Origin of the sequence: Buttiauxella cochleicola, from assembly GCF_021282405.1 — a bacterium.
GTDB lineage: Bacteria > Pseudomonadota > Gammaproteobacteria > Enterobacterales > Enterobacteriaceae > Buttiauxella > Buttiauxella massiliensis.
This window is the reverse complement of the sequence record NZ_JAJSOU010000001.1, coordinates 1-57,671: the sequence shown is the minus strand read 5'-3', so window position 1 is coordinate 57,671 and position 57,671 is coordinate 1. Positions and strand designations below refer to the sequence as shown.

The 57,671-nt window shown below is 47.9% G+C and carries 51 protein-coding genes and 1 pseudogene (1 of these 52 running past the window's edge); 21 read left to right on the top strand and 31 right to left on the bottom strand.

The window, feature by feature from the left end:
• From LVQ79_RS00245 to LVQ79_RS00235, 3 genes are all read right to left on the bottom strand, one after another.
• Positions 1-1,074 carry the 5' portion of a fimbria/pilus outer membrane usher protein gene (locus LVQ79_RS00245; protein WP_232863456.1) on the bottom strand. The gene continues 1,461 nt to the left of window position 1, outside the view, so 1,074 of the gene's 2,535 nt are visible here — the first part of the coding sequence; its start codon is at positions 1,072-1,074; its stop codon lies beyond the left edge, outside the window.
• A 49-nt stretch (positions 1,075-1,123) separates the two neighbouring features.
• Positions 1,124-1,813, bottom strand: coding sequence for a fimbria/pilus periplasmic chaperone (locus tag LVQ79_RS00240; protein WP_232863455.1), 690 nt, complete (start codon positions 1,811-1,813; stop codon positions 1,124-1,126).
• A 66-nt stretch (positions 1,814-1,879) separates the two neighbouring features.
• Entirely contained in the window at positions 1,880-2,425 is a 546-nt protein-coding gene (locus LVQ79_RS00235; protein WP_232863454.1) for a fimbrial protein, read from the bottom strand.
• A gap of 381 nt (positions 2,426-2,806) precedes the next feature.
• Between LVQ79_RS00235 and LVQ79_RS00230 the strand changes: the two genes are divergently transcribed.
• The 4 genes from LVQ79_RS00230 (at position 2,807) to LVQ79_RS00220 (ending at position 6,222) form a co-directional block, all read left to right on the top strand.
• A complete protein-coding gene (locus LVQ79_RS00230; RefSeq protein ID WP_232863453.1) occupies positions 2,807-3,448 on the top strand; it encodes a helix-turn-helix domain-containing protein in 642 nt (213 codons plus the stop codon).
• Between the two features lie 548 nt (positions 3,449-3,996).
• Positions 3,997-4,422, top strand: coding sequence for a hypothetical protein (locus LVQ79_RS22525; protein ID WP_370639809.1), 426 nt, complete (start codon positions 3,997-3,999; stop codon positions 4,420-4,422).
• Entirely contained in the window at positions 4,419-5,066 is a 648-nt protein-coding gene (gene zinT, locus LVQ79_RS00225) for a metal-binding protein ZinT (RefSeq protein ID WP_232863452.1), read from the top strand. The genes LVQ79_RS22525 and zinT overlap by 4 nt, the downstream gene beginning before the upstream one ends.
• Before the next feature lie 232 nt (positions 5,067-5,298).
• Positions 5,299-6,222: a dihydrodipicolinate synthase family protein gene (locus tag LVQ79_RS00220; protein ID WP_232863451.1), complete on the top strand. Its 924-nt coding sequence runs from the start codon at positions 5,299-5,301 to the stop codon at positions 6,220-6,222.
• 53 nt (positions 6,223-6,275) lie between these two features.
• Here the strand turns inward: LVQ79_RS00220 and LVQ79_RS00215 are convergent, their stop codons facing one another.
• The 7 genes from LVQ79_RS00215 to LVQ79_RS00190 form a co-directional block, all read right to left on the bottom strand.
• Positions 6,276-7,619 carry an APC family permease gene (locus LVQ79_RS00215; protein ID WP_151995716.1) on the bottom strand — a complete coding sequence of 448 codons (1,344 nt, stop codon included), beginning with the start codon at positions 7,617-7,619 and terminating at the stop codon, positions 6,276-6,278.
• Entirely contained in the window at positions 7,616-8,521 is a 906-nt protein-coding gene (locus tag LVQ79_RS00210; protein ID WP_232863450.1) for an acetamidase/formamidase family protein, read from the bottom strand. The genes LVQ79_RS00215 and LVQ79_RS00210 overlap by 4 nt, the downstream gene beginning before the upstream one ends.
• Positions 8,522-9,169: 648 nt before the next feature.
• Entirely contained in the window at positions 9,170-10,420 is a 1,251-nt protein-coding gene (tnaB, locus tag LVQ79_RS00205) for a low affinity tryptophan permease TnaB (RefSeq protein ID WP_232863449.1), read from the bottom strand.
• Between the two features lie 100 nt (positions 10,421-10,520).
• A complete protein-coding gene (gene tnaA / locus LVQ79_RS00200; protein WP_232863448.1) occupies positions 10,521-11,936 on the bottom strand; it encodes a tryptophanase in 1,416 nt (471 codons plus the stop codon).
• A 273-nt stretch (positions 11,937-12,209) separates the two neighbouring features.
• Positions 12,210-12,287, bottom strand: a complete 78-nt coding sequence (locus LVQ79_RS22520; RefSeq protein WP_134183203.1) for a tryptophanase leader peptide — start codon at positions 12,285-12,287, stop codon at positions 12,210-12,212.
• Between the two features lie 172 nt (positions 12,288-12,459).
• Positions 12,460-13,173, bottom strand: coding sequence for an exonuclease domain-containing protein (locus tag LVQ79_RS00195; protein WP_232863447.1), 714 nt, complete (start codon positions 13,171-13,173; stop codon positions 12,460-12,462).
• A 2-nt stretch (positions 13,174-13,175) separates the two neighbouring features.
• A complete protein-coding gene (locus tag LVQ79_RS00190; protein ID WP_232863446.1) occupies positions 13,176-15,041 on the bottom strand; it encodes a putative nucleotidyltransferase substrate binding domain-containing protein in 1,866 nt (621 codons plus the stop codon).
• Positions 15,042-15,335: 294 nt separating this feature from the next.
• Here LVQ79_RS00190 and LVQ79_RS00185 point away from each other — a divergent pair, with 294 nt between their 5' ends.
• From LVQ79_RS00185 to LVQ79_RS00165, 5 genes are all read left to right on the top strand, one after another.
• Entirely contained in the window at positions 15,336-15,830 is a 495-nt protein-coding gene (locus LVQ79_RS00185; protein WP_151995711.1) for an SH3 domain-containing protein, read from the top strand.
• Between the two features lie 59 nt (positions 15,831-15,889).
• Positions 15,890-16,840: a hypothetical protein gene (locus LVQ79_RS00180; protein ID WP_232863445.1), complete on the top strand. Its 951-nt coding sequence runs from the start codon at positions 15,890-15,892 to the stop codon at positions 16,838-16,840.
• 40 nt (positions 16,841-16,880) lie between these two features.
• Positions 16,881-18,266, top strand: coding sequence for a serine/threonine protein kinase (locus tag LVQ79_RS00175; RefSeq protein WP_232863444.1), 1,386 nt, complete (start codon positions 16,881-16,883; stop codon positions 18,264-18,266).
• A 136-nt stretch (positions 18,267-18,402) separates the two neighbouring features.
• Positions 18,403-20,115: an alpha,alpha-trehalase gene (locus LVQ79_RS00170; protein ID WP_232863443.1), complete on the top strand. Its 1,713-nt coding sequence runs from the start codon at positions 18,403-18,405 to the stop codon at positions 20,113-20,115.
• 272 nt (positions 20,116-20,387) lie between these two features.
• Positions 20,388-22,565, top strand: a complete 2,178-nt coding sequence (locus LVQ79_RS00165; protein ID WP_232863442.1) for a TonB-dependent siderophore receptor — start codon at positions 20,388-20,390, stop codon at positions 22,563-22,565.
• Positions 22,566-22,648: 83 nt separating this feature from the next.
• On the opposite strand, the gene LVQ79_RS00160 is transcribed toward LVQ79_RS00165, so the two are convergent.
• The 4 genes from LVQ79_RS00160 to ebgR form a co-directional block, all read right to left on the bottom strand.
• Positions 22,649-24,148 (bottom strand): amino acid permease, encoded by a 1,500-nt coding sequence (locus LVQ79_RS00160; protein ID WP_232863441.1) that lies wholly within the window; start codon positions 24,146-24,148, stop codon positions 22,649-22,651.
• Between the two features lie 92 nt (positions 24,149-24,240).
• Positions 24,241-24,693, bottom strand: coding sequence for a beta-galactosidase subunit beta (locus LVQ79_RS00155; RefSeq protein WP_232863440.1), 453 nt, complete (start codon positions 24,691-24,693; stop codon positions 24,241-24,243).
• 13 nt (positions 24,694-24,706) lie between these two features.
• The gene (gene ebgA, locus LVQ79_RS00150) at positions 24,707-27,778 is read right to left on the bottom strand and encodes a beta-galactosidase subunit alpha (protein ID WP_232863439.1); all 3,072 of its coding nucleotides are present in this window, start codon (positions 27,776-27,778) and stop codon (positions 24,707-24,709) included.
• A gap of 171 nt (positions 27,779-27,949) precedes the next feature.
• Positions 27,950-28,933 carry a transcriptional regulator EbgR gene (gene ebgR, locus LVQ79_RS00145; RefSeq protein ID WP_232863438.1) on the bottom strand — a complete coding sequence of 328 codons (984 nt, stop codon included), beginning with the start codon at positions 28,931-28,933 and terminating at the stop codon, positions 27,950-27,952.
• A gap of 212 nt (positions 28,934-29,145) precedes the next feature.
• On the opposite strand from ebgR, the gene ygjJ reads away from it, so the two are divergent.
• Entirely contained in the window at positions 29,146-30,186 is a 1,041-nt protein-coding gene (ygjJ, locus tag LVQ79_RS00140) for a protein YgjJ (protein WP_370639818.1), read from the top strand.
• Positions 30,187-30,195: 9 nt separating this feature from the next.
• Positions 30,196-32,565 (top strand): alpha-glucosidase, encoded by a 2,370-nt coding sequence (gene ygjK, locus LVQ79_RS00135; protein ID WP_255668677.1) that lies wholly within the window; start codon positions 30,196-30,198, stop codon positions 32,563-32,565.
• Positions 32,566-32,742: 177 nt separating this feature from the next.
• Here the strand turns inward: ygjK and LVQ79_RS00130 are convergent, their stop codons facing one another.
• Positions 32,743-32,994: a GlsB/YeaQ/YmgE family stress response membrane protein gene (locus LVQ79_RS00130; protein WP_034455252.1), complete on the bottom strand. Its 252-nt coding sequence runs from the start codon at positions 32,992-32,994 to the stop codon at positions 32,743-32,745.
• Between the two features lie 233 nt (positions 32,995-33,227).
• Between LVQ79_RS00130 and ycgR the strand changes: the two genes are divergently transcribed.
• A complete protein-coding gene (ycgR, locus tag LVQ79_RS00125; RefSeq protein ID WP_232863436.1) occupies positions 33,228-33,959 on the top strand; it encodes a flagellar brake protein YcgR in 732 nt (243 codons plus the stop codon).
• Between the two features lie 106 nt (positions 33,960-34,065).
• Here the strand turns inward: ycgR and emtA are convergent, their stop codons facing one another.
• Positions 34,066-34,674 (bottom strand): membrane-bound lytic murein transglycosylase EmtA, encoded by a 609-nt coding sequence (gene emtA / locus LVQ79_RS00120; RefSeq protein ID WP_232863435.1) that lies wholly within the window; start codon positions 34,672-34,674, stop codon positions 34,066-34,068.
• Positions 34,675-34,808: 134 nt separating this feature from the next.
• Here emtA and ldcA point away from each other — a divergent pair, with 134 nt between their 5' ends.
• Entirely contained in the window at positions 34,809-35,720 is a 912-nt protein-coding gene (ldcA, locus tag LVQ79_RS00115) for a muramoyltetrapeptide carboxypeptidase (protein ID WP_232863434.1), read from the top strand.
• A 100-nt stretch (positions 35,721-35,820) separates the two neighbouring features.
• Positions 35,821-37,551 (top strand): potassium/proton antiporter, encoded by a 1,731-nt coding sequence (locus LVQ79_RS00110; RefSeq protein ID WP_232863433.1) that lies wholly within the window; start codon positions 35,821-35,823, stop codon positions 37,549-37,551.
• Here the strand turns inward: LVQ79_RS00110 and LVQ79_RS22630 are convergent.
• From LVQ79_RS22630 to LVQ79_RS00100, 3 genes and pseudogenes are all read right to left on the bottom strand, one after another.
• A pseudogene (locus LVQ79_RS22630) lies at positions 37,486-37,671 on the bottom strand (hypothetical protein); the annotation flags it as partial. The gene LVQ79_RS00110 and the pseudogene LVQ79_RS22630 sit on opposite strands and share 66 nt — an antisense overlap.
• Positions 37,629-38,702 carry a catabolic alanine racemase DadX gene (gene dadX, locus LVQ79_RS00105; RefSeq protein ID WP_232863432.1) on the bottom strand — a complete coding sequence of 358 codons (1,074 nt, stop codon included), beginning with the start codon at positions 38,700-38,702 and terminating at the stop codon, positions 37,629-37,631. The pseudogene LVQ79_RS22630 and the gene dadX, both read right to left, overlap by 43 nt.
• 20 nt (positions 38,703-38,722) lie before the next feature.
• Positions 38,723-40,021, bottom strand: coding sequence for a D-amino acid dehydrogenase (locus LVQ79_RS00100; protein WP_232863431.1), 1,299 nt, complete (start codon positions 40,019-40,021; stop codon positions 38,723-38,725).
• 326 nt (positions 40,022-40,347) lie between these two features.
• Between LVQ79_RS00100 and LVQ79_RS00095 the strand changes: the two genes are divergently transcribed.
• Positions 40,348-41,883, top strand: coding sequence for a SpoVR family protein (locus LVQ79_RS00095; protein WP_064546553.1), 1,536 nt, complete (start codon positions 40,348-40,350; stop codon positions 41,881-41,883).
• 64 nt (positions 41,884-41,947) lie between these two features.
• Here the strand turns inward: LVQ79_RS00095 and fadR are convergent, their stop codons facing one another.
• Positions 41,948-42,667 (bottom strand): fatty acid metabolism transcriptional regulator FadR, encoded by a 720-nt coding sequence (gene fadR, locus LVQ79_RS00090; protein ID WP_232863430.1) that lies wholly within the window; start codon positions 42,665-42,667, stop codon positions 41,948-41,950.
• A 298-nt stretch (positions 42,668-42,965) separates the two neighbouring features.
• On the opposite strand from fadR, the gene nhaB reads away from it, so the two are divergent.
• Positions 42,966-44,531: a Na(+)/H(+) antiporter NhaB gene (gene nhaB, locus LVQ79_RS00085; RefSeq protein WP_232863429.1), complete on the top strand. Its 1,566-nt coding sequence runs from the start codon at positions 42,966-42,968 to the stop codon at positions 44,529-44,531.
• 144 nt (positions 44,532-44,675) lie between these two features.
• Positions 44,676-45,206, top strand: a complete 531-nt coding sequence (gene dsbB, locus LVQ79_RS00080) for a disulfide bond formation protein DsbB (RefSeq protein ID WP_232863428.1) — start codon at positions 44,676-44,678, stop codon at positions 45,204-45,206.
• A 48-nt stretch (positions 45,207-45,254) separates the two neighbouring features.
• Here dsbB and LVQ79_RS00075 read toward each other — a convergent pair whose 3' ends face one another.
• The 6 genes from LVQ79_RS00075 to LVQ79_RS00050 all read right to left on the bottom strand — a co-directional run bounded on the left by LVQ79_RS00075 (position 45,255) and on the right by LVQ79_RS00050 (position 48,528).
• Positions 45,255-45,491 (bottom strand): putative hemolysin, encoded by a 237-nt coding sequence (locus LVQ79_RS00075; protein ID WP_151994539.1) that lies wholly within the window; start codon positions 45,489-45,491, stop codon positions 45,255-45,257.
• Positions 45,492-45,562: 71 nt separating this feature from the next.
• Positions 45,563-45,739, bottom strand: coding sequence for a cold shock small protein YmcF (ymcF, locus tag LVQ79_RS22625; protein ID WP_134183199.1), 177 nt, complete (start codon positions 45,737-45,739; stop codon positions 45,563-45,565).
• Positions 45,740-45,834: 95 nt separating this feature from the next.
• Positions 45,835-46,281 carry a cysteine cluster protein YcgN gene (ycgN, locus tag LVQ79_RS00065; protein WP_064511840.1) on the bottom strand — a complete coding sequence of 149 codons (447 nt, stop codon included), beginning with the start codon at positions 46,279-46,281 and terminating at the stop codon, positions 45,835-45,837.
• A gap of 90 nt (positions 46,282-46,371) precedes the next feature.
• Positions 46,372-47,031, bottom strand: coding sequence for a fumarylacetoacetate hydrolase family protein (locus tag LVQ79_RS00060; RefSeq protein ID WP_232863427.1), 660 nt, complete (start codon positions 47,029-47,031; stop codon positions 46,372-46,374).
• Positions 47,032-47,109: 78 nt separating this feature from the next.
• Positions 47,110-48,177 (bottom strand): lytic murein transglycosylase, encoded by a 1,068-nt coding sequence (locus tag LVQ79_RS00055; RefSeq protein WP_232863426.1) that lies wholly within the window; start codon positions 48,175-48,177, stop codon positions 47,110-47,112.
• A gap of 75 nt (positions 48,178-48,252) precedes the next feature.
• Positions 48,253-48,528 (bottom strand): YcgL domain-containing protein, encoded by a 276-nt coding sequence (locus LVQ79_RS00050; RefSeq protein ID WP_232863425.1) that lies wholly within the window; start codon positions 48,526-48,528, stop codon positions 48,253-48,255.
• A gap of 126 nt (positions 48,529-48,654) precedes the next feature.
• On the opposite strand from LVQ79_RS00050, the gene minC reads away from it, so the two are divergent.
• From minC to minE, 3 genes are read left to right on the top strand one after another with little or no spacing between them, the layout of a single operon-like run.
• Positions 48,655-49,362: a septum site-determining protein MinC gene (gene minC, locus LVQ79_RS00045; RefSeq protein ID WP_232863424.1), complete on the top strand. Its 708-nt coding sequence runs from the start codon at positions 48,655-48,657 to the stop codon at positions 49,360-49,362.
• A gap of 24 nt (positions 49,363-49,386) precedes the next feature.
• Entirely contained in the window at positions 49,387-50,199 is an 813-nt protein-coding gene (gene minD / locus LVQ79_RS00040; protein ID WP_064511844.1) for a septum site-determining protein MinD, read from the top strand.
• Positions 50,200-50,202: 3 nt separating this feature from the next.
• Positions 50,203-50,481: a cell division topological specificity factor MinE gene (gene minE, locus LVQ79_RS00035; protein ID WP_034455225.1), complete on the top strand. Its 279-nt coding sequence runs from the start codon at positions 50,203-50,205 to the stop codon at positions 50,479-50,481.
• A gap of 159 nt (positions 50,482-50,640) precedes the next feature.
• Here minE and rnd read toward each other — a convergent pair whose 3' ends face one another.
• The 5 genes from rnd to yoaA form a co-directional block, all read right to left on the bottom strand.
• A complete protein-coding gene (gene rnd / locus LVQ79_RS00030; RefSeq protein ID WP_232863744.1) occupies positions 50,641-51,750 on the bottom strand; it encodes a ribonuclease D in 1,110 nt (369 codons plus the stop codon).
• An 83-nt stretch (positions 51,751-51,833) separates the two neighbouring features.
• A complete protein-coding gene (gene fadD, locus LVQ79_RS00025) occupies positions 51,834-53,519 on the bottom strand; it encodes a long-chain-fatty-acid--CoA ligase FadD (protein ID WP_154148806.1) in 1,686 nt (561 codons plus the stop codon).
• A gap of 203 nt (positions 53,520-53,722) precedes the next feature.
• Positions 53,723-54,325: a Slp family lipoprotein gene (locus LVQ79_RS00020; protein ID WP_232863423.1), complete on the bottom strand. Its 603-nt coding sequence runs from the start codon at positions 54,323-54,325 to the stop codon at positions 53,723-53,725.
• 45 nt (positions 54,326-54,370) lie between these two features.
• On the bottom strand, positions 54,371-55,066 hold the full coding sequence (gene tsaB, locus LVQ79_RS00015; RefSeq protein WP_232863422.1) for a tRNA (adenosine(37)-N6)-threonylcarbamoyltransferase complex dimerization subunit type 1 TsaB: 696 nt from the start codon (positions 55,064-55,066) through the stop codon (positions 54,371-54,373).
• A gap of 71 nt (positions 55,067-55,137) precedes the next feature.
• A complete protein-coding gene (gene yoaA / locus LVQ79_RS00010) occupies positions 55,138-57,048 on the bottom strand; it encodes a DNA repair helicase YoaA (protein WP_232863421.1) in 1,911 nt (636 codons plus the stop codon).
• A 130-nt stretch (positions 57,049-57,178) separates the two neighbouring features.
• On the opposite strand from yoaA, the gene LVQ79_RS00005 reads away from it, so the two are divergent.
• Entirely contained in the window at positions 57,179-57,523 is a 345-nt protein-coding gene (locus tag LVQ79_RS00005; protein ID WP_034455214.1) for a RidA family protein, read from the top strand.
• Positions 57,524-57,671: the final 148 nt, after the last annotated feature.

The following is a 57,671-nucleotide window of genomic DNA, read 5'->3' as shown; positions in this document are numbered from 1 at the left end:
CGTTGAATATTTGAAGTGACCTTCACGCTGCAGAATGGGCAATGATGCGTAGGCGACAGTGAAATGTTGCTCACTACCATCGGATTCCTTAATGGTGACAGACATGTCCCCAGCCCCACCCGTTGGAAACATATCGTTGATTTCAAAAGGCCCTGGAGCGACTGAAGTTTTATAAATACTGTACCCGTTCTGGTAAACAGTCACTTCAGCGTTAGTTCTGGCGATTCCGCGGATGACAGGGGCATATCCCTTCAGGCTGTCAGGTGTCATATCTTCATCTGAAGATAGCTGTGCCCCCATAAATGCCATACTGTCAAAAATATCACCAGATGTGCTACTGTCACCCGCCGTAAATTGTGCACGCAACGGTTTAATGTCTCTCGATATATAACTATTTACAGAATCCCATTCGTTTTCACCATTAGTGTCATGGCTCCATGTTGAATAGTTCCTGAAGCGCCAAGGACCAATATTAACCCCGGGATGAAAATTACCATATTGGCTATTAACCGTATCGTGGCTACCTTGTCGATTTTTCGTAGTCATTCCATTTAGACTATAATTGAACAACAAGGCATTAATCCCTTCATCCCATTTCTCAGGTGAAATATAACCGCGCCCCATTGACTCCAGTGCAACCTGAGGGATGCTGACATTTAATCTTTGCTTATTAAAATCCAGTATAGAAGTTGCTTGAGGAATTGCCGAAAAATCAGCGCAATGATCTGAGTTAACGCTAATTTTTGGATATTCCTCAATCTTCACCCCCCATGATTTTAACTGCTGAGAGGTAAAACATGCTTGTAACATAGTTGATCCTCTAGCATCCTTGCTAGAGATAAATGTAATGTCTTGCGTATCAACTTGCTCATTATTAATAAAAACATCAAGTCGATAAGTACCCGGTGCTTGCTCGCCTTTCTCAAACGCTGAAAGATCCACGGAAGACATTTTAGACTCTGTCATTTCAAGTAACGCAGGGTTGAATCGTTCTTCAGCAATTACATGACCAACAGGTAATAAGGCTGATGCCAATACACAAGATACAACGGAATAATTATATTTATAACTCATAGCATTCCATTAGACCTCATATTGCTTTGCAAAAAATATACTGCACTTATCAAATATTGGATTTATGCTCAGGGCCAGCCATACCAAAATCGTTGTAGATTCTCCAGGTAATCCCTCCTGAATTTACTCCTTTTGGTACTGTATAACTGGCTGTTTCCCCGGGCGCAACAAAAGTCGTTGAAGATATACTTTTGCCATTTATTTTCACTTCTGCAAAGTTCATATAATATTTAGTTGGGTTGCGGACAGAAAGAATATCCCCTGTTAATTTCCAACTAAGCTGTCCCGTAACGTTTTCAGGTGAAGTCCCCTTTAACACTCTAGGGCGATAAATAAGTTTAATACGATTATTAACTGCTATTTGCACACTATTATTTGGTTGTTCTCCCGTGGTCGCCGGAATACCTTTTACATTTAACCAATACATACTTTCTTTATCTTCTGGCAATGCCAATCCTGAGCGTACAATACGCAGAACATTTTTTTCACCAACATTAAGACGAAATAGTGGCGGCGTGATAATAATTGCATCCGTTGATGGGCCATTTTTATCTATTGGACTAATCCAAGACTGAACCAAATTTGCAACATTATCTTTATTCGTAATAGAAAGTGAAGTCTCTTTTTTACTGCCATCATAAACTACTCGTGTCCCACCAACCGTAACACTGGCTTGCACACCACCGGTGAAAATAGCTAATAGAAGAAAATAAAATGAGATGCGTTCTTTAAAATTCATACTTATTACTCATTAAATTTACCAGGTGCTGTATTAAAATATTTCAGAACCTGGTAGGGAATATATTTATTCGTAGCTCACATTATAGGTCACAGCTGTAGAAACATTACCCTTGGTTGCCCCAAGTGCCGTGGCAACTAAGCTGGCAACATAATTATAAGTTTGATCGCCACCTGCTGGGTTAATATTGATTACAGTATTGCCATCATTATTAATAATTGCAGTTCCTGCTGGATCTTTTATCAAGATGCCAACATTGTCTGCTGCCGCAGCATCTGTCAGGTCATTTTTAAAATAAGTATTATCTCCCTCTGTCGTGCCACTAAATTTGATGTATGCCTTAGTTGGCACTCCTGCAGCAGCAGCAGGGCAAGCTGTTAAAGCAATAGGAAATGTTTTTGGTGCACCTGTTTGTCCGGCAACTGCAAGATCGGTAACGGGTGTTTCACCTAAATCAAGCGTAGCTGTACCATCATTAACTACTACTGTACAAGCTGTATCAATTACTTTTCCTGTAAAAGTAATTTTATTATCCGCGCACGCAATGTTTGCTGTAAGCAAAGCGATGCTAAATACACTTAAGTTCAGAATATTTAAAGATTTATTGTTCATACACACTCCGAAATTTTGATAAAAGCACTGGGTTAAATGAATATTAAAAGAGATTTCAGCAATTCCTTTGCAATAAGGGCAAAATCCGAAAATGGAATTCGTCTACCTGGCAATATGGACTTGAATTATATATTGCTTCGGGGAACTTTTTTTCGCAATTGAGTGAAATCTCAACACGCATCTTACAAGGATGCTTCCGGTACACAACTGGGGTGCACGCCTCTTATTGGATTTTAAATCCAATATCGGACTAAAAATCCAACTTAGCACTTCAGAAATTTTTTCTTACGCTGTAAAATCACTATATATATTAAATTAACTATACGTTATATTTATCGATGCGCAGATCACTGCTGAGACAACTAACTTAGTGAGAATTTTATGGACAAAATGGTTGATAATCTACTGGATGTAGAAACGCAATATACCGCTGCTGTAGAAAAAATTTTTACCGCCATGAACGATATTGGCAAGAAGCATACTTACAAAAAGAATGAAATTTTTTTCGATTTTAAATGTGACGAGCAAAATATATTACTAATAGAATCAGGAACCTTTGCATTTTATCGCCAGCCTGATCGCCTCCTAATCCAAGAGACTTCGGCCCCAGCAATATTTGGCCTGGTAATGGTTCCGCATAAACCTGATATTATAATTTCCGCACATAGTAAGTTAAGTGTAAGGAGTGTTCCAAGAGAGTCAGCGTTGAGAATTATTGAACAGGAAGGAATGTGGTATGAAGTAGCGATTGTACTTGGGAGGATAATCAAAGTTTATGTTGAGCGTGATATTAACCTAATAGCCCGAGATGCATATCACATTGTAAAACATCACTTAAATTTATTAAAATTATTACCGGTTGAAGAGCGTTACTCCACTACGGCAGTGAAATTTATTACAAGCCGCAGTATGCTTTCTCGCAGTAGGGTAATGGATATTCTTAAGAAACTCAATGACGGTGAATACATTATAATTAAAAATGGAATACTGAATAAGATAAATTTCCTACCAGATAAATTTTAGAAACACTTAATCAAAACAATTAGTTATGACATCAATTAAAAATTAAAAATAGAACCCCCATCTCCAACTTGACCGATACTTTTAGGTCTGAATTTTTAAACCATCAATTTATAAGTAATTATGTCACTTATGATAAGTATTCCTATAATATATTTTCACCCACCAACATTTAAAAGAGAAATGCAATGAATTTTATCACATGGAGCAATGACAATTTTTTGATACAGTTGTACGTAATATTTTTTACTCGATAGTCGGTAAATGCATTGACAATCGAAAACAATTGACTTTATTACTTATCAAAAATATACCCCCATTTTAACTTCGGTCAGATAAGCAACATTACTTTTATGACAAACAACCTGGAAGTTAAAAAACATTTTTGACAAAGAATTAATACATTATCTCTCAACTTTTTTTCAATTCATTTAATGCGTGGAAGCGAAATACAACGTGTGATTAACACACAAATAGCCTTAATTAATATAATAAAGGTAAAAGTAATCGAGTGAATTATTCAACTTTTTAAAAGACTGCTATTAACACCGATGGAGAGTTACGTTTTAAGCTTATTGCTCCAGGAAAAAGACTTATGTTATATCGCGGTGATGTCGACGCTATCTGTGAAAACCATTAATGCCCATAAACGTCCCATAATGAAAAAAGTACACGTTAAAAAAATAGTTAAACTCGTTGAAAAGATAGTTTTCAAACCTAAGCCAGACAATCTACTGCTCGAGTTATCGCGCGAAAAGCTGGATTTAGTACGCAGTAATGACACCAGAAATGCAGTGGTTAAGCCGATGTTTGATTCTGTTTATGATACAGATTCCAGAAGAAAGCCTGATAAAACAGACCGATTTTTACTGACGCTTCTACAGATATCCCGGGTTATTCAACCTCTCTATTGCACCTCAATATTAAAATGTTATAACATAACAATACATTTGTACTTACAATCGGTATTTTTATGAAATCATCTCTCCCCGCTATGCTTCTCAGCCTGGGCATTCTACTCAGTAGTGGTAACACACTCGCGCATGGTCATTCGCATGGAACGTCTTTAACCGAGACGGAAAAGAAAGCCAGCGAAGGCGTGTTTGAAAATACACAGGTGAAGGATCGCGCACTAAGCGATTGGGATGGGGTATGGCAATCAGTCAATCCTTATCTGTTAAACGGCGACTTAGATGTGGTGATGGAGAAAAAAGCGCGCAACAATAGCAGCAAAACTGCGGCGCAATATAAAGAGTATTACAAGAAAGGCTATGCCACTGATATTGATATGATTGGCATCGAGAATAACGTCATCGAATTCCATCGCGGTGACACGGTAATTTCCTGCCAGTACACGTACGCCGGTCATAAAATCCTGACTTACACTTCAGGGAAAAAAGGCGTGCGCTATCTGTTTGAATGCCAAGACAGTCAATCAAAAGCACCTAAATACGTGCAGTTTAGCGACCATATTATCTCCCCACGTAAATCCGAACATTTCCATATATTCATGGGGAATGATTCACAGCAATCCTTACTCAATGAGATGGATAACTGGCCGACGTTTTACCAATACAATTTGTCCAAAGAACAAGTTGTCCATGAGATGCTTGAGCACTGATTGTTTATCAATTTCACACCACCACACATATTGATTTACCTGCGACCATCATCCCCAGGTGGTCGCAAACCCTTTCCCCGAACGATTAATGTACGTAATTAAAACAACAGTTCAGTAATGCGACATAATCGGCTTTCACAATCTCACCTTCCGCTACAATTAATACCATTCACAGATTCAAGCAATGAGCTTTTCACGGACAATAAACTCAAAAAACCTGCAGGAGTAGCTAATGAAGCAACCTCGTTTTAGTGGTGTTATCCCCCCGGTTCCTACATTGTTTGATGCGCATGGTGAATTCGATGGTGTCGCACAGGCAATGTTAATTGAACACCTGGTCTCATCGCCTGTTAATGGCTTGTTCTTTCTCGGCAGCGCCGGAGAATTTGCCCATATGTCTGAAGCACAGCGGGCACAGGTTGCAGAGTTTTGTATAAAGAAGGTTGCAGGTAGAAAGCCCGTTTTGATAGGGATTGCCCACTGTGGCACACAACAGACCATTGATGCCGGGCTTCATGCCCAAAAACTGGGTGCCAGTGGCGTGGTAGTGGTCAACCCGTGGTACAACCCGTTAAGTAATGCAAATCTGCTGAGTCATTACAAAGCCATCGCCAGCGCACTTGAGTTGCCGATTCTTCTGTATAACTTCCCCGCCCTGACAGGCCAGGCTATCCCGGTGCCTGTTATTCGTGAGCTGGCGCTAAGCTGCCCAAATATTGTCGGGCTGAAAGATACCGTGGATACCTTGTCCCATATTCGTGAAACCATCCACGCGGTGAAACCGGACAGACCCGACTTTGCGATCTTCGCCGGGTATGATGAATACCTGCTGGGAACATTGATCCTCGGTGGTGATGGCTGCATCCCCGCCAGCGCGAACTTCGCCCCGCAACTGACCTGTGGGATCCTTGATGCATGGCGCAAACAAGATCTTTCACGGGCCATTGAATTACAACAATCGCTGTCCTGGATACCGCCGCTTTATAGTATGGACTTGCCGTTTTACAACGCAGTGAAATATGCCCTGCGCCTGGTAGGCCTGAATATCCCGGTGTATTCATTGCCACCGGCCACGCCGTTAACGGAAGAGATGAAGGTTGAGATAGAAAATATTCTTAATCGTGCGGGGGTCATTAACACTCAGGAAAAGAACTGAAGTCGCGCTAATAACTGCGGTCACCAGTGGGCTGACCGCAGTTACACTACATATCAGGTAAGAGCCACCGGCTTCGGTAAACGCTTATAGAATCGAGTCTTCACCATTCCAATCACGATACCAATCACAAGCCAGGTAAAGCCTATCTTCATGGTGGCTGAGTCGAAATTCACCCAGACATACATCAAAATGGCAGTCCCTATCAGCGGGAATAACAGATTGGAGAGAATTTCACGCACACTATTGCGGCGTTTCTCTTTGATAAAGAACATCCAAATTACGCTGATATTTAAAATGATAAACGAACTCATCGCGCCGAAGTTAATCAGCTTCGCCAGGAAGTCTATCGACAGCGATAACCCGAGAACCAAAGACAGCGCACCAATCGCAATGGTACTGATCCATGGCGTACGGTAGGTTGGATGGATTTTGGCAAACATAGAAGGCAGGAAGTGGTCACGCGCCATGCCAAAGACAATACGTGAAGCCGCAGCCTGTGCCGCTAATGTGTTGGCAATGCCCACCGCAAGGATGTTAACGACCAGCAGGAAAATCTTCAGCGGTGCGCCACCCGCAAGGAATGCTGCATCAAAGAAGGCACTATCCGCATCCATCTTCATAAAGTCAGGCTGGATAAGCGTTGCGATATAACACTGCAGAATGAACAACCCACCGACGATAAATAGCGCGGCAATAATCGCTTTACCAATATCTTTAGTCGGATTTTTAGCCTCTTCAGCAAGCGTACTAATTCCGTCAAAACCAAGGAAAGAGAGCGCTGCAATTGTGACGGCCGTACCAATGAATTGCGGGTTAATGACATTCGGTTGATAGAACGGTGTCAGGGTAAACTCTCCCACACCACCGCCATGCGCAATATAGTTGATGCCTACTACCAGGAACACAATTAGCGCCAGAGCAGAAATACTGAAAATGAAAATATCGGCCTTCGCCGTATTTTCAATACCGCGAATATTCACCCAGCAGTTTGTCAGCATAAAGAATGCAATCCACACCCAGCCTGGAATAAACGGCAGCAAGTCAGTACACCAGGTCGCAGTCATTGCGTATAGCAATGCCGGTGCAAAGAGGTAATCCATCATAATCAGCCAGCCTGCAAGGAAACCGATATGCGGGTTAGTGGCTTTATTGACGTAGGCATAAACAGAACCCGCAATCGGGTAGCGGCGGGACATTTTGCGATAGCTCAACGCGGTAAAAATCATACACGCGACGCCCACTACATACACCAGCGGTGCCATGCCGTGACTTTCTTTACTGACAAAACCAAAAATGGACATTGGCGCAATGATGACCATAAAGACAAGGCCGTAGATAACCAAATCTTTATAACTCAGAGTGACTTTCAATGTTGGTTCAGCGGATGCGTTCTTCATGCTTCACTCCGGGAAATTAACGGCTTATCGATTCTTTTTGGTGTGCCAATACGCACAATCAAATCAACCAGACACGGTTTGCATGCCTGGCAAATTTCAGTGTCACTTTGCAAACTCATGTACAGATAAGCGTCGGTCAGATCCCAGCCGTACGCCTTGCAGATAAGCGACTGCATTTGCTCAGCGGCAAGTTTCAACGCATCGGGATATTGTGCAGCACTGGCGATGGTGTACCATTTTTCTGGCGTTTCCAGCACCGGCCATTGAATAGACTGCCCCTTAAGAATCGTTAGGCGTACGTCCACTTCCCCGCAGATTTCCAGCCCCGTACCGCATAACTCCCCATCACCCATCACCGCGTGGAGATCGCCAAGAGCAAATAACGCACCTTCTACCTGAATCGGTAAATAGAGCACCGCACCTTTCTTAATCTGTTTGCAGTCCATATTCCCGCCGTGATTTCCCGGGAATCCGCAACGGACTTCGCCATGCGCCGGGGCAACACCAATCACACCAACCATTGGGTCGATAGGAATTTGAAGGTCGTTGAACAGCGCTTTACCGTCAATGATTTCAACAGGCTTAGTGCGAATTTCCTGGGTATCACTAAGCGGGCCACAGCCTGGTAAAGTGGTGACTACACCACGTGCCGCAACACGGATATCGAGAATTTCGACCACCAGAATATCGCCTGGCTGCGCACTTTCGACGAACACCGGCCCGGTTGCAGGGTTGGCCGTATCGTAGTTAAAGGAGGTGGTTAGATCAGACTGGTCAACAATTCGTCCTGAAAAGCAGTCTTGTGTTTTGAAGGTTAACGTATCCCCGTCGACCGCCCGAGCAACGGGTTCATTCGTTGCTGCAAACTGATAAGAAAATTGAGTAATGATTGTCTTGCCCATAAAAGCCTTCATATTGTGTTGCGCGGTCTATTTCCGCTTATGTTTTGCATTTATCGCCTACCTGTTGCGGTAGAACTTGTTATTTGATGTTAATTATTAAAACAAATAAACCCGCCATTATTTCAGTAAACACAACCTTCTCGTTACACACTTCAAAATATCAGCAAGGTATGTTGTATGAATGATGAGTTAATTAACAATGGCTAATACCGTGTCGAAAGCGATACCTTTTAACGCCTGGGAACAATATTCGTCGATTGTTATAGCAGATATGCTTAACTGTTTCTGCCTAAAATCAACATGGCTCAGGAATAATAAAGAACATTAATTAGCGATATATAATTGAGACAAACCCATCTCAAGAATATTCTACTAGTCTGTGGCTGGATGTATTGGGTGATATATCGAATTGAGGAGCGGATGCAGTGCTGATGTAATATTTATCATTTAAGTTTGTAGCAGGTAAAGAGCACTCTTGCCCCTCCTGCTGGCGGTGAACCGTGAGGTGTTAGCCGCAGGTTGTACAACTTAATCACCCCAGAGGCCCAAGTGCATGATAGGCAACGACAGGCAATGACATCAGTGTGGGTAGAGATGCCGGACGAGTCGAGTCTGGAAGACAGTGACTTCTATCCGGCATAGTTTTTATTATCCAAGTTTGGGTAAAATATTTAACATATTTCCAAACCAACAAAAAATCACAACTACCCCAAAGACAATAACTACAGCGGGAATGACTCGGCCACCCCAAACTGTAAATATCTGCTCAGGAAACTTTTTCCTTGATTTTAATGCAAGAATGGCAGGAATAATGACCGCCCATATTGTTGCACAGAGTCCGGCACCGCCTATGCCATAAATAAAACCATTAGGAAAAATCAGGTATAACAATGCGGGAGGCAGAAAAGTGAGTAATGTTGTTTTAAGCCGACCGATATGTGAGTTATCAAATTTAAATAAGTCAGCCAGAAAATCGAACAACCCTAACGTGACGCCAAAAAAGGAGCTTGCTACAGCCAGGTTAGAAAAAAGAAGTAAACAAAACTCAATCATACCGCTTTGGTTTGTTCCGAGGAATGAACCTACCAAAGAGTCAACATTCCCACCCGAGGCAATAATCCCTTTGAAATTATCACGTGAGATGTTACCCATTGTACAGTACAACCAAAACAGATAGACAATCAGAGCAAGTAAAGAACCAAAGACAATACTTTTTATTAATTTATCTTTTTTCTTCCCGTAACAGATGATGAGGCTAGGAATATTGCCGTGAAAACCGAAGGAGGCCAGACATACAGGTAGCGCCATAAAAATATAAGGGAAGTATGATTGCATAACCTCACCACCCTCACCTGTGCCACTTAATATCGAATAATCCACCTGAAAGAAAAGTGAACCAAAGACAATAATAAAAGCAATTATTTTTATGCCGAGGAATAGAGAGGTAATCCTGCTGGCCGCAAGCGAACTAAACCATAAGACACAAGCAACAAAAACAGCTGTAGAAATCCCTATAACCCTGGGGTTCATGTTAACCCCTGAATTCATTCTAATGGTTTCACTAATAATCGCACCATTTGCCGAAATATAAGCATAAGTTAATATATACAAAACAAAGGCAACAGTGATTCCACTTACAATATTCCATTTATTTCCAATTAGATCTTTTGTAATAGTGTTAAAGCTGGAACCTACAGGATAGTTTAAGTTAGCCTCTAACAGCAACAGACCGGAATGCAGCATTGAAAACCAAGATATTATTAATATAAATGCAGCCCAAAAAAACCAGGCTCCGGCAAGATCTACCGGCAAAGCAAACATTCCTCCACCAATTACGGTTCCTGCAATAACCATAATTCCCCAAAAAGATGAATGCTTGGCACTGGAGTTATCTTCCATATGGCCTCCTATTTAATGTTATTTTTCTTTATCTATATACCTTCACGCAGAAAAGGAATGGCCACGGGAAATATGGCCATTCCAGGCAGATTATAATTAATTAAACTTCTTTGAGCTTAGCGGTAAAGTGGCGTAATACTTTTGGTTCGTATGTAAAAGTTAATCCCCTAATATTAACTGCATTTTCTTTTACATGACTGAAGGCTTCAATAATGAAGTCCATATGTGATTGGGTATAGGTTGCCCGCGGAATGGTTAAACGGAGCAGTTCTGCCGGACATGGTAATTGCTCGCCTGTTTTAGGATCTCTGCCCAGTAAGAATGAGCCGATTTCAACAGCACGAATACCTGCAACCTTGTATAGCTCACAGGCAAGTGCCTGAGCCGGGAACTGTTCTGCAGGAATATGCGGCAGTAATTTACCCGCATCAACAAACGCTGCATGGCCACCCGCCTGCTGGCAGGTAACACCGATAGCTTCAAGGCCGTCTACCAAATATTGAATCTGCGCGATGCGATAAGCCAGCCAGTCTTGATTCATGCCATCACGGAGCCCTACTGCAAGGCGCTCCATTGCGCCGCCTTCTAAACCGCCATACGTTGGGAAGCCTTCCTGGACAACACAAAGCGTTCTGCACTCGGTATAAACATCAAAATAATTATCGTCTTTGATACAGAGTAATCCTCCCATGGGAACCATGGCGTCTTTCTTCGCAGACATGGCTAACATATCGGCATATTTATATGTTTCCCGGGTAATTTCCTCTATGCTCCTATCCTTATAGCCAGCTTCCCTTTGCTGAATAAAATAGGCATTTTCAGCAAAACGTGCTGAGTCCATGACTACCGGAATGTCATATTTTTTAGCAAGCTGATACATTGCCTTCAGGTTTGCCATTGAGACAGGTTGCCCACCAGCAGAATTACAGGTGATTGTAGCAACAATATAAGGAACATTACTGGCCCCGACTTCATCAATTCCTTTTTCTAACCCTTCGAGATCAAAATCACCTTTAAAGTCATAGCGAGTAGAGGTATCAAACGCCTCTTTGATATAAACATTACGCACGGTACAACCGTTTATTTGACTATGCCCTTGGGTGGTATCGAAGAAATAGTTTGAGAACGCGACCATTTTGCTTCTGTCCAAGCCTTTTTCCTGCTCGCGCTTTTTGATTAATACAGGAATATAAATTTGCTCTGCACCACGCCCCTGGTGAGTAGGAATAGTGTGCTGGTAGCCAAAAATATTTTTAACCGCATCGGCTAAGGCATAATAACTTCGACTTCCACTGTAGGCTTCATCGCCACGCATCATTGCAGCTTGCATATTCTGGGTAATAGCACCCGTACCACTGTCTGTCAGTAAATCAATAAAAACATCCTCACTGTCGAGCAAAAATGGATTCATGCCTGATTTGATAATGGCATTTTCACGGTGTTCACGCGTAGTGCGTTTAACAGGTTCGATGACACGAATACGGAATGGTTCTGGCAAATGTTTGAAGTTATTCATTGTGAAATCCTTAATCATATTTATATATAGCAGGGCCCGCAGTCATTCACCTATTATGAATGGCTGTCATAAGCTGCATGTATCCCTTAATGGTATTATGCCGCACAAACATAGGCAGAATTACCGCCATAACCCTAAACTTTGCCAGATAAAGGCAAATAGGAAATCAGGCGTGAGTATTTCGCCAACAGGACATAATCATTTGGGGTATGCGAAACAAAACAGATGACGCAGCAGCTGCGCTTGTTTATATCGCATTAATCAGGAGGGGGACTAGGGGCGATGGTTGACGATAATGGTGTCAATGTTGAACCACTTAGAGATTGCATATGAATTAATTACGATAATCATAATAAATCAACTCTCGTTAAACATAATAATACATTATTGCAATGGATATATTTGTCTAATAGTAGTGAGCTTATCTGTGAGTTAAATCACCATAAATTAAACATATTGAGGTTTAAATTATAACTGCACCGCAGTCTCAGCAATTAACTCTCGCTTCAACTCAGAATTTACTTCAATCGCATAGAAACGCATTAAACGGCAAGTCGTGGGCGTGCGAGCGCGCACGGATCTGGGCCAGTAGTACTTCTGCTGTCGCCACTGCGTCGCACAATGCATGATGCGCCGGATAATCAGGAAGATGGTAATCACGGCGAATACTCGATAGCCGCAAGTCGTTCTGCATGCGTCTTGCCGCTTGCTGATGACGTCGCTCAAGCTCCAGCGTATCAATCCACAGTAAGGGCAGCTCTTCCCGCCCGTAACGCGTAAACAGCCAGGCGTTAATAAACGCCCTCTCAACCATTCGGCCATGAACCACGGCCACTCGCCCCATCAGGCTCGCAAACAAAGCCTCCATGGCTTCATCCAGGGCAACGCCGTCGCGCAGCATTTCCGGAGTGATGTGATTGATAATCGCGCTACGCGCATTCACCGGATTACTGGTGGAAATATAGTGGTGCTGCGCGCTCGCAAGCCCGATTTGCCCGTTTTCGGCAACCACACTACCAATCGATAAAATACAATCCGTAAAGGCATCAAGGCCGCTGGTTTCAAAATCAAACACCAACCAGGGAACATGAGTTACGGCCGCGTTGAAATCTGGTAGTGGGGCTTCTAATAGCTTTTTTAATGCATGACTTAAACCAGGCTCACGCAGCCACTGCTCGCGCTCGGTCTGCAAACGAGTTTCTCGTGAAGGCGGGAAAATACGCGATAGAAAACTCATTATTACCCCTTCACAAACAGCATGCGGGCCAGCTCTTGTTGGCGGGAAATAATCCTAAAGGCATCTTTCAGATGCTTGCGCTCAAAGCTGCCAAACTCACGCGGGTCAATCTGGTTATCGGGGGTAATTCCTTTACGCAGCTGCGACAACTGGTGGTTAAAACGCAGCCGGGTTAAAAAATGAAAAGCATCAATGATGTCTGTACACCCACCGGGTGACATCAATCCTTTATCGCGTGCGGCACGGAAACGCGCTTCGGTGCTGGTTTCACTGCACCCTGCTGCCAGCGCGTAAATCCGCGACAAGTCGATGATAAGCGTTAGCGCAAAGCGTTTGATGTTAAGTGTCTTACTGTCGTTGCCACTTTTTTCCAGCACCAGATTGTTAAAGATACCAAGCGGTGGCGAAGTATTGGCCGAATCACGGGTGAGTGAACGTAAGAAGCCAGGATGAGCGGCTATATCGTTCAGCAGCGATTGTTGAAATGCATCATGCAGCCAGGTGTTGCCGTAAAATGCGCGCGTTTCCAGAAATACGGTCGCATTCAATAGCTGCGTATATTCCGGATTAATGACCCATTTGCGAATACAGGCTTGCCATACCGATAGCGGCTGGCACCAACGGCTCTCCGAAGCCATAAAATGGCCAGTGCATAATGGATAGCCACACTCATCAAGCCCCAGGCAAACAAATCGGGCAAAGCGTAAAAACCACATTTGCTCTTCAATACCTGCACTGTCGGGCAAAATAATCGCACTATCCTGGTCGGAATGGACATGAACTTCATTTCGGGCGTGCGAACCCGCCACTATCCATGCGAATTCACAAGGTGGCTCGCCGAACTCGCTAAGGGCAAGTTCAATTAACCTGCGGGTGAAGGCATCCATCAGCATCGACATCACCATTTCAACCACACCACTGCGTAAATTCCCCTCCACTAAAGCTTCGAATATTGCCTGGCGTTCAACTTTAAGAACGGCTAACTCAGCGACAGATTGGCAATGGTTAATGCGCTCGATCAGGAAAATAGCCTGCACGCGATGATGTTGCACCAGATCCGAAGCCGTCAGTAGGCCGACTGGTTTTTGGCAATCAACGACCGGCAAGCTACTGACACCGTGGCGCATCATCAGCGCCACCGCATGCATCACCAGATCACCCGATGACACAGTTATCGGTGCTGCAGTCATCACTTCTCTAACCGGGCGCGAGATATCAAAGCCTTCCGCCACTACGCGTCGCGTCATATCCCGGTCACTGATAATGCCAATAATTTCATCAGCATCCATTACCACTGCCGTTGAGCAGCGATCGACCCAGCGCATCTGCCTGGCCGTTTCTTGTATGGACGTTGTTGATTCAACAACAGAAATCGTGCTGCTCGCCAAGTCGCCAACCTTACGCACAAACATGCCTTTGTCTTCATCGCTCCAGACAATGTCCATCGCGCCATTCAGGCGTTCATGAGCGTTAATCGAAAAGTGTGTCGCGTATTGGGGATATTTTTGCAGCATCGATTTCAGCACGCTATGCGGGATTTGGTATAGCAGCGTGTTTTCGATAGCAGTGACGTTGTAACAATCTTCAGGATTACCCGGAATCCCTTCAAGGAAGGTGAAACCAAACAAGTCTTCTGGTCCCAGACGGGCACGTAGCACCCCATCACTCCAGCGTTGCTCAAGCGAACCGGTACGTACGATGTAGAGATAGCGCTCAACAGCCGCAATATCGAAAGGCAGCGTCTCGCCAACCGCCAGATAGCTAATGCTGATGGAGCGCGCGATTTCATTTTGCGCCTCCACCGGGAGCGTGTTAAGTGGCGAAACATGTGCAATAAAATCGCAGATATTAGGCAATAACGGTTCCATCGTCATACTCCGTCCTAAAATTAAAATGATGTTTTATAATATATGCTACTGCTAACCTGTAAGGATATAACATTCAACCCGTGAATCATCACTCTTGCCCCTGTTCTTGACCCACTTAACACTTAATGATGTCAATCAGTTACATCGCCATTGAATTGTGAATCAAGCGATGTAAAATTAAAGTTACTATGTATAAGCAGTGTGAATAATCCTTCAGATTCCTGGATTTCTTCTTCGCCATTTTTACCTCCTCCCGGCGACCAGGTTTGAATCATATTTTCAGGGAAAGTTACGATGAAATTGCGAAGCCTGTTGATCATTGCTGTTGTTGCCACTGTAGTAGGTTGTAAAGCACCGCCGCCAAAAATGACGGACGATACTATCGTGACTAGTGAAATCAATGGCGTCACCCTCACACACCGTTACGCTGTAGCCGCGCCACAAGAGTTTACCCCAGTTAACGCCAGTTATCGGGCTCTCTACCCGGGCTCTATTTTGAGCAAGCCGGATTTTGGTGGGAAAGTGATAAGTACCCTTGAAAACGGACAAAGTTATACCGTGCTTGGCGAGGTCGAGAACAAATGGCTCGCGATTGCAGAGCAAGATAAACAAGAAATGTTGGGCTATGTTCCGGCACGCGCTCTGGTCAAAAGTGAACTTTACGCCCAGACGCTAAAAAAAGATCGCCCACGTCCGCGTAAGGCTTCTAAGAAAACGACTTGTGTTGCCGTCGATGACGCCAGCAAAGCCTGTCAGAACGCTAATAGCGGCACCTGGATTATTGATTAATCAAAGGCGTTTTGTGTTACGGCCTTTTATTTAATATTGCTCGGCTAACAAGGATTTCTATGAAACTCTGGCTTTCGGGTCTGGCGCTGTTGCTGGCATCTACAACCGTATGGGCTGGGAACTATCGTATCGTTCAGTCTCCTTCGCAAAAGCTGGATGTCTGGATAGATGATGTGCAAAACAACACGCCGCAGAACTGGTGTGCTGCTGAACTCCCCTTACGAATCGTAGCCAATGGCGATAAAAATCCATCTGTGCTTAACGTTTTTATGCCGCGCCTTGGCACCTTGCTGGAAAGCCAGTGTAGCTCTGTTCAACTGGTGAGCTGGAAACTGGAAGATCCACAAGGCCAGACGCTTGCCGTCGGCACCGCGACCAAAAACAGTGATTGGGCAGTCATTGTTGCGCCAGTAGTTTCAAGTGAACCAAATGCACTACCCCATTCCGATGAGAACTCGCCGTTAGCTGACCGCACCCCATGGCAGGAGTTTACGTTGCAGGATGGCTGCCATTTGCGCACCTTCTGGCAAGGAGACGCCAACGCTTCGGCAATGTTTATCCCTAACGGAAAATGTGAAAACGGCGGCTGGCTGAATGGACGTAGTGAAATCATTCAAAGCGGTATTCACGGTGAAAAACGCAATGAGATGACCTTTGTGCATGGTTTCCCGGTCAGTGGACTGAGCGCCGATGCGGGTTCTGACAGCCTGCTTATCACCAGCCTGAACAATGAACGCATGGTCGTCAGTAATGAACACGCGCCGCAGAGCTGGATGATTTTGCCCTATAACTCCGAGCTAAATGGCTGGCAAGCCACCGGAACCGTGGCTGTTGAAGTTCCACGTGAAATGACGGTTGATGAGGCTGGAATTCAGGCGCGTTTAAACCAAGTACGCAAAGTATGGTCGGCATGGCTTGCGCCAGATACACCTATTACCTTGCTGTTGATTGACTCCCTGCGTCCGCAATTGCGTGATCCGGCGGTGGGCGCATGGCGCGCCCAGAAATAACCTGTGAACATTCGTCGATTTCGTGCAGAGAAAGGCCATCATGACTGATAAAGATTACGAACAAGAACTTCCCGAAGCTCTGCCACCAGGTTTCCGTTTCGACGAGTTTGAAATTCAGCAAGTGACTGAGTCCACCAATACCAACGTGGTTTATAAAGCGTGGGATCATCAACTCGAACGACCGGTAACTATCAATGAGTTTATGCCACGTGCGCTGACCATTCGTAGCGATAATATGCAGCTGGTTTTGCGCAGTAAACAAGATAGCCAGGCGTTCAGCTCGGGCATGAATCGTTTTGTGCAGTCGGCTCGTCAGCTTGCGCAATTCAACCACCCAAACCTGCTTCAGGTTTTAAGCTTCTGGACGCAAAACGAAACCGCTTATGCGGCAACACGTTACTCCAGCGGCATGACGCTTGCCGAGCTGCATCAGCAACATCCCGAAATCATCAACGATGCCTGGTTACGCAGCATATTACCGATGCTGTGCGGGGCGCTGGCCACATTGCACGACGAAGGATTTATTCATCGTGATTTGTCCCTGCGTAGTATTCAGATTCAGGACAACGGAGCGCCGCTGCTACTTAATGCAGGTGCTCCACTGCGCGCCAATGCAGAAAACAGCGACGAGATTAAAACGCCGCTTAATCCTGGTTTTGCCCCGTTGGAACAGTACGCTGACGATCTCGAAAACCAACTAGGGCCGTGGACTGATATCTACGCACTCGGCGCCATTCTTTATACTTTGATAACAGGCACCTGCCCCCCAGCCAGTGTTACCCGCACAATTCAGGACCCTTGCGTTAAGCTCGCGAAGAATCGCCCTGAAGGCTATTCCCACAGTTTGTTGCAGGCCGTCGATCACGCCCTGGCGCTAAAACCTGAAGACCGCCCGCAATCTATTGCTGAATTTGCGGCCCTTGCCGAGATTCCGATGAGCGGCATCAATGGCCTCACATCGCTAAAACAACCAGGCACCATGTTGGTTGCTCTGGAAGATGCCGAGATTACCCCGCTGTCTCCGTTACGCAAACGCTACAAATTGCCACTACAGATAGCGGCCAGTTTGTTGGTCGGCGTGGCTGTAGGTGCGGTAATTTTTGGTGGCCATTTCTCGACAACGCCGACTTCCGAGACAGCGAAACTTGAGACACCCGCGGCACAAAAAGTCCAACCGGTGGCAACTCCAACTGCTCTACCCGCCACTGACGGCATGCTGGCGCGCGTTTATGTCCGCATGAATGAAGGTGAAGAGTTGGATGTGAATGGCAAAACAGAAAAAATCACACCTGGCGCTAATGGTTATGGTTTCCTGCAACTGCCTGCCGGGAAATACCAGATTACCCTGCGTGATAATAACCAGACGCGAAACATGACGTTGTCTGTGGAAAAAGCAGGAACATGGTTGATTAATCCGCAAGGGTAAGCGCCAGTGCCAGCGGTAAATTATCTGCTTTCCTTTAATATGCGACATGGCACCTGGTACTGCCCGCAAATTCGTCTAAGGTTTTCATAGGGTTGATCGCTAAAACTTCACGCGATCATGAAAAGGAGAACAATAGATGATAAATCCTGCTTTGCGCCGTCCTCGTAGTTTATTGCTTGCGATTCAAATAGCTATCGGTTGTGCGTTCGTCGCTTTTACCTTGCCCGCTTCGGCGGCTGACGAACAACAACCGCAGCCCCAGCCACCAGATGTGCTCCTTGGCCCGTTATTTACCGATGTCCAGACTGCAAAATTATTCCCTGACCAAAAGACATTTGCAGATGCGGTTCCTAATAACGATCCGTTAATGATCCTTGCGGACTACCGCATGCAGCGCAATCAATCTGGCTTCGATTTACGTCATTTTGTGAATGTGAACTTCACTTTGCCGCGCGAGGGTGAAAAATATGTTCCACCTGAAGGACAGACACTGCGTGAACATATCGATAGCCTGTGGCCGGTGCTAACGCGCACCACAGACAGCGTTGATAAATGGGATTCGTTGCTGCCGTTACCTAAGCCGTATGTCGTACCCGGCGGGCGTTTTCGCGAAGTCTATTATTGGGACAGCTATTTCACCATGCTCGGGCTTGCGGAAAGCGGTCACTGGGACAAAGTGCAGGATATGGTGGATAACTTTGCCCATGAAATTGATGCCTGGGGGCATATTCCCAATGGCAACCGCAGTTATTATCTGAGCCGTTCGCAACCACCGTTCTTTGCTTTTATGGTCAAACTGCTGGCCAGCCACAACGGTGATGAAACCTATACCACTTACCTGCCGCAATTGAAAAAAGAGTACGCCTACTGGATGCAGGGCAGCGATACGCTGCAACCGGGCTCTGAAAACCTGCGTGTGGTGAAACTTAAAGATGGTTCAGTCCTGAACCGCTATTGGGATGACAGAGATACGCCACGTACTGAATCTTATCTGGATGATGTGACTACAGCGAAAAACAACCCGAATCGCCCGGCAACAGAAATCTATCGTGATTTGCGCGCCGCTGCCGCCTCGGGCTGGGATTTCAGCTCTCGTTGGATGGATAACCCAGAACAACTTGGTTCGATTCGCACCACCTCAATCGTGCCGGTGGATTTAAACGCCCTGTTATTCCAGATGGAAAAAACGCTGGCGCACGCCAGCACTGTGGCGAAAGACACCAGTGCAGCAGCGCAATACCAGCAACTGGCAGATGCTCGCCAGAAAGCTATGGAAGCGCATTTGTGGAATAGCAAACAGGGCTGGTATGCCGATTACGATCTCAAAACTAATGCTGTTCGTTCTCAGTTGACCGCCGCCGCACTGTTCCCGCTTTATGTACATGCTGCCTCGAAAGAGCATGCGGACAAAATGGCAACCATCACCCGTGCGCAACTGCTTAAAGCCGGTGGGCTTGCGACAACCAATCTGAAAACGGGCCAGCAGTGGGATGCACCAAATGGCTGGGCTCCGCTGCAATGGGTGGCCACCGAAGGGCTGCAGAACTATGGGCATAAAGATTTAGCCATGGAAGTCACCTGGCGCTTCCTCACCAATGTGCAGCATACCTACAACCGCGAGCAGAAACTGGTTGAAAAGTATGATGTATCCAGCACGGGCACAGGCGGTGGTGGCGGAGAATATCCTCTCCAGGATGGTTTTGGCTGGACCAACGGTGTGACGCTGAAAATGCTCGATTTGTTATGCGGTACAGAGAAGCCCTGCGATTCCACACCGGATAAATTGCCTTCAGCAACACCGGGTCCTGTGACTGAAACTATAAAACCTACGGCGGCCTCAACCCAGTAACGTCGTTCCAACGGCCTCATCCCCTCCTTCTCCTTCTCTCAAGGAGAAGGAGTAAAAAACTCTCCCACTACCGTCTGCCTCCTGTAAAAACACCAATATTTTCATGGGTTTTAATTCTACACCTGCCAATATTTGCACTTGCTTACAATAACAATAACGATAATAATTCGCATTCCTATTCGTTGTAAGATCGCCTGAATTTATACCAACCTCTCCGACACAGATCGGCTCTTCAGGTGATAACAAAAAGACCTTCTCGGGAAAATAACTAAATGAAACTGGCATTTACCGTAAAGCGCTCCGCTTTACTCTGCGCGCTTGCTCTTGCTGCTCCAACCTACGCGATGGCGGAAGATACCGTTATTGTGACCGACACACTGACAGAAACCTCCACCAGCCCAACTCAGGGTTACAGCGCGACGGTCAGCCGTGGTGCCACCAAAACTGATGAGCCGTTAATCACTACTGGTCAGTCGGTGTCTGTCGTGACTCGTCAACAAATTGATGATCGGGGTGCATTATCTGTAAACAGCGCACTCAACTACACACCGGGCGCTTTCACTGGTTTTGCTGGTGGTGCAACGCGTTATGACACCGTCGCACTGCGCGGTTTCCACGGCGGTGATGTGAATAACATCTTCCTTGACGGCCTACGCCTGATGAGTGACGGCGGCAGCTACAACGTGGTGCAGGTTGATCCATGGTTCCTTGAGCGTATTGACGTTATCAAAGGGCCTTCTTCAGCTCTTTACGGGCAAACCATTCCTGGCGGACTGGTGATGGAGACCTCAAAGCGCCCACAGTTCATTGAGGAAGGCCACGTCCGTGCCATGTACGGTAACAACAATACCACCGGCACTGCATTCGACTATACCAATGCGATTAACGATCAATGGGCCTGGCGCCTCATCGGTATGACAAAAAATACTGATACCCAGTATGAGAAAACGCGTGAAGAACGCTATGCCATCTCCCCGTCTGTATTGTGGCAACCGAGCGAAAATACCTCATTGGTGATGCGTGCATACCTGGAAAAAGATCCCTCCGGTGGCTTCCACGGTTCAGTTCCGGCAGATGGTAGTCTCTATTCGTCTACTGGCCGTAAACTCAGCACCGGTTTCTCTGATGTAGAACCGGGTAATGACGAATTCAAACGCCACCAGCAGATTTACAGTTACGAGTTCGCTCATAACTTTAATGACACTTGGGCATTCCGCTCCAACGCCAGCTATACCCACTCAAACGTGGGCCTCAAGCAGGCATACCAGATTGGTTGGGCAGATGCCGCGCACGACGAATTGACGCGTTATTACAGCGGTGAAACCTCATCACTCGACGCTTACGCCATCGATAACCAACTGGAAGCAGATTTCGCTACCGGCGAACTGGACCACAAAGTGGTGCTTGGTGGGGAATTCCATAAATACACCAATAACCTGTCTGACGATTCTGCTTATACCACCAACTTAAACCCATGGACTGGCGAGTCCGGTGGACCTGGCGGTTTCTACTATTACGATCCGCGTGACCCGACTTACTCCACTATCAACCAGGGTCTGTTGACCAAAGCAGGTAAGCGTCAGTACGAACAAACAGGCGTCTATTTACAAGATGATATGAAGTGGAATCAGTGGCATATGACGCTGTCTGGTCGTTACGACCATATGGTGACCAAAAGCCATATCGTGGCTGAAGCCATTGACAGTGATGTGACAGATAACCGCACCGATGATCATTTCAGCGGACGTGCCTCCCTGCTGTATGCGTTTAACAACGGGATTTCTCCTTACGTCAGTTACAGCCAGGCAATTACACCGCAGGTTCTGCCTGATGCTGAAGGCAAATTGCTGAAGCCGACCACTGCCGAGCAGTACGAAGCGGGTGTGAAATATCAGCCGGTTGGCACAGTAGATATGTATACCGTTGCGCTGTACGACCTGACGCAAAAAGATGTCGGTAATCGTGTGGTTCAGGGCAGCTACTTTGAGCCAGCAGGTAAAGTTCGCTCGCAGGGCGTTGAGCTGGAAGCGCGTTCACAGTGGAATCAGCGTTTCTCAACCATCGCTGGATACACATACAACAAAGTACGCTTTAAGGATGCAATCGACGGTAACGACGGTAACACGCCGTATGTGACGCCTGACCAAATGGCAAGCTTGTGGGGAATGTTCAAAGCCGACTTAGGTATCAGTCTGGGCGCGGGCGTACGCTACATTGGCAAGCAATGGGCGGATAACGAAAATACCCTGCGTGTACCTTCTGTCACTCTGCTTGATGCGATGGTGCGTGCCGATATGGGTGCGTGGACGCCATCTTTGAAAGGGGCTTTCGTGCAAGTTAACGCCACTAACCTGACAGGCCGTGATTATGTTGCGGGCTGCTACGGTACCGGCTATTGCTACTGGGGTGCAGAGCGTTCTGTTATTGCAACCGTGGGATATGATTTTTAATTTTTGTTAACGCCAGTGTCTGATGTCGCTTCGCTAATCCGACCTACGAAAACACAAATACGGCCCCGTTTGGGGCCGTATTTCTATGGTTGGCGAGATATCGCTACCTCACCTGCGAGCGGTGAAGCTGGCTTTCCCTGCTGTTGTTCCAGCGCAATTTGTGCAAGCGGTGTATCCGCTTCGTACCGCGCTCTGGCATCCAGCCCTTTCTCATATTTGTTGTATTTCCACCAGGCGTAGCCCAGGAAGATAACCAACCCACCGACGTTATAAAACACGATTGTCATAATGCTGGCGCCAGTCGGGAATGTGGAGGCGATAAACCCGACGGTGAAAATGACGATCAACACGCTCACAATGGTGATCCCCTGCATGCGTGTGCCCATACGGAAATCGCGATTAACCTCATCGTATTTCATACGCAGGTTCAGATAGGCAAGCATGATAAACAGCGGCGGTAACATTGAAGCAGCAGCGGTCATGTTAATAAGCGTGTTCATCAACTCCTGTACGCTACCCGAACCCACGGTTGGGATAAGCATCAATGGGATAACAATCAGGAACTGAATCCACGCTGCACGAGTCGGTACACCATGCTGGTTAAGACGCACGGTTTTCTCACCAAAAATACCTTTTGGAATTTCGGTGAAGAAGATTTTCACTGGAGCAGCAGTCCACATCAGCAATGAGCCAAACATAGCAGTAAAGGAGACAATCCCGACAAAGCGGTTCATCAGCGACGTTGGCAAGCCAAAGTGATTCGCCAGCCCTTCAAATACCTGCACCGTACCGCCGGTGTAGTGCAAATCGGCTTTATGAACAAAGACGTTAATCAGCAGTGAGGAGACGGTATACAGGCCACCGATGAATAAACCAGACAAAATGATCACTTTAACAAAGGCTTTGCTGCCGCCTTTTACGTCATTGACGTATACCGCAACCGACTCAGCACCACCCGCGGCCTGGAAAATCCACGCGATAATCCCGAGGAATGCCCAGCTAAACTGCGGTGTAATCGCCTGCACGTTGATTGGGTCAGCCGGTTCGACGCCGCCAATCACGGCAGCCCCTGCAAGAATGATGTAAGAGAAGGTAAGTAATAGCATCAGCGTGGAGGTGACTGAGGTCATCGGCCCCAACAGTTTTGCCCCGTGGTTTGAAATCCAGGTGGAGAAAGCAAACAGGCAAATGCTGATTATTGCCGTCGTTAACGGCGTGAAAATGTAGTCATAGCCAAGGAACGCATACGAGGCGTAGGCAATAACTCGCGGTAGTAACGAGGTAAAGAAAAACAGGTTAACAAACCAGTAGGTGTAGGCGGTGATAAATGCCCAGCGGCCACCTAACGCACTCTTCACCCAGGCATAAACTCCCGCTTCGGAATTACGGTTCAGCGAGACGAATTCCGCGATGATTAAACAAAACGGAATAAAATAAATGAGTGTCGCCACCAGGAAAACCGGTGCCGATGCGATACCTAACTGAATATTGTTATTAATGACGTTATTGAAGCTAAACACCGCCGCAAATGTCATCGCTAATAACCCGAACTTGCCAATAGTATTTCTGTTTGTTGAAGCCATACGAACTCCACACTGTAGGGTAAATTTTAATAATTTTTTTCGTAGGTCGGATGGCGCTTTAGCCATCCGACACCAGTCAGGCGTTTAACACCCTATTTATTTAGAAAATACGTTTCTTCAATCGTGACTTTTAAAATCACTTTTTTGACGTCTTTCCCCTGCGAGAAGCGGTGTGCTTCGTGGTTTTCGCAGATGATGACGTTTCCGGCTTTAAGCTGATGTTTAACACCCTGCCCGCGCAAAAACTCACGGTCAGTTTCATCGCTGTAAGCAATTTCTGGGGTTAACTCGTTTTTCGCTGCAACCTCAACGGTTTCTTGTCCCGCAAGGTAATAATGAACATCGAAATAACGGCGATTCCCTTCAAATAAATCCATGTTATTTATTGGGCCTTCTGCAAGGCGATAAACCAGGGAATCACCAATTGAATAAAAAATATTAGGCTGAATATTTTCGAGGTTATTAATAGCTTCGATACAACGCTGCCATTTTTTCCCCGCACGATAAATCTGCTTAAAATCTTCTAAGGTATTTAAAATAATCATTACGTTTGCCCTATCAAGAAAGTGCGCGGTTGGTTTGCGGTTGGAAATCGTATTTCGCGAGATCAACCGTCTCCTCCTGCGCTTTACTGAACGGCACCATAGTGAAACCGTAGTGGAATGGTTTGAGGTAAACGCGGAATGAATCCAGCACTTCGGAACCCCATGAGTTGGAGCCAAGTCCGAGGATTTGATCATCGAGGTTTAATGTCAGGTAATCGCCCTTTTCCAGCTCATTAATGTGCTGCGCCTGTTGCAACATTTCTGCGCTATATGGCCATAGGCTGAAGTTAATCGGCTTAGAGGGCTGGATGAAAATCCCGTTACCCTTTTCATCTTCAACGCTCAACCAACGCACATCCTGGCGGTTGCCGTTATCCTGTGGGAACGGGTAGTTTTCAAACAGGCTTTCTACCGGCTGGCGGTAATGGCCAATCAGATTGCTTTGGCAGCTGTCAGTGTAGCTTTCACCTGGCCCACGGCCATAATATTCCACCTTTTTAAAGCGAGTGCTGATGCCGAAATCGAGGCCGATTTTTGGAACAATGGCCTGATAATTTCCATATGGAGTACCTGATAAATCCAGGCTGACATGGCCTGCGGGAGTTATGCGCCACTGATAAGTACAGCGCATCCCGAAATCAAACACCGGTGGTGCAATCGTACTGGTAATCTCAACGACAATATCTTCACCTTGCGACAAATGACGCAGGGTGCGGAAATTATGCTGCATCAGGTGCACGTGATACGGCTGCCACAACCCTTCAAATTCCTGTTTGTGGTTATCAATAGTCGGTTTAAAGAAGGTCAGATGCGGCGCACGCCCAACAATCTCTTCACCGTCTACCAACCATGAAACCAGCTCACCACTCAGGCGACAGAAAGTCAGAGCAAATTGATTACCGCTGATAACCAGGCTGTTTTGCTGCGTTTCACAGCGTAATGCGCTGTGCTGATTGAGTGGCAATAGCTCGCGAGAAACCGCCTGCTGGCGCAAGATCTGGAACTGACCAAGCGAGTGCATCGCATCACTCCAGCTTGTCGTACTGCGCTTAACAATTTCAACATTGATAAACACTTCACCTGCTGGCAACTCAGGTGCAGTCAGTTGCAGCTCTTCGGCTTCACCTGGCAGCAAATGCGGCAGTGACAATGTTTGCTGTGCGATGGTTTTACCATCAACCTGATATGCGACCTTGAACTCGATGTCACCAAGTGTGCTGAACCAGTAACGGTTCTCCACCAGCAACACATCATCCTGCTGCGTCTGGCGAATATTGACCGGGCAAAGCACCTGCTTGTACTCACGCAAGCCTGGGCCTGGACGTTGATCCGGATAGATAAGCCCATCCATGCAGAAGTTATAGTTGTTTGGGTAGTCGCCGTAATCACCGCCGTACTGATAGCGTTCACGCCCCTGCTCGTCATGCACCAGCAGGCCATGGTCGCACCACTCCCAGACGTAATGCCCTTGCAAACTTTTATGCTGATTAAATACGGCCTGATATTGCGCTAACCCACCCGGCCCGTTGCCCATGGCATGGGCGTATTCGCAGATAATGCGTGGTTTCGGATGAGGGTATTCACCAAAGGCATTCATCATTGAGACGCGGGAATACATAGTGCTAATCACGTCCACGACTTCGGCGTCACGATCTTCTTCGTAATGCACCAGACGAGTGGGGTCAAGTTGCTTACAGCGTGCAGCCATCGCACGGATATTGCAGCCGTAACCTGACTCGTTTCCCAGGGACCAGATGATGATAGAAGGATGGTTTTTCTGCGCCAGAACGTGGCGTTCTATACGCTCGACGTAGGCTTGTTCCCACGTTGGATCGTCGGTGATGCGGCTAATATTGCCAACGTTTGCAAAACCGTGACTCTCGACATCAGTTTCCGCCATCACAAACAGGCCGTACTGGTCGCACAATGCATAGAAACGCGGGTCGTTCGGGTAATGGGCTGTGCGTACTGAGTTGATGTTGTGTTGTTTCATCAGGATGATGTCACGCTCAACTCGCGCCATATCGACTGCACGACCTTTCAGGCAATCGTGATCGTGGCGGTTCACACCATGCAATTTCAGGTAGCGACCATTAACGTAAAATAGGCCGTCGCGCACTTTGATGTCGCGGAACCCGACTTGCTGCGGCACCACTTCGATGATTTCGCCGTGGTTATTGCGCAGCGTCAGCAGCAGTAAATAAAGATTGGGGTGCTCAGCATTCCACTGCTTCGGTTGTTTTACCGGTATCAGGAACTGGCAGGTGGCACTGTCCTGTACGCTAAGTGCATCAAGCCTTTGTTCAGCAATACATTTTTCACCATCAAACAATTGTGCATGCAGCTGTAAACCCGCGACAGGTGTGGCCGATATATTGTTTAAGTCGCACGATACCTGAAGCTCTGCATCACAGTAGTTTTCATCAAATTCCGTCACCACGGTTAAGTCATGTACGTGAACTTGCGGCTGACCAATAAGATAAACATCACGGAAAATACCGGCCATCCACCACATATCCTGATCTTCGATATAGGTGGAGTCAGCCCATTGCATCACCCGCACGCTCAGCAAGTTTTCCCCGGCCTTCACATACGTGCTGAGATCAAACTCGGCGCTCAAACGGCTGCCTTTGCTAAAGCCTACATAGTGGCCATTTACATAAACTTCAAAGTAGGTTTCTACGCCGTCGAATTTAATAATGACCTGACGTTGTAACCAGTCTGACGGTAGCGAAAACTGGCGCTGATAAGCACCGGTTGGGTTGTTGGTGGGCACAAAAGGCACATCGATAGGGAACGGGTAACCTTCATCGGTATATTGCAGTTTACCGTGGCCTTCCATTTGCCACATTCCCGGAACAGTAATTTCACCCCATTCAGCCATAGGCTGGTGGTAAAACTCAGTTGGTACTTTTTGCGGATGGTCGAAATAGTTAAACGCCCATTTCCCGCTTAGCAACAAAAAGCCCAGGCTTTGCTCGCGGTTTAGCTCTTTTGCCTTTTCAACACTGTCATAACCGTGGAACCAGGCGCGCGGTGGCAGTCGGTTCTCAGATTGTTTTTCTATGTTTTCCCAATTGTTCACGCCAACATCCTCATTACGTGGGTATGGGCAAACAATAGTAAATATTTAGTAAAACTAAAAATTAAAGTTTACTAAATGCCGTGGCGATCACAATAAATCAACACGCGGTATAAAACAAAAAGCCCTGCTGGTGTAAGAAACCAGCAGGGCTTATGAGATTAATTATTGATTTTACTCAGATGTTGTCGTGTCACGCAATTGCAAAGAGCTGGGGACAAATACCGACAGCGGGATGGTACGATCATCACGCAGGCGTTCCATCAGCAGGTTAACGCCCTGCGCACCGATGGTTTCGGAATGAATTCTGACCGTTGAAAGTGCCGGGTAAACAAAGCGCGCGGTAGGTATATCGTTGACGCTTATCAGAGCCAGTTGCTCTGGCACTTTGATACCGTGTTCGTGCAGAGCGCGTAGAACACCAATCGCAATAGAGTCGGTCGCCACAAACAAGGCTGGTGGGTAATCGCTTGATGATGCAAGCATTTTCATCGCGCACTGGTATCCGGCCTGGCTACTAAAGTCCCCATAGTAAACATCCTGCGGCTGAACAACCTTTTTATTACGCCCATAATCAACAAACGCCTGTTCGCGCTGATCGGCATATTCCGGGTCATCCCGGCCACCGATAAAGCCGATACGCAGGTAACCACGTGAAATAAAGAAGTCGATCACCTTCTGGCTGATTTTCGCTAAATCAACGCTTACGCAGTCAAACCGTGGATCGTTAGTTACCCCATCGAGATACACCAATGGCAAATCCTGCTGCTCAAGCACCGCCTGTGTTGCAGGCTGGGGTTTACCAATTACCAGTAAACCGTCGGCTGCCACCAATGGGCGATCGCCTTTGTAGTCGTAACAGGAAACTAGCGTAATACCGAGTTTTTCGCATTGAGTTTCAATGCCATAGCGCATAGCCAGGTAATAGGGATCGTTGATTTCCAGCTCTTGCCCATGAGTATAAAGAGCTGCAAAGGTAAGACGTTGACCGGCCTGGCGTTTGGCGCTGGGGACTTTGTATTCCAGCCGCTCTGCCGCTTCGAGGATTTTCTGACGTGTCTGACTCTTCACGCTCAGTGTGGGATCGTCATTCAGGACCCGTGAAACCGTAGCCACCGATACCTGAGCCGCATGAGCGATTTCCTTCAATGTAGCCATAAGATCCCAATAATCAAGAGGTGAAAACAATAGCTTAATGGCATTGCGACTACGTGTATAGCCCTACTCGCATTGTGATCCACTTATCGCTTTACCGATTTAAGTATATATTTTAGTAAATATTTAACTAGTATGAATGGCATTCCACGGATCGATAACCGCAATAACAACAAGGAATGGATTACATGGTTAAGATTTTCTCTATGGTAACGCTGCTATTACTGTTCTCACCCGCAGGGGCATTGCTGGCAGCGGAAAGCGTTGTTCCGGCAGAACGCCAGACTCCGCAACCACCTTCGCTTACAGCAGATACAAGTAACACCGCCTTTCGTTTTTATGGCGAGATGGGCCTGGGTGGCAGCGTTTACCTAAATGGCGACGACAAGCATAAATACAGCGACGGGACTTATATCGAAGGTGGTCTTGAGGTCAAACACGGTAACTGGTTTGGTCTGCTATATGGGGAAGGCTGGACGGTTCAGGCAGACAATAATGGTAATGCCTGGGTGCCGGATCACAGTTGGGGCGGTTTCGAAGGTGGAATTAACCGTTTTTATGGTGGCTATCGTACTGATAAAGGCACCGAGTTTATTTTAAGTGCCCGTAACGATTCATCGCTGGATGATTTGCAATGGTGGGGAGATTTCACACCGGAGTATGGCTATGTCATCCCCAACACGCGTGATTTAACCTACGCCGCTAAGATACAAAACCTGACAGGGAAGCTGCGTTACAGTGTCACAGCAGCTCCAGAGAGCCGTGTCGACGAGAGCAAAGCGTGGTTGCACTTCGGTAAATATGACCGCTATTCAGATAAATATACCTATCAGGCGATGATCAACGGCTACCTCCAGTACGACATTCTTGATGATTTAACCATGCTGAGCGGGTTGGAAATGACCGACGGCACCGGGCAGATGTATCTGCTGGGTTTACAGGGTAAACACCTCGCAGGACGAGTCTGGCACCATACCGGTAAGGGCGATGGTTATAACCCTGGTAGTGAGAGCGGGATGATGATCAGCGGCATGGTTGAGCCTGCCAAAGGTTTTTATCTTTCTACCGCATACAGTTACGCAAAACATGAACTGGATAATGAGGAGGATCAAACAACCTCTTATGCACAGTTTGGTATCTGGTATGAGTATTTTGGCGGGAAGTTCGCCACCGCGTTGGACAGCCGTTTTTATCTTGATAACGACACCACCGAGGCCAGCAATTCGGTCTTCGTGATGCAATATTTCTACTGGTAAGGATACTTCATGAAAACAATTTTCCGTCTTGCCCCGCTCGCGATGCTGCTTGTGCTCGCGGGTTGCCATTCAACAAAGCACGACACCTCCACATTAAAGGCCAATGATTTCCAGAACGTTATCGATCGCACCGGCGCGCCACAGGCGATGCTTGATTACGATTTCGACGAACATCAACGATTTAATCCGCTTTTTGATGATGGTGCCTGGCACGGGCACTTGCTGCCAGCAAGTAGCGAAGGGATGGGTGGTTTCCCAGGCCCAGCTTTGCTGACCGAAGAGTACATCAACTTTATGGCGAATAATTTCGACCGTCTGAGTGTGTACCAGAACGGCAAGAAAATCGCATTTACAATGAAGGCATACAGCATTCCAGGGGCGTTGATACAGACACTTACCTCCCCTGGTGTCACAGTGAAAATGACGCTGCGCTTTGTAACATCACGCACTTCCTTGCTGGAAACAGAAATCACTACCGATGCGCCGCTGGAGCTGGTTTGGGATGGCGAGTTACTGGAGAAGTATCATCTTCAGGAGCAAAAACCTCAGTCTGATGAAACCATTGAGCAGGCGTTCCCGGGCTACACCCGCACGCTACATGCCACATCAGATGGTCTGAATGTCACTTTTGGCAAAGTGCGTGCCGATTCAAACCTGATGACCTCTGGTCAATCACAGTACCAAATCCATAAAACGCTGCCGATGCGCACCCAAATTGACGGTCACCGCTTTATTGCAAAAGCCAACATTGAAGGCTCGACCACCCTCTACACCACTTATTCTCATTTGTTGACGGCTGCTGAAGTACAAAAAGAACAAAGTAAAATCACCGATATTCTCAAGCATCCCCAACCCTACCAGACAGCATCCGAGCAGCGTTGGGAAGGTTATTTGAAATCAGGGCTAAAAAACCCTGCCGCGACGGCGTCACAAACCCGTGTGGCAGTAAAAGCTATCGAAACGCTGAATGGAAACTGGCGTGGCGTGGCAGGTGCGATGAAATTTGACTCCGTAACACCCTCTGTAACTGGACGCTGGTTTTCCGGTAACCAGACCTGGCCGTGGGATACCTGGAAGCAGGCTTACGCTATGGCACATTTCAATCCTGACGTGGCAAAAGATAACATCCGCGCAGTCTTCGCCTGGCAGATTCCAACCGATGACCCGTTACGCCCATGGGATGCGGGCTTTGTTCCAGATTTGATTGCCTATAACACAAGCCCTGAGCGTGGCGGTGATGGCAGCAACTGGAATGAACGCAATACCAAGCCAAGCCTTGCCGCATGGTCTGTGATGGAAGTCTACAAAACCACGGGGGATAAAACCTGGCTTGAGGAAATGTATCCGCATCTGGTGGCTTATCATGACTGGTGGTTACGTAACCGTGACCACAACAGAAATGGTGTACCTGAGTATGGTGCCACTCGTGACAAAGCCCATAACACCGCAAAGGGTGAAATGATCTTTACCGTCAAACGCGGCAATAAAGAACAGAAGATGGTGGGGCTTGCGAACTACAACCGGGTTTTGCGTAGCGGGAAATATGACAGCATTGATATTCCGGCTCAGGTTGCCGCTTCGTGGGAGTCCGGGCGTGATGATGCTGCCGTGTTTGGCTTTATCGGCCCTGACCAGCTGCAACGTTATCTTGATAAAGGCGGCAAACGCGAAGACTGGCAGGTGCTGTTTGCTGAAAACCGCGACTCAAATGGGCGCCTTGTCGGTTTTTCACTTTTGCAGGAGTCAGTTGACCAGGCCAGTTATATGTTCAGCGACAGCAGCTACCTGGCTGAGATGGCGAAAATTCTCGGCAAACCGCAAGATGAACAACGCTTTAGCCAGCACGCTAAGAAACTGGCCAGCTATATCAACACCTGTATGTTTGACGATGCCACCGGCTTCTATTACGACATTCGGATTGAAGATAAACCTTTAGCCAATGGCTGTGCCGGCAAACCAATCGTGGCGCGGGGCAAGGGACCGGAAGGATGGTCACCGTTATTTAATGGTGCCGCCACTCAATCCCATGCTGATGCCGTCGTGAAGGTCATGAAAGATCCAAAAGAGTTTAATACTTACGTGCCATTAGGGACTGCAGCACTGACGAATCCGGCATTTGGTGCTGATATTTATTGGCGTGGACGAGTGTGGGTGGATCAATTCTACTTCGGGTTAAAAGGAATGGAGCGGTACGGTTATCGTGCCGATGCCGTGGAGATGGCTAATCGTTTCTTTGCCCACGCCAATGGCCTAATGAGCGATGGTCCAATTCGCGAGAACTATAATCCGCTCAATGGCGCGCAACAGGGGGCACCGAATTTCTCCTGGAGCGCCGCGCATCTCTACATGTTGTACAACGATTTCTTCACGCAAAAGTAGTAAACGTAAAACGGCCCCAAATGGGGCCGTTACAGAATAGGTAAAGACCTATGCTCTAAATAATTGGAGTTGCATCAAGGCGGCAAACTCAGGAATCCCCAGGAGCTTACTCGAGTAAGTGACTGGGGTGAGTGAGTGCAGCCAACGCCGAGGCGACTTCAAGTATGACGAGGATAGTTACCGGCGAACCATGCGATAAATAACCAAAACAATAATCGCACCTGCTACTGCGACAAGGAAACTTGGCAAGTTAAAGCCCGTAACGCTGCCGCCGATATGAAGAAATGTTGCAATCCATCCACCAACGACAGCACCAATAATCCCTAAAATACAGGTCACGATAAAACCGCCGCCGTCTTTACCAGGCATAATTAGTTTTGCGATAACACCAGCTATCAAACCGAAAATAATCCAGGCCAGAATACCCATGTTGAACATCCTCTTCATTATTGTGTGTGGTAACAAGCCAGAACCCACATCAGTTTCGCCGCGGGTTTTGTCTGTCGGTACGCTAAGTATAATCAAATGTTAGGAAAATGTGACTGGCATCACTAAGTTATTGAATTTATCCGCATAGCGCCTTGAGATTTATCTTAAGTTTTTTACATTATTGCCGATAAGATTGCTTACCGCTTTCAAAAAACCACAACATGGACCTGGCCTTGAGTAACTATAACGAGCAGTTTCTGAAACAAAGTCCTCTGGCAGTATTAGGCGTGTTACGTGATCTCCATAAAAACCAAGTACCGGTTCGTCTGAGTTGGCCATCGGGGCAATTTATCAGCAAAATCCTTGAGGTTACGGCGACTGGTTTGATAGTGGATTTTGGAAGCCAGGGGCATGAAAATCAGGCGGCGCAAAAAGCGACCAACATACAGTTCATCGCTGAGACGGAAGGAGCAAAGGTAGAATTTATAATGCCTAAGATGCAGGTGATAAGTTACCTGAACTTACCGGCATTCCACGCCCCGCTACCTCCCGCTTTGTGGTTTGTACAGCGTCGGGAATACTTTCGTATCAGTGCCCCACTTCAGCCCTATTACCTCTGCAATACCACGCTCTCTAATGGCTCACCTTTCCAGTTCAGGCTATGTGATTTGTCATTAGGGGGAATGGGCGCACTGCTTGACGGGCCTCTGCCAGAAGGGTTGAGCGCAGGAATGCGTTTCTCACAGGTGGAAATAGATTTAGTGCAGTGGGGTAAATTTCACTTTGATATGCAGTTGATAACGCTTTCGGAACGAAAAGTCATCGACGGTAAAAATCAGACTATCAGCACCCCTCGCCTGAGTTTCCGCTTCCTGAATGTAAACCCGGCCGTTGAGCGCGAACTACAGCGCATTATCTTCTCGCTGGAACGATCGGCGCGTGAAAAAACAGAACGAGTGAAGTAAACAGTTTAAGACAGACACTAAAGAATGCGATTTGCATAAAGGCGACAAGGCCGCACGTCCCAGACGCATAGAAAACGATGCGACTGGGACGTGCGGCTGGGCTCTGTTACATAGCGTTTAAAGCACGCGACACCTTATACAGATAGCGCGGAGCCTGAGGTGCCGGGTGATTCTTCGCGATATAATCGTAAAACTCGTCAGGGCTCAGGTCGTTAATCTCGTTAATGGCCTTTTTGCGATCCGATGAGAAGGTTCTGAGCAAAGCTCCTGCACCATTGGCATAAGAAGCCAGCAACGCATATTGCATAGTTTGCGGATCTTCAATACCAGCCAGAGTGCCATGTTCCAGGATACTTAAATAAGCCGTGCCAATCGAAATATTACGCGCCGGATCTTTGAGCTCGCTGGTTGACGGCTCGCCGCCCCATCCCAGATGGCGATACACATCACGCCCAGCTGTTGAGGCTTTAATCTGCATCAAACCAACCGCGTTAGACTTACTGACAAGCGTAGGATTACCGCCTGATTCCACAGCAATAATCGCCGTTACCACTCGTGGGCTTACTCCCCACTCTTTTGCCGCCTGATCGGTTATTGGCATCCAGGTTAATGCACGTTGTACCGGTTTTGTAGGGTCCCACTCGGGCTGTTTGGTGGTATGGCTTGAACAACCTGCTAAAAACAAAACCAATACAATGAGCCATCTGATATTCACGCATCTATCCTTATAAAATTACCCGGAATATTGAAATTTGTGGGGTAAACAACATTGATTCATCGCCGCCTGGCGGATGACAACCACCTTTGATAACGGCATGATAACCAATTCACTTTCAGCAAGGAAATGCCATGTCCACGATTCGTTTGATTGCCCCTTCAGGTTTCTGTGTTAATCAGGCTGCTGCTGCGCGCGGTATCGAACGCCTGAAAGCCGCGGGCCATCGAGTGGAAAACCAATCCGTCGTGACCCGGCGCTTTCAGCGTTTCGCCGGAACTGACGACCAACGACTTGCTGACATTCAGAATTTATCCGCACTCCCGAAGGAATGCGATATCGTTCTGGCGGTGCGCGGTGGTTATGGTGCATCCCGTTTGCTTGAAAATATAGACTATTCAAGCTTGGGGCACGCGTTCCACGAACGTACACCGATTATTTGCGGGCATAGCGATTTCACGGCAATCCAACTCGCGCTGCTTTCGCAGACCGGGACGATAACGTTTAGTGGCCCGATGCTCGCGGGTAATTTTGGTGCAGAAGAGTTAAATAGCTATACCTGGCAGCATTTCTGGCAGGCGATTACTGAGCCGCAGTTTACCCTCACCTGGCAAAGCCCAACGCCTGCATGTTCGGTAAGCGGGACGCTGTGGGGTGGCAACCTCGCGATGCTGGTTTCAATGCTGGGGTCGCCGTGGCTCAACGTGATTGATGGTGGCATTTTAGTGGTCGAGGATATTAACGAGCATCCTTTCCGCGTGGAGCGCCTGTTATTGCAACTCCACCACGCCGGAATTTTAGCGCGTCAGAAGGCCCTGATTCTCGGTAGTTTCAACGGGGCAACGTTAAGTGACTACGACGGCGGTTATGATTTCGATGAAATGTGTCGCATGTTAGAGCAGCGGTTATCCATTCCCGTGCTGCGCGGTTTACCGTTTGGTCATGAACCAGAAACCGTCACTCTGCCATTGGGAGCTTTTGGTGAACTACAGCATGACGGGCAAACCGCCAGCCTCACCGTAAGTGGCCATCCGGTAATCAGGTAAAAAAAGTCGTTTCAGCCCCTCAGATAGCACGATGAATCAATAGTTTCCGTGTTAATATTTTCCACACGAATAGATACAGGCGCAAAGGAGAAAGATAATTTTGGACGCAGGGGCAATAGTCAGTCTGTTTATTTTAGGTTCCGTACTGGTAACTTGTAGCATCTTATTGAGTTCCTTTTCCTCGCGTCTTGGTATCCCCATTCTGGTTATCTTCCTCGCTATTGGTATGTTGGCGGGGATCGATGGTATTGGCGGAATTCCGTTTGATAATTATCCTTTCGCTTATTTAATCAGTAACCTGGCGCTGGCGGTGATTCTGCTTGATGGCGGCATGCGCACCCAGGCAAGCTCCTTTCGCGTAGCCCTTGGCCCCGCGCTATCACTTGCCACAGTTGGGGTACTTATCACCTCAGGCTTGACTGGCATGGCTGCAGCCTGGCTGTTTAATCTCAATTTAATTGAAGGCTTGTTGATTGGTGCCATCGTCGGCTCAACAGATGCGGCAGCCGTGTTCTCGCTGCTCGGCGGCAAAGGGCTGAACGAACGTGTCGGCGCAACGCTCGAAATTGAGTCCGGCAGTAACGACCCAATGGCGGTGTTTTTAACCATCACGCTTATCGAGATGATTCAGCATGGGCAAACCGGCCTGAGCTGGATGTTCCTGGTGGATATTATTCAGCAGTTTGGTCTGGGCATTGTGCTTGGCCTTGGCGGCGGTTATTTGCTGTTGCAAATGATTAACCGTATTACCCTGCCGCAGGGCTTGTATCCGCTGCTCGCATTAAGCGGTGGGATTATGGTGTTTGGAATCACCACCGCATTAAACGGCAGCGGTATTCTGGCGGTCTATTTGTGTGGTTTCGTGCTCGGCAACCGCCCTATCCGCAGCCGCTTTGGCATCTTGCAAAACTTTGATGGACTGGCGTGGTTTGCGCAAATTGGCATGTTCCTGGTGCTGGGCTTGCTGGTCAATCCAACCGATCTGTTGCCGATTGCCATTCCGGCACTGCTGCTGTCTGTCTGGATGATTTTCTTTGCTCGTCCATTGTCTGTGTTCCTCGGCTTGTTGCCGTTCCGTGGATTTAACCTGCGCGAGCGTGTGTTTATCAGTTGGGTCGGCCTGCGTGGTGCGGTGCCAATCATCCTTGCTGTATTCCCGATGATGGCGGGCCTTGAAAATGCGCGCCTGTTCTTTAATGTCGCCTTCTTCGTGGTTCTCGTGTCACTGTTATTACAAGGCACGTCGCTCGGTTGGGCGGCGAAAAAAGCCAAAGTTGTGGTTCCGCCTGTCGGCTGGCCTGTATCCCGTGTTGGCCTGGATATTCATCCGGAAAACCCTTGGGAGCAGTTCGTTTATCAGCTTAGCGAAGACAAATGGTGCATCGGTGCCTCTTTGCGGGATCTGAAAATGCCGAAAGACACACGAATTGCCGCCTTGTTCCGTGACAATGTTCTGCTGCAACCAGGCGACCGCACGCGTTTGCAAGTGGGTGATGTGCTATGTGTTATTGGACGTGAGCGCGACTTACCGGCTCTGGGTAAAATGTTTAGCCAGTCGCCGCCTGTCGCGCTCGACCAACGCTTCTTTGGTGATTTTATTCTCGAAGCCAGCGCCCAGTTTGGCGATGTCGCGACCATTTACGGCCTTGAACTTGATGATAACGTCAATACTCAACAAACATTGGGTGAGTTTGTGGTGGGCATGTTAGGCGGCGCGCCGGTGGTGGGTGACCAGGTGGAGTTCGCGGGTATGATATGGACAGTGGCCGAGAAAGAAGATAACCAGGTGCGTAAGATTGGTGTGCGCGTCGAGAGTGAAGAGACTGAGTAATAAAACAATATGGCGGGTAAGGTAACTTACCCGCCATACCAATACCGATGTGCAAAAGAGCGTTAATGCAACAATAGTCAGGATGTTGTAACTACAGGCACGCGTGGTGCCAGAGCGCACATTAATTCGTACCCCACCGTTCCCGCGGCATGAGCCACATCATCAATTTTCACCGTGTTGCCCCACAGTTCGACCGGACTACCAATCCCGGCATTCGGGCAAGGCGTGAGATCTACGGTCAACATATCCATGGAAATGGCACCGACAGTGTGAGTCAGCACGCCGTCAACGCGCACTGGCGTGCCCGTCGGCGCGATACGCGGATAACCATCGGCATAACCACAGGCCACTACACCAATGCGCTGTTCACCGCTTGCCCGATAACGGCTGCCATAACCCACGGTATCACCCGGTTTAAGGTTCTGAACGCCAATAATTTCACTTTGTAGACTCATGACCGGTTGCAAGCCGCTGGTGGCAACATCACACCACTGCCCGCTCGGCGATGCGCCATACAAGATGATCCCTGGACGCACCCAGTCGAAATGCGCTTCCGGGTGCCACAGCGTTGCCGCCGAATTGGAGAGCGAGCGCGGGCAATCTAAACCTTCAGCCGCCTGCACTACCCGCTTCATTGGTTCAACAATGCCATCAGGTTGTTCTGCATCAGCAAAGTGTGCCATCAACGTAAGTTGACCGACGTTTGGGATAACACGCAGTTGCTGCCAGATAGAATGCACGCGGTCAGGGCTGAACCCGAGGCGGTTCATTCCGCTATTCATCTTCAGGTAAACATCCAGCGGTGCATTGAGTTTGGCATTAGCTAAAGCTTTTACCTGCCAGTTACTGTGCAGGCTGGTGGTCAAACGATACTGGTCAAATAGCGGCAATTCGTCGGCATGGAAGAACCCTTCCAGCATCAAAATCGGTCCTTTCCAACCTAGCTCACGCAGCAGGATTGCCTCTTCAACATTAAGCATCGCGAAACCATCGGTTTCCCTTAACGACGACCAGATACGCTCAATTCCATGACCGTACGCATTCGCTTTAACCACCGACCAGACACGCGAATGAGGAGCTGCCTGGCGAACAACATTTAAATTGTTACGTAGCGCGCTGAGATTCAGCGTCGCAACAACAGGACGGGGCATTGTCCTCTCCTTGTTTAAATTTAATTATGAGCGTTATGCAAACGCTGCGAGCCCGTCGGGCTAAAACCTGGGGAGTAACGCGCAACCGCGAGATCGTCAAATGGAATGGCGGGCGTTGTTCCTGAAATTAAATCGCTGAGCATCTGACCGGAGCCGCAGGCCATCGTCCAGCCTAACGTCCCGTGCCCGGTGTTAAGCCAAAGATTTTTGAACGGTGTACGCCCAACAATTGGTGTACCGTCTGGCGTCATCGGGCGCAGACCCGTCCAGAACGTAGCTTGCTCAACATGCCCTCCACGCGGGTACAAATCACGAACCACCATTTCCAGGGTTTCGCGGCGCGGTTGTAGCAATTCCGTATTAAAGCCGACAATTTCTGCCATTCCGCCAACGCGAATACGCTTGTCAAAACGCGTGATAGCAATTTTGTATGTCTCATCGAGAATAGTCGAAACAGGTGCGCCTTGCTCATCAGCAATGGGGATAGTCAGCGAATAACCTTTGAGTGGATAGACAGGAATATCAACGATATTTTTCAATAGGCCGGTGGAGTATGACCCGAAAGCAACGACGTAAGCATCGGCCTTCACGACCTCTTTGCCGCACTGCACGCCGTAAATACTTTGGCCTTCGTACAACAGACGATCAACCGAAGTATTGAAACGGAACTCAACACCGGCCTCTGCCGCCATCTGAGCCAGGTTTTGCGTAAATAGCTGGCAGTCGCCAGTTTCATCATTCGGTAAGCGCAAGCCGCCTGTGAGCTTATGAGCTACATCAGCTAGCGCGGGTTCAACTTCGGCTAAACGGCTTGCCTCAAGCAATTGATATGGCACGCCAGCATCTTCGAGTACTGCAATATCTTTGGCAGCATTTTCATACTGCTGAGCGGTACGGAACAGTTGCAGCGTGCCGCCCTGCCGTCCTTCGTATTGAATATTGGTGGTATGTCGCAACTCTTTCAGACAATCACGGCTGTATTCCGCGAGGCGCACCATACGGCCTTTGTTTTCCATGTAATGACGCATGTCGCAGTTGCGCAGCATTTGCAGCATCCACTTGAGCTGGAATTGCGTACCGTCGATGCTTATCGCCAGCGGCGCATGGCGTTGGAACATCCATTTAATCGCTTTAAGTGGCACACCTGGGGCCGCCCACGGAGCGGCATAGCCCGGTGAAATTTGCCCGGCATTCGCCGCACTGGTTTCCATTGCCGGCCCCGCTTCCCTGTCGATAACCGTGACATCATGCCCAGCCTGGCGTAAATACCAGGCACTGCTGACTCCGACTACGCCACTTCCCAGCACCACAACTCGCATACCGATTCCACCATTTAGCTAAAAGAATAATCTTCTGATTACAAATTGATAACTCAGTTGAAAATGTTATTCAACATATGGCTTTGTTATAGTGACTTTCCTCACATCCTGCCCCGTTATCGCCGCATATCGATAATTAGAATCTCCTGCCTGGTAAAATATTTTCTACAAAATATTATGCTGCTTATTGAGTTAAGCGCGGGGCATTGAAATACGTTAATCGCGTCGAAAAAATTTTGCTTGCCGCTGCTAAGTTTCAGGAGTTGTCTATTCTTGAAAGTGAGGCTTTCCATCCAGAGAGAGCCGCCAACAATGAGGGCGCGCTGATGGCTATTGTTACTGATTCCGCCACAAAGGATTCTAAACGTCTAAGTGATGGACCTGACTGGACGTTCGAGCTGCTTGATGTCTACCTCGCCGAGATAGATCGTGTTGCCAAACTCTATCGGCTGGAGACTTATCCTCATCAAATTGAAGTGATTACCTCCGAACAAATGATGGATGCCTATTCGAGCGTTGGGATGCCGATTAACTATCCGCACTGGTCGTTTGGTAAGAAATTCATTGAAACGGAGCGGCTATACAAACATGGGCAACAGGGGTTGGCCTACGAGATAGTGATCAACTCCAACCCGTGCATCGCCTATCTGATGGAAGAAAACACCATTACGATGCAGGCGCTGGTGATCGCCCATGCCTGTTATGGGCATAACTCATTCTTCAAAAACAACTATCTGTTCCGCAGTTGGACCGATGCCAGCTCGATTATCGATTACCTGATTTTCGCCCGTAAATACATTACCGAATGCGAAGAGCGTTATGGCGTGGACGAAGTGGAGCGCCTGCTCGACTCCTGCCATGCGCTGATGAACTATGGCGTTGACCGTTATAAACGCCCACAAAAAATTTCGTTGCAGGAAGAGACTGCGCGGCAGAAAAGCCGTGAGGAGTACTTGCAAAGCCAGGTGAACACATTGTGGCGTACCCTACCACGCCGTGAAGAAGAAAAAACGGTTGCCGAAGCGCGTCGTTACCCTTCAGAGCCACAAGAAAACCTGCTCTATTTTATGGAAAAGAATGCGCCGTTGTTGGAGTCCTGGCAGCGTGAGATTTTGCGCATTGTGCGTAAGGTTAGCCAGTACTTCTATCCACAAAAACAGACCCAGGTGATGAACGAAGGCTGGGCGACGTTCTGGCACTACACCATCCTTAACCATCTGTATGATGAAGGAAAAGTGACTGACCGCTTTATGCTGGAGTTCCTACATAGCCATACCAATGTGGTATTCCAGCCACCGTACAATAGCCCTTGGTACAGCGGCATCAACCCATATGCACTGGGTTTTGCCATGTTCCAGGACATCAAACGTATTTGCCAGTCGCCGACCGAAGAAGACCGCTACTGGTTCCCGGATATTGCGGGCAAAGACTGGCTGGAAACGCTGCATTTCGCGATGCGTGATTTCAAAGATGAAAGTTTTATCAGCCAATTCCTGTCGCCAAAACTGATGCGTGATTTTCGCCTGTTTACGGTGCTGGATGACGACCGCAATAACTATCTGGAAATTGCGGCGATTCACAATGAGGAGGGTTATCGCAAGATTCGTGCTGAGCTTTCTGCACAGTACAATCTCAGTAACCTTGAACCTAATATTCAGGTCTGGAACGTTGATTTACGCGGCGACCGCTCGCTGACGCTGCGCTATATCCCGCATAACCGTGCTCCGCTAGATAAAGGGCGTCGTGAGGTTCTCAAACATGTACATCGTTTGTGGGGCTTTGACGTAACGCTTGAACAGCAAAACGAAGATGGCAGCGTTGAGTTACTCGAACGTTGCCCACCGCGACTCAATAGTTTGTAAGCATAAAAAAACGCTTCCCGAAGGAAGCGTTTTTCATTTTACAGATGGTGATGACATGGCCAGATTAACGAGTGTGCATTGCCAAATCACCCGGTAGGTTTTTCTGCATCCGATGCCAGATTTCACCACTTTCACGCCCGTAGGTACGAACAGTATCAAATACCTGATCGTGCAAACCTTGTTGGCAAATTTCCGCCAGACGATGGTAGAAACCTAACGCCAGACTGCGCGCTTCAGGACTTGAGAAGTAGTGACGACCGATGCGGGTATACAATCCTTTCATTCCATTGAGGATCAGCCCGTAAATTGGGTTGCCGGAAGCAAAAGCCAGACCACGGAAAATGTTGTAATCAAGCTTAGCGAACGCATCAGCGTGATCTTCAACGCTGTTTGCGGTAGCCAACACTTCTTGCGCTTTATCCGGATGCTGGCGAACAGCAGTACGAATAAAGATGGTCGCAATGTTAGTTCGCACTGACAGCAGGTTATCAATCAACTGCGGCACGCTGTCATGATCGAGACGCGCCAGAGTTTCCAGAATGTTTAAACCGGAGGTTTCCCAGAAGTTATTCACTTTGGTCGGCTTGCCATGCTGAATCGTTAACCAGCCATCACGCGCCAGGCGCTGAAGCACCTCGCGCAATGTGGTACGGGTCACACCGATTAGCTCAGATAACTCACGCTCAGCAGGAAGAATTGTTCCCGGGGCAAAGCGGTTATTCCAGATACTTTCGATGATGTATTCTTCCGCGAAACCCGCCGGGCTCTGCGCCTTAATGACCATAGTATGCTTTCCATTACACAGGTTTTGCTAAAGAGACTCATCATACCAGATGCCATGCGGCGCAGGTAGCAGCGAGGGGCGCCAAATTTGGAATCATGGTTTAATTTTGCAGAGCATCGCACAACCAAAGAATATTCCTATACCTTGATTGATATCTTATGCGCAGGTAACCTGAAACAACTCAATTGACGCAACTTTATCTTTATCCGAAATATTTCTGTTTTAAGTTTTGGGGAGAAAGCATCACCTCGCCTGCACTTTGAGATATTACGGATAACTGGAGCATGAAAATTCTACGATGGAAATGTCTACGGGGCGTGCGCTTTTTCGCAACTTTTTAGGTCAGTCACCTAATTGGTATAAGCTGACTTTACTGACTTTCTTAGTCATAAATCCTTTAATATTCTGGTTCGTTAGTCCATTCGTTGCAGGCTGGATGTTGGTTGCCGAGTTTATATTCACTCTGGCAATGGCTCTGAAATGTTATCCGCTACTACCTGGCGGGTTGCTGGCTATTGAAGCCGTGTTCATTGGAATGACAACGCCAGACCATGTACGCGCAGAAATTGCATCAAATCTTGAAGTGTTGCTGCTACTGATATTTATGGTTGCGGGCATCTATTTCATGAAACAGCTCCTGCTGTTGGTGTTTACCAAACTCCTGCTCGGCATTCGCTCAAAGATTCTGCTCTCCCTCGCATTTTGTATCGCAGCCGCATTTTTATCGGCCTTCCTCGATGCTCTTACCGTGGTCGCTGTAGTCATCAGCGTGGCGGTTGGCTTCTATGACATCTACCACCGCGTCGCGTCGACTGGCGAACTTGAAGATGGTCTTCAGGATGACACCCAACTTGATTCCGACACTCGCAGCACACTCGAGCAATTCCGCGCTTTTCTACGTAGCCTGATGATGCATGCCGGTGTGGGCACCGCGCTGGGTGGTGTGATGACGATGGTCGGCGAGCCACAAAACCTGATTATTGCGAAAAATGCTGGCTGGCACTTTGGCGATTTCTTCCTGCGTATGGCTCCGGTGACCATTCCGGTTCTTATTTGCGGCTTACTCACCTGTGTATTGCTGGAGTCCACTAAAATACTCGGTTACGGTGAGAAACTGCCAGAAAAGGTACGTGGGATTTTGCAAGACTACGACACTAAAAGTGCGCAAAAACGCACCCGTCAGGATCGTGTAAAACTGATCGTTCAGGCACTGATTGGTATCTGGTTGGTGATTGCTCTGGCACTCCATTTAGCCGAAGTAGGGTTAATTGGCCTATCAGTGATTATTTTTGCCACCTCATTATGTGGTGTGACTGATGAGCACCAGATAGGCAAAGCCTTTACCGAAGCGCTGCCGTTTACCGCCCTGCTGACCGTGTTCTTTGCGGTAGTCGCCGTGATAATTGACCAGCATCTGTTTACACCTGTTATTCAGTTTGTATTGCAGGCCGAACCACATTCGCAACTGGCGCTGTTCTATTTATTTAACGGCATCCTTTCATCGATTTCCGATAACGTGTTTGTCGGCACCGTCTATATCAACGAAGCGAAAACTGCACTAACCAGCGGCATTATTGACCTCAAGCAGTTTGAGTTACTGGCAGTGGCGATTAACACCGGTACTAACTTGCCGTCAGTTGCTACACCAAATGGCCAGGCAGCCTTCTTATTCCTGCTCACATCCGCGCTGGCTCCGCTGATTCGTCTTTCTTATGGCCGTATGGTGCTGATGGCTCTACCGTATACGCTGGTATTGACCATCGTTGGATTATTAGGTGTTGAATTTAGCCTCGTACCCGCAACCGAATGGATGCTGCATGCTGGCTGGATTTCATCACCATTGATGAACGCCATACCGCATTAAGTTATTCTAACGGGCGGTATAGCGCCCGTTTACCTTATTTGTCTGAATAACATTCAATTAGCGTGTTATTTTGATGTGCGTACTGGCGCAGAAATCGAATTCGTTTACACTGCCGACTCAACGCATGCTGCAGGGATACTGATTATGTTGCGATATTTAAACCAATGCTCCCGTGGGCGCGGTGCCTGGCTTCTACTGGCATTAACAGCCTTTGCCCTGGAAATGGTGGCATTGTGGTTCCAGCACGTGATGATGCTGAAACCTTGTGTTATGTGTATTTACGAGCGTTGCGCACTGTTTGGCATTATGGGTGCAGGGATTGTCGGTGCCATTGCGCCAAAAACACCGCTGCGTTATGCCGGAATTGCGCTTTGGATCTACAGTGCAGGGAAAGGTCTGCAATTAGCGTGGGAACACACCATGCTTCAGCTTCACCCTTCCCCGTTTGTGACTTGTGACTTTGCCGCGCGTTTCCCAAGCTGGTTGCCGCTTGATAAGTGGTTACCGTCAGTGTTTGTGGCAACAGGTGACTGTTCAGTGCGCCAGTGGGAATTCCTCACGCTGGATATGGTGCAGTGGTTGGTGGGAATTTTTGCTATTTTCCTGGTAATTGCCGTGCTGGTATTGATTGCTCAGCCTTTCAAACCTAAACGCCGTGATCTGTTCGGTCGCTAATCTCATCTTGCAGAAATAAAAAAACCGCCTCGGCGGTTTTTTTTATTATTAGTGGTCGCGACGATAAAGCGTCCACTGATCTATTCGCTCGCCACTTGGCAATATGCAATCGCCACGCTCACCCAGATCGGTTTTCACCGTTCTCAATTCACCGCCTTTGTCTTTGCAGTAAACTGACGCCGGGTTCGGCATGCCGATAACCTGCGGCGGTTTAGGTGCCACGGGCTCAGGCGATGAACAGCCGCTGAGGATTATTGCCCCAATTAGTAATGTTATTTTTTTCATTATTCCTCCGTTATGGAGGCTGAATGTTAACAGTGCAGAAGTGGAGAAAGCAAAACCAGCGCAATTCGCTCTTAGCGAGCAGCTACACTATATTGATGAATCGCACTCATCGGACGATGAAGAAGGTGCATCCCTGATTTACAGAAGATACAAACAGCGCCATGGGGATTTGTTTCTCGGACATCGTAAGGGGAGGTGCGATACTGTGAACCGCCACAAGACGGACACTTAAATGTTAAATACTGGATAAAAACCTACTTTTATTTGTTATTGAAAGAACACCGTATCATAAAGATTTCGTTTTGTACGATTTATTTTTGTGTTCTTTCTCGAAGCTGGTGGTTTAGTCTGCCCACTCAGGTTTGTTTAATATATGATCTTGCCAGTCAGTTACTTCTGACTCTTTCACTGCAATATGGCGCACAGAAATCCGTTCACCATGCATGGCGGCTTTTGAACCTGTCAACAAGGGATGCCATACCGGTAAGTCCTTGCCTTCAGCCAATAGGCGGTACGCGCATGAGTGCGGTAACCACTCAAAGGTTGGCAAGTTATCACGAGTCAACTTGATGCAGTCTGGCTCATACTCAAAGCGGCGTTCGTAGTTTTTACACTGACAAGTTTTGATGTTTAATTGCTTACAGGCGACGTTGGTGAAGTAAATTTCATCCGAGTCTTCATCCATCAATTTATGCAGACAGCACTGGCCGCAGCCATCACAAAGTGATTCCCACTCTGTGTCACTCATTTCGTCAAGAGTTTTGCGCTGCCAGAACGGTGCTGTAGTCATGATGTTTGTCCGGTAATAAAAAAACAAGCGCACCTTATAAACAGTCTGAGCCACAGATGCAAGTTTTGCCGCCCTCGGGCGGCAAATTGATTATAGAACGCGGGTGGTTAAGTTGCGGCCTGCGAAGCTAACTTCGAGTTCGTCGCCACTCACAAGCGGCCCCACACCCTCCGGTGTTCCGGTGAGGATCACATCACCGGCTCGTAAGGTGAAAAAGCGGCTCATATAAGCAATCAAAGGCACGATCTTATGAATCATGTCTGAAGTACTGCCCTGCTGGCGAACTTTGCCATTGATCTTTAATGCAATAGGCGTATTTTGCGCATCGCAGTTAAACTCACTGGCTGGAATAAACCCAGAAATCGGACAGGAATTGTCAAACCCCTTCGCTTTTTCCCAGGGTTGGCCCGCTTTTTTTAATTTCCCCTGCAAGTCACGAAGTGTCAGATCAAGCGCTATGCCATATCCTGCAATGGCCTTAGTAACATGCTCATCTGTAGCCTGTCTAAGCGTAGATCCAATCAGAATCGCGAGCTCAACTTCATGATGCACCGACCCCAAACCTTGGGGTAGAACCAGCGGCTGGCGAATATCACACAACGCGCTTTCGGGCTTAATAAACAACACCGGCTCTTCCGGCGTTGCACTGCCCATCTCTTTGATATGTTTTGCGTAGTTACTGCCTACACACACTACTTTGCTGACCGGAAAATCCAGCAGCGCACCCTGCCAGTTATGATGCTGATACATGCCTTTCCTCTGCGTCGTTGTGTTAATTACCTTTGATACTAGAGAAAAAAATTGCGGCTGAATACCGACGTGTAAGAGTTATTGTGCAATCGCATCTGCCATGGTACCGATGCTTATCGCAAAGTAGTAAGAGCGGTTCCAGTGCATGATGGTACGAAAGTTATTGTAGACAAGGAACGAGCGCCCCAGGTTGTCATCAGGCGTGATAATCCAGGCTTTTCGAGTAGGAGCAGGTGGCATGGTTGCGTCTTTTAACGTGATACCTAATTTTTGCCATTGGCTGACTGTTTTACCCTGATCTGTTTTGGTTCCGGCAAGCGACCTATCGAAACCTTCGGGAAGCGTGACTTCTCTGCCCCATTCTCCACCCGCCTTCCATCCTTCAGTCTCCAGATAATTAGCGGTTGAAGCAAAAACGTCACTGATGTTAGTCCAGATATCAACTTTTCCATCACCATCGCCATCGGCACCATAGCGTAAATAGGAACTTGGCATAAACTGGCCTTGCCCCATTGCCCCCGCCCATGAACCTTTAAGCTCTTGCACGGTGATATGGCCCTGGTCGAGAATTTTTAATGCAGCCATCAACTCTTTGGTAAAGAACGCTTCACGCCGCCCTTCAAATGCCAGCGTTGCCAGCGCAGAAACAATGTCCTCTTTACCCTGAATTTCGCCAAAATGGCTTTCCATCGCCCACAGAGCAACGATGTACTGACTTTGTACACCAGTACGATTGCTGATGGCTTCTAATTCATTTCGGTGCTGCTGATATTGTGCGCGCGCTTGTTCAATCTTTTGTGGCGTAATGACCCGAGACAGATATTCATCCAGCATGATTTTCTTTTCAAGCTGGCTCTGGTCAGATTTGACGACCCGATCAACGAAATGAATGCTAGCGAATGCGTTGCTGATAGTGCTGTCGCTAATTCCCTGGAGGCGGGCTTGTTCTTTTAGTGTCTCAACAAAGGCCGGAAATTCCGCGGGGTTTCGCCCTTGCTGCGCAAGCGTTGTAGGTGCAGGCGTAGTCTCTGGCTGCGTCACAACTGAGGGATTAACAATGGATTGCGCCTGTTCGTCAGAAGATAGGGCGCTAAAACTGGTCAACATAAAGGTGATGACGGTTAAACAAATTGCTGGAGTGTTCATCTTTTTCCCCGCGGTTATTTGTTCTAAATATCATCTACCTTTATGTTCAGGAAAGATTTGGCAGTAGTCCTAAACTTATTTTTTCGGACTGTTTTCGAGATGCATTTTTAACAAACTTTCAGGCGGTGGTGGCAATTGTAAATAATAGCCAACATCATTGAGAGCTTGTTTTACTTTATCAAAATCAGCATTAGCCAGTTTTTTACTCCCATCAAGCGGTAATACCATTGCCAATTGTGGGGTACCAAAACCTTTCATCAATTCTTCAGGTACGCGTGAGAAATCGTCTTTTTTTTCGACATAAAGATAAGTTTGGTCACGTTTGCTACTTCTGTAGATCACACAAAACATTTTTTTTACTCTATTTTCGCCAGATGGTGGCTTGCCTGAATATATCTGTGACTATAACATGCCAGATGTACTTCGGAATATCGTCCCACACAGGTGGGGATTAAAACTGAATTGAGTAAGGCCAGGATGTCAAACACGCCAATCGAGTTAAAAGGCAGCAGTTTTACCTTATCAGTGCTTCATTTACATGATGCACAACCCGAAGTCATTCTCCAGGCCCTTCAGGACAAAGTATCCCAGGCTCCGGCCTTTCTGAAAAATGCACCAGTGGTGGTGAATGTTGCCAGCCTCGATGGTTCAGTTAACTGGAAGAAAGTCCAGCAAGCGGTAGTTTCTTCCGGTTTGCGAGTAGTCGGTATAAGTGGTTGTAAAGACGAAGCGTTGAAGAGAGAAATCGAACTCGCTGGCTTGCCACTGCTGACTGAAGGGAAAGAAAAGAATTCGCGTTCCAGGGCCACTCCCGCTGAGGTTGCGGTACCAGTAGAACCAATTGTTAGCCCGATCACAAAAACGCGTTTGATTGATGCACCGGTTCGTTCCGGTCAGCGCATTTATGCGCCAAACTGTGATTTGATTATCACCAATCACGTCAGTGCCGGTGCAGAACTTATAGCAGATGGTAATATTCATGTTTACGGCATGATGCGTGGCCGTGCTCTGGCGGGCGCCAGTGGCGATCGTGATGCACAAATATTCTGTACTAATCTTGCTGCTGAGCTGGTCTCAATAGCGGGAGAATACTGGCTAAGTGAACAAATACCAGCCAATTATTATGGGAAAGCGGCGCGCCTGAGTTTGGCGAGCGGTGCTCTCTCCGTTCAATCTTTGAATTAAGCCCTTTTAACAAGGAATTCCTTTATGGCACGCATTATTGTTGTTACGTCGGGTAAAGGGGGCGTCGGTAAGACCACGTCCAGCGCGGCCATCGCTACGGGTTTGGCCCAGAAGGGAAGAAAAACCGTCGTTATCGATTTTGATATTGGCCTGCGTAACCTGGATTTAATCATGGGATGCGAACGTCGCGTGGTATATGACTTCGTGAACGTTATTCAAGGCGACGCCACATTAAATCAGGCGTTGATCCGAGATAAGCGCACCGAGCAACTCTACATTCTTCCAGCATCGCAGACCCGCGATAAAGATGCCCTTACCCGCGAAGGTGTGGCGAAGGTACTCGAAGATCTGAAAAATATGGACTTTGAGTTTATCGTTTGCGATTCACCTGCAGGTATCGAAACAGGCGCATTAATGGCGCTCTATTTTGCTGATGAAGCAATTATCACGACTAACCCCGAAGTTTCATCAGTGCGCGATTCAGACCGCATCCTCGGCATTCTTTCTTCAAAATCTCGCCGTGCCGAAAACGGTGAATCGCCAATTAAAGAACACCTGCTGTTAACTCGCTACAACCCGGGCCGTGTAAACCGCGGCGACATGCTAAGCATGGAAGATGTGCTGGAAATACTGCGCATTCCATTGGTCGGGGTTATTCCTGAAGATCAATCTGTGCTGCGTGCTTCAAACCAGGGTGAGCCGGTCATTCTTGACCAGGAGGCTGACGCTGGTAAGGCTTATGCAGATACTGTTGAGCGTCTGCTTGGCGAAGATCGCCCTTTCCGCTTCATTGAAGAAGAGAAGAAAGGCTTCCTCAAACGCCTGTTCGGAGGATAAGTTATGGCATTACTAGACTTTTTTCTCTCACGGAAAAAGAACACCGCCAACATTGCAAAAGAACGTCTGCAAATTATCGTTGCAGAACGTCGCCGTGGTGATAGTGAACCTCATTATTTGCCGCAGCTAAAACGCGATATTCTGGAAGTCATTTGCAAATATGTAAAAATCGATCCTGAGATGTTAACAGTCGTTCTCGATCAAAAGGATGACGATATTTCTGTTCTGGAGCTTAACGTCACGTTGCCAGAAACTCAGGAAGCAACAACCAAATCCGCGTAATACACTTTATGTAATAAGCCTCCCGGGATTACCCTGGAGGCTTATTTATTTTTACGAACTGACAATGTTTAAATACGGACTATTCTTAGAGGTTAATGGATATATTTTATTACCACTCAGCAAAACCCTGTAATTATTCCCAGTAACCTTCAGCAAATATTAAAAATCAGCTAGCAACGTTTTTAAAGCCTCACCCATTACACGTCCACGCCAGCCACTGATTAATTCCGGCTGTGTAGTCTGGGTTTTTAATTGCCAGTGCCAATTCAGCAACTGGTTAATTTGTCGGCGTGAAGCGAGTAACTCTGCACTCAAACCACAAGTTTCACTCACTTGCTGAACCAGCGCTTTGATAGCTTTAAATACGCGGCGATACCCCGGCATATCAACCAGATTACTCAGTGGTTCAGGTAGTTCATCATCAGATAACGCCTGGGCTTCAACAACCAACCCCAACAGCGTTTTACCATGAAAACGAATTTCACTGCCGCTCAGGCCAAGATGTTCAAGTTCACCTAACGATCCCGGCATATAGCGTGCAACCTGCCAGAGGTGTTCTTCGCGTACGACGAAGTTAACCGCCATATCACGCTCACGCGCTTTACGCAGACGCCACGATGCCAGTTTTTTCAGGCAAGCTAACTGGCGCGTTCTTAACTGCCATGCGTTACCAATTTCACGCCAGGCTTCTTCAGGGTCGAGAACATCCTGACGACGTGAGGCCATCAGGTTGCACTCATCCAGAGCGGCTTCCATCCAGCCCGCGGCTTGTGTCTCTTCCATCAACTTGTGCGCAATAGGCAACAGATAGAGCACATCAGCGGCAGCATAATCACACTGACGTTCAGTCAGAGGACGTGCCAGCCAGTCGGTGCGGGATTCACTTTTATCCAGCGCAATCCCGGTAAACGACTCAACAATGGTGGCAAAACCACAAGAGAGTGGACGCCCGCTAAAGGCCGCCAGAATCTGTGTATCAATAAACGGGTCAGGCAATATGCCGAACGCGTTGAGGAACACTTCAAGGTCTTCGCTGCCAGCGTGCAGGAACTTAATCACCGCAGTGTCTTGCAACAACGTTTTGAATGGTGACCAATCAGAAATCGTCAGCGGGTCGATAAGCGAAGCGGTTTCCCCGTCGTACAGCTGGATCAAGCCCAGTTGCGGGTAGTATGTCCGTGTACGAACAAATTCAGTATCCAGCGCAATAGCCGGAAATTGACGTGCAGCCTCACAAACGGTAGCCAGGCCTTCGTCGGTAGTAATCATTTGGTAAGTCAAATTCAGTTCTCTTAGGTATGCGCCCATAAAAAACGCCGGCTGAACCGGCGTTAGGGCGACTGACTCGGAGCTCAGGCGTTATTGTTGCCTTTACTGACCGATTCGTCACGTAGTTCTCGTCGTAATATTTTGCCAACGTTCGATTTTGGCAGCTCTTCGCGGAACTCCACCAGCTTAGGCACTTTGTAGCCAGTAAGATGGCGGCGGCAAAAAACAATCAGCGCTTCTTCGGTGAGCGATGCATCTTTTTTCACGACGAAGATTTTTACCGCCTCACCAGAAGCACCGCTAGGAACACCAACGGCTGCAACTTCGAGCACACCACTATGTTGCATAACGACATCTTCAATTTCGTTCGGATAGACGTTAAAGCCTGAGACCAGAATCATATCTTTTTTGCGATCGACGATGCGCATAAAGCCCTCGTCATCCATCACCGCAATATCACCGGTACGCAACCAGCCGTCTTGCAGAATTTCATCCGTTGCATCCGGACGTTGCCAGTAACCCAACATCACCTGTGGACCTTTGACGCACAGCTCCCCTGGTTCACCTGGTGGAACTTCTTCACCTTCATCGTCGATGAGTTTTACTTCGGTGGAAGGTACTGGCAAACCGATACTGCCGCTGTGGTAATCCATATCGTGAGGATTTGCGCTCACTAATGGGGCACATTCGGTCAGACCGTACCCTTCAAGCAGGAAGCGCCCTGTTAGTTTTTCCCAACGTTCGGCTACCACTTGCTGCACAGGCATACCGCCACCCGCGGAAAGGTGCAGGCTTGAAAAATCGAGCTGCTGGAATTCTTTGTTGTTGAGCAGCGCATTAAACAGCGTGTTTACACCAGTCATTGCGGTAAATGGATATTTAGCCAGCTCTTTCACCAGCCCCGGAATGTCACGTGGGTTGGTAATCAGCAAATTCTGTCCGCCAAGTTCAATAAATAGCAGGCAGTTCATGGTCAGAGCGAAGATGTGGTAAAGCGGCAGTGCGGTAACAACCAGCTCTTTGCGCTCAAATAGTAGCGGGCTGTAGGCCGCTCTAACTTGTTCAAGATTCGCTAACATATTGCGGTGCGTCAGCATCGCCCCTTTGGCAACCCCCGTCGTCCCGCCGGTATATTGCAGGAATGCGAGGTCATCGTTGATTATTTCAGGCTTGATGTACTGAAGACGGTATCCGTGTTGCAAAGCACTACGGAATGAAATGGCATCAGGAAGATGGTATTTCGGTACCAGACGTTTGATGTACTTAACAACAAAGTTAACCAACGTACCTTTTGCCGCAGAGAGTTGATCGCCCATACGCGTCAAAATAACGTGCTTAACCTGGGTCTTTTCGACCACTTTTTCGAGGGTGTGAGCGAAGTTCGAGACAATCACAATCGCACTGGCACCGCTGTCATTAAGCTGATGCTCAAGCTCACGCGGTGTGTACAGTGGGTTAACATTCACCACCACCATACCCGCGCGCAGAATACCAAACAGCGCGACCGGATACTGCAACAGGTTCGGCATCATTAACGCAACACGGTCGCCCTTTTGCAGGCCCAGACCCTGTTGTAAATACGCAGCAAACGCACGGCTCCGCTCTTCCAATTTACGGAACGTCATCACTTCACCCATGTTCATGAATGCAGGCTGATCGGCATAACGTGCCGTTGCTTGCTCAAACATATCAACCAGGGACTGATAACGGTCAGGATTTATCTCAGCCGCAACATCGGCTGGGTAGCGGTTAAGCCAAACCTTCTTCAAGGATCCACCTCTGAATTTAATATTCGTCGTCATCACAACCCCAATATATAAACACGCCGTTAACATAATATTAACTCAGCGTACCAGTTTATTAATTAGACTGATTTAAGGTTGCGAAGCGCATCACTAATTATTTTTATTCCATGATAAAACGAAGAGACAGCGAACATGCCGCTGCCTCTTCGTTTCAGTAAAGCAATTTGTTACTCAGTTACGATTGTCTGTACCTGTGCAGGGCCTGGATTATACCATCCGCCGCCCCACATACCGCCATAGCCATAACGACCACGATAAGGATACGGCCCGCCCCAGAACCACGGGTCTATCGGTTGCGGTGGCATTACCACCTGTTGAGTGACACGCCAGCGTTTATAGCCATTCACCTGCATCACCATAAATTTGTACGCACTCTCACCCACTTTACCTTCAACTACGCCAGTAATTGGGCCAACCACGGTTATCAACTGACCGCGGAAGTCTACAGGGTCGAGGAAACCGTTAACATCCGCGTAGATACGCCCTTTGGAAGGCTCACCTAACTCAGGACGCGCACCTTCATCGAGATTAACGGTGGCAATTTCCAGCCGTGTTCTGCCCTGCTTGTTATCAATATTCACCACTCGCCCACCGAAGCGTGCTTCTTGCCCGATATAGAGCTGTGGTGCATTCATCACCCGGACTAAATCTTGTTGAGGCATGGCGCTGGTGCCTTTTATGGCATCAGGTATGCTGACGCAACCGCTAAGCGCAATGACAGCCGCGATGGCTAAAACCCGGGTAACAATCCTGACATGTAAACCAGCCATATCCTTTCTCCTTAACGCAATTTCGCTTCACGAAAACGTCGGGAACTACTCTCTGCCAGGCAGTTTCTTCCAGGTCACTTCATTACGCAGATAAACCGGTTCGGCATGTTCAACCGCAACTGTCTGTCCGGCATTTAATGCCTGAATCGCCAAAGGCAACATATCTTCCGCCGCAGGCAAGGTGACTTCTCCATCACGGATGACCAGTTCACTGCCCTGAGCCATATCCGGCCAGGCCTGCCAACCCGTTCCAACAGTAGCCCACTCACCCTGTAGTTGTTTCAACCGCTCAGCAACCGCTTCAGGTTTTAACACTGCTTCAGTTTCTTCACCGCGCCAGACACCATTTTCATCACGCTGATATTCAGCCCAATAAACCTCCCCCATACGCGCGTCAATTGCGGCCAGCACACGGGTAGCACCCGTCACACGCCATGCGCCTTGCGCCATGGTGGCAAGTGTAGATATGCCAATCATTGGCAATTCAGCACCCAAGGCCAGCCCTTGCGCAATACCAATGCCTATGCGCACGCCGGTAAAACTACCAGGACCACGGCCATAAGCAAGGGCGTTCAATGCGGTCAGACCAACGCCCCCTTCATTGAGAATATCGCGGACAAGCGGCAATATGCGTTGGGTATGTTCACGTGGGCAGAGTTCGAAACGGGCACAGGAAGTCCCCTCGTTATACAGGGCAACCGAACAAGCTTCTGTCGCGGTGTCGATGGCTAAAATTCGCATGATTTGCCAACCTCTGGCGGTAAAAAGTAGGGTCAAAAATCGGCGCGCATCATACCATAGCCTGGCACAAATTACTGCGCCGGACGGAAGTTAAGAAACTCAACTGCCCGATTTATATCCCGCGTGCGCGGCGTTGGTGGCAGGCTATTGAGGAATACTGCACCGTAGGGACGCATCACCAGACGGTTATCGCAAATCACTAACACACCGCGGTCATCGACATCACGAATTAAGCGGCCTACACCCTGTTTTAGGGTGATAACAGCATCAGGAAGTTGCACATCCTCAAAGGGGTCTCCACCACGTAGACGGCAATCTTCCATGCGTGCTTTCAGCAACGGATCGTCAGGTGAGGTAAACGGTAGCTTGTCGATAATCACCAGGGAGAGCGCATCACCACGCACATCAACCCCTTCCCAGAAACTGCTGGTTGCCACCAGCAAGGCATTACCGGCATCGACAAACTGCTGCAATAGCTGGCCTTTGCTGGTCTCACCTTGCAGTAAAACCGGCAGCGTCATGGTGGCGCGAAATTGTTCTGCTAAATCGCGCATCATCGAGTGAGATGTGCACAGCATGAAGCAACGACCGTTGTTGGCTTCGATTAGCGGCTTGAGCATTTTGGCAAGATGCCTGCCAGCTGCCGGTTGGTTAGGTGTTGGTAGCCCACGTGGCACACACAATAATGCCTGGCTGGCGTAATCAAACGGACTGGCTAGTAACAGCGTATCTGCGTTAGCGATCCCCAGGCGTTCAGTAAAGTGGCTAAGTTGATCATTTACTGAAAGCGTTGCCGAAGTGAAGATCCAGGTTCCTGCTTTCTGGCTGATCACTTCCTGGAATTTATCGGCCACCGACAACGGTGTCAGAGCAAGTGTGAAGTTACGCGCATTGCATTCATACCAGTAGCTATAGCCTGGTGTATCAACCTCTTTGAGTCGCTTGATACGCCCGCGTAGAATCACTGCCCGCTCAAATGCCGCATCCAATAATGCGGAGCGGCCAAGTGAAAGTTTTGCGACGTCATAGCAAAGTTCAAGCGCGTCATCGAGTAGCAGCAAGGCCCGTTGAATTGACGGTTCAGCCAGTAATTCACGTAAGTTTCCGCGATAGCCGGGATCGCCCATTTGCAGACGAAAATCTTGTGTGCTCTGCGCCAGACGGTCAGCGCTTTTTTGCAATTGCTGCGCATCACGCACTTCTGTGCGATAGGCAATTGAGATGTCTTTGGCTATATCGAGCAACTGCCGGCTTGAGACTGACTGGCCGAAATATTGGCTGGCGATATCGGGGATTTGGTGCGCTTCATCGAAAATCATCACTTCGGCCTCGGGAATAAGTTCACCGAAGCCGCCCTCTTTCACCACCATATCGGCCAGAAAGAGATGGTGGTTCACTACCACCACATCCGAATCCATGGCTTTTTTACGCGCTTTAACTACGAAACAATCTTTGTAGAGCGGGCAATCTTGCCCAAGACAGTTATCGTTGGTACTTGTGACCATTGGCCAAACGGCTGAGTCTTCAGCAACACTTGCGCAAGTGCTGATATCGCCATCTACCGTTTCAATCGCCCAGCCACGCAGTTTAACGATATCGCTTAACGTTTGAACTTGTAGATCTCCGCCCGCCAACGCATTTTGCTCCAGGCGCTCAAGACATAAATAGTTAGATCGCCCTTTAAGCAGCGCCAGCCGCCCTTTGAAATCGAGTGCTTTAGCAACGGTGGGTAAATCACGGGAAAAAAGCTGATCTTGCAAAGCTTTTGATCCGGTCGAGATAATGACTTTTTTGCCTGAACGCAGAGCTGGGGCCAGGTAAGCGTAGGTTTTACCGGTGCCAGTACCCGCTTCCACCACCAGCTCACGCCCGGAAGTAATAGCTTTAGTGACGGCTTGCGCCATCTGGCGTTGCGGTTCACGCGGTTTAAAACCTTTTATCGCCGTGGCGAGTTGGCCATCTGCTGCAAAATCGTCTGTCACAATACCCCCTGGGTTTATTGACAGTGATTATGTCAGTGTGAGCGGTGTTAATCCAGCAAGCCAGTGGAAGCCACCTGCAGATTGTGGCAGGCTGTAGCGCAAATATAAGTGAGCTGAAAAGGAAACAGTGATGAGTATTGTGCGTATAAAACCGGAAGCACGTTGGTCAGATGCGGTGATTCATAACAACACCCTGTACTACACCGGTGTGCCGGAAAATCTGGATGCGGATGCTTACGAACAAACCGCAAACACCCTTGCGCAGATCGACGCAGTACTGCTCGAGCAAGGCAGCGATAAGAGTAAAATTCTTGATGCCACGATCTTCCTGCCAGAAAGTACTGACTTTGCAGCCATGAATAAAGCCTGGGACGAGTGGGTTGTAGCGGGTCATGCACCGGTACGTTGTACCGTGCAGGCAAAATTGATGAACCCGCGTTACAAAGTAGAAATTAAGATTATCGCGGCAGTGTGAAGAAATGCGGGTTTCGGCCCGGAGACTGTAATTAAAATTGTGTATCTGCCTGTTTTTGATATGTTCACTCCAACAACGGAGACAGGCAAATTATGGACGAAAAGAAACTTAAAGCCCTTGCGGCTGAACTGGCTAAAGGTCTTAAAAC

Bases quoted from the DNA above. Each gene is read 5' to 3' on its own strand.
- LVQ79_RS00240 (WP_232863455.1), bottom strand. From the start codon at position 1,813: ATGAATTTTAAAGAACGCATCTCATTTTATTTTCTTCTATTAGCTATT.
- LVQ79_RS00235 (WP_232863454.1), bottom strand. From the start codon at position 2,425: ATGAACAATAAATCTTTAAATATTCTGAACTTAAGTGTATTTAGCATC.
- LVQ79_RS00230 (WP_232863453.1), top strand. From the start codon at position 2,807: ATGGACAAAATGGTTGATAATCTACTGGATGTAGAAACGCAATATACC.
- LVQ79_RS22525 (WP_370639809.1), top strand. From the start codon at position 3,997: ATGGAGAGTTACGTTTTAAGCTTATTGCTCCAGGAAAAAGACTTATGT.
- zinT (WP_232863452.1), top strand. From the start codon at position 4,419: ATGAAATCATCTCTCCCCGCTATGCTTCTCAGCCTGGGCATTCTACTC.
- LVQ79_RS00220 (WP_232863451.1), top strand. From the start codon at position 5,299: ATGAAGCAACCTCGTTTTAGTGGTGTTATCCCCCCGGTTCCTACATTG.
- LVQ79_RS00215 (WP_151995716.1), bottom strand. From the start codon at position 7,619: ATGAAGAACGCATCCGCTGAACCAACATTGAAAGTCACTCTGAGTTAT.
- LVQ79_RS00210 (WP_232863450.1), bottom strand. From the start codon at position 8,521: ATGGGCAAGACAATCATTACTCAATTTTCTTATCAGTTTGCAGCAACG.
- tnaB (WP_232863449.1), bottom strand. From the start codon at position 10,420: ATGGAAGATAACTCCAGTGCCAAGCATTCATCTTTTTGGGGAATTATG.
- tnaA (WP_232863448.1), bottom strand. From the start codon at position 11,936: ATGAATAACTTCAAACATTTGCCAGAACCATTCCGTATTCGTGTCATC.
- LVQ79_RS22520 (WP_134183203.1), bottom strand. From the start codon at position 12,287: ATGATTATCGTAATTAATTCATATGCAATCTCTAAGTGGTTCAACATT.
- LVQ79_RS00195 (WP_232863447.1), bottom strand. From the start codon at position 13,173: ATGAGTTTTCTATCGCGTATTTTCCCGCCTTCACGAGAAACTCGTTTG.
- LVQ79_RS00190 (WP_232863446.1), bottom strand. From the start codon at position 15,041: ATGGAACCGTTATTGCCTAATATCTGCGATTTTATTGCACATGTTTCG.
- LVQ79_RS00185 (WP_151995711.1), top strand. From the start codon at position 15,336: ATGAAATTGCGAAGCCTGTTGATCATTGCTGTTGTTGCCACTGTAGTA.
- LVQ79_RS00180 (WP_232863445.1), top strand. From the start codon at position 15,890: ATGAAACTCTGGCTTTCGGGTCTGGCGCTGTTGCTGGCATCTACAACC.
- LVQ79_RS00175 (WP_232863444.1), top strand. From the start codon at position 16,881: ATGACTGATAAAGATTACGAACAAGAACTTCCCGAAGCTCTGCCACCA.
- LVQ79_RS00170 (WP_232863443.1), top strand. From the start codon at position 18,403: ATGATAAATCCTGCTTTGCGCCGTCCTCGTAGTTTATTGCTTGCGATT.
- LVQ79_RS00165 (WP_232863442.1), top strand. From the start codon at position 20,388: ATGAAACTGGCATTTACCGTAAAGCGCTCCGCTTTACTCTGCGCGCTT.
- LVQ79_RS00160 (WP_232863441.1), bottom strand. From the start codon at position 24,148: ATGGCTTCAACAAACAGAAATACTATTGGCAAGTTCGGGTTATTAGCG.
- LVQ79_RS00155 (WP_232863440.1), bottom strand. From the start codon at position 24,693: ATGATTATTTTAAATACCTTAGAAGATTTTAAGCAGATTTATCGTGCG.
- ebgR (WP_232863438.1), bottom strand. From the start codon at position 28,933: ATGGCTACATTGAAGGAAATCGCTCATGCGGCTCAGGTATCGGTGGCT.
- ygjK (WP_255668677.1), top strand. From the start codon at position 30,196: ATGAAAACAATTTTCCGTCTTGCCCCGCTCGCGATGCTGCTTGTGCTC.
- LVQ79_RS00130 (WP_034455252.1), bottom strand. From the start codon at position 32,994: ATGGGTATTCTGGCCTGGATTATTTTCGGTTTGATAGCTGGTGTTATC.
- ldcA (WP_232863434.1), top strand. From the start codon at position 34,809: ATGTCCACGATTCGTTTGATTGCCCCTTCAGGTTTCTGTGTTAATCAG.
- dadX (WP_232863432.1), bottom strand. From the start codon at position 38,702: ATGCCCCGTCCTGTTGTTGCGACGCTGAATCTCAGCGCGCTACGTAAC.
- LVQ79_RS00100 (WP_232863431.1), bottom strand. From the start codon at position 40,021: ATGCGAGTTGTGGTGCTGGGAAGTGGCGTAGTCGGAGTCAGCAGTGCC.
- LVQ79_RS00095 (WP_064546553.1), top strand. From the start codon at position 40,348: ATGGCTATTGTTACTGATTCCGCCACAAAGGATTCTAAACGTCTAAGT.
- fadR (WP_232863430.1), bottom strand. From the start codon at position 42,667: ATGGTCATTAAGGCGCAGAGCCCGGCGGGTTTCGCGGAAGAATACATC.
- nhaB (WP_232863429.1), top strand. From the start codon at position 42,966: ATGGAAATGTCTACGGGGCGTGCGCTTTTTCGCAACTTTTTAGGTCAG.
- dsbB (WP_232863428.1), top strand. From the start codon at position 44,676: ATGTTGCGATATTTAAACCAATGCTCCCGTGGGCGCGGTGCCTGGCTT.
- LVQ79_RS00075 (WP_151994539.1), bottom strand. From the start codon at position 45,491: ATGAAAAAAATAACATTACTAATTGGGGCAATAATCCTCAGCGGCTGT.
- ycgN (WP_064511840.1), bottom strand. From the start codon at position 46,281: ATGACTACAGCACCGTTCTGGCAGCGCAAAACTCTTGACGAAATGAGT.
- LVQ79_RS00060 (WP_232863427.1), bottom strand. From the start codon at position 47,031: ATGTATCAGCATCATAACTGGCAGGGTGCGCTGCTGGATTTTCCGGTC.
- LVQ79_RS00055 (WP_232863426.1), bottom strand. From the start codon at position 48,177: ATGAACACTCCAGCAATTTGTTTAACCGTCATCACCTTTATGTTGACC.
- LVQ79_RS00050 (WP_232863425.1), bottom strand. From the start codon at position 48,528: ATGTTTTGTGTGATCTACAGAAGTAGCAAACGTGACCAAACTTATCTT.
- minC (WP_232863424.1), top strand. From the start codon at position 48,655: ATGTCAAACACGCCAATCGAGTTAAAAGGCAGCAGTTTTACCTTATCA.
- minD (WP_064511844.1), top strand. From the start codon at position 49,387: ATGGCACGCATTATTGTTGTTACGTCGGGTAAAGGGGGCGTCGGTAAG.
- minE (WP_034455225.1), top strand. From the start codon at position 50,203: ATGGCATTACTAGACTTTTTTCTCTCACGGAAAAAGAACACCGCCAAC.
- rnd (WP_232863744.1), bottom strand. From the start codon at position 51,750: ATGATTACTACCGACGAAGGCCTGGCTACCGTTTGTGAGGCTGCACGT.
- LVQ79_RS00020 (WP_232863423.1), bottom strand. From the start codon at position 54,325: ATGGCTGGTTTACATGTCAGGATTGTTACCCGGGTTTTAGCCATCGCG.
- tsaB (WP_232863422.1), bottom strand. From the start codon at position 55,066: ATGCGAATTTTAGCCATCGACACCGCGACAGAAGCTTGTTCGGTTGCC.
- LVQ79_RS00005 (WP_034455214.1), top strand. From the start codon at position 57,179: ATGAGTATTGTGCGTATAAAACCGGAAGCACGTTGGTCAGATGCGGTG.